Below are 57,671 nucleotides of genomic sequence, written 5' to 3'. Positions count from 1 at the left end.
TCGTCACGCCGGGGAGACCCTGGACATTGGTGGGATCGCCGTCCCCCGGGACCTCCGGGAAGGTGATGTCCGTGCCCTTGTTGAGGGTGTTCAGCCACTCCTGGCTCACCGGCTGCGGCTCGGCCGTGGTGCTGCTGCCGATGACGGCCGAGCGGAGCTGCTCCATCGCGACCTCGTCGAGGTCCGACTCGCCGCCCAGCTCGAAGCGGTTGCCCCGGCCGTCGACCAGGTACCGCTTCTCGGTCCTGGTGTCCTCGACGTACAGGGCTTCACGGGAGTCGACCTTCCCCGCGTTCGCGAGTGACTTGGCGTCGTCCGCGTCGAAGACGAAGACGGCGCGGTCGAGGGCGCCCTGCGAGCCCGGGGCCGGGCGCTCGCACACCGCCCAGGTCTTCGGTTTCTCCGCGTCGTCCTTGGAGGGCAGGCGGTCGGGGGCGTAAGGGATGCCGACCGTCGCGCCGTGCCGGATGCCGCTCTTGTCGATCTCCTTGCCGGGGACCTCGAGGACGCTGCCCTTGCCCTTGTCGAGCAGCAGCTTCGCGGAGGCGTAGTTGAGGACGGGGTGGAGGACCTTCTCCACCTTGCTGTCCTTCGGGTTCGGGTCGAGGACGACGTAGCGCGTCGTGGAGTCGCTGTCCACGATGATGTGCTCGCCCGGGGTGTCCCAGCCCTTGGGCGCGGTGGGCTTGATGACGCCCCACGCGATGAAGCCGATCACCAGCACCACGCCCACCGCCAGGCTGGGCATCACCGTACGGACCGGACGCGGCGCGCCTTCCTCCGAGCCGCCGGGCGACGGCGCGAGGAACGCCGCGACGGTGCGCTTGCGAGCGAAGGTGTAGGCGGCGAGCTCGTCCCGACGCTGCTTTGCCATGGTCCCCGTTTCTCCCGTTTGTCGTGCTCAATCGCGATTGCGACGCTACGTTCGCGCTACGTCCGCGCTTCGACCGTGCTCCAAGGGCCACTTCGGCCGCGCAGGCACCCATCGGGCACCTACTATGCCCTGCGCCACGCGAACGCGATTCATCAGGTGCGCGGCCGCCCCCGCATCTTCACAGAGCTTCACGACAGCGCTCCCCCATGCGGGCTCGGTCCGTGAAAGGCTGGCCACCTGGGGTTTCGGTGTCCCCTGTGTCGCCTCGGGTTCCGCAGCGGGTACCGTGTGCCACTCGCATTGACGATGAATGATTCACGATGTGGGCCCGGCCGACGGCCACTACCGGCCACTACTTCGCGAAAGGGATGTCCCGGGGGATGAGCAGCGCTACGAGCACCCGGCGCGGACGCCGCGCACAGCAGCAACAGGGAGGCCCGGGCGGCGGCAGACGTACGTCGGGCTCTCCGGCCGCCGCACCCGTCGCCGCATCGCCTCGTACGCTGCCCCGGCCGGGTGGTCTGGGCCCGGTGCGGCTGCAGCAGCTCATCCTGGTGGAACTCGCGGCCGCGGTGATGCTGGTCGCCTGGGCCGCCGACGCGTCCTGGCTGCTGGCCCCGGCCGGCGCCGTGGCGGCGCTGCTGCTCCTGATGGCCGTACTGCGCCGGGGGCGCCGTCCGCTGCCCGAGTGGTACGAGACGACGCGGGCGCTCAGGCAGCGTCGACGCGACGCCAAGATGCCCGTCCCGCCTGGCACCGACGCGATGCTGGCCCCGGTCGTGGAGTGCGACCCCGCGTTGCGGACGTACTCCTTCGTCTCCCGTGACGACCGTTCGATCGGCATGATCGGCGACGGGACCTTCCTGACCGCCGTCCTCTTCGTCCAGCCCGACGACCAGCCGCTGCGTCCGGGGGCCGCCGGGCGGCAGTTGCCGCTTCGGCTGATCCAGGACGCCCTGGAGGTCGACGGGATCCGGCTCGCCTCCGTCCAGGTCGTGCAGCACACCCAGCCGGCGCCCGCGCCGCACCTGCCGCAGCAGTCGCTGGCCGCGCGGTCGTACGGCCCCCTGCAGGCGCAGTCCGGTTCTCCCGCGCTGCGGCTCACCTGGGTCGCGCTCAAGCTCGACCCGGAGCTGTGCCCGGAGGCGGTGCAGGCCCGCGGCGACGGCGTTCCCGGTGCGCAGCGCGCGCTGCTGCGCGTGGCCGACCAGTTGGCGAGCCGGCTCGCCGGTGCGGGCTTCAAGGCGACCATCCTGGACGAGACCGAGCTGGTGCAGGCCCTCGCGACGTCCAGCTGCCTCAACCCGCGCGCGAACGCGCAGCATGGCCAGGACGGGCGCACCCAGCGCCGTACGGTCGAGGCGGTGCGGACCTGGCGGGTCGACGACCGGTGGCACACCACGTACTGGGTCTCCCGCTGGCCGCAGTTGGGCAGCGGTGGTGCGGCGCTGCCCGAGCTGGTGACGCGGTTCACCTCGCTGCCGGTGCTCGCCACGACGTTCAGCATGACCCTGAGCAAGGCCGGTAACCGGGGTGTCTCGCTCACCGGCCACATCCGCGTCACCGCCCGCGGCGACAGTGAACTCGGCCAGGTGGGGCGTGAGTTGGAGCGGGCCGCGAGTGCCTCGAAGGTCGGCCTGGTCCGTCTCGACCGGGAGCAGGTCCCCGGCGCCCTCGCCACTCTGCCGCTCGGAGGTACGTACTGATGTCCCACCCCGCCCCGACGATGCCCCCGGGACAGCAGGGCCGCGCGCCCGGACGCACCCCCGCCCATGTGGCCTCGCCCACCGACACCGGCATGATCCCGATCATCCGGCAGCCGGAGCCGCAGCAGCAGCAACGGCGCATCTTCAGCCCCGGGTTCGGGCTGCGCGGCCCGCGCCGTAACCGCCATGTCGTCACCGCCGACGAACTCGCGGCGATCAGCATGCCGATCGGTGACGACGGCGTCATCATCGGGACGGACCCGGAGTCGCACCCGGCCGTGCTCGGACTGGCCCGTCCGACCCCCTTCGACGTCGTGCTCGTGGGCGGCCTGTGGCTCGCCCATGTGCTGGCGCTGCGCGCCGCGGCGACGGGGGCGCGCGTCGGCGTCGAGACCGGCCGTCCGCAGGCCTGGCAGCAGTTGGCGCAGGCGGCGGGCGGCGGCCAGCAGTGCGTGACCGTCTATCCGGTGGGGCGCGTGCCCGCGCAGGGCCCCTCCGTGTCGAGTCCGGTCGTGCTGTTCCGGGACTGCGGTATCCGCCCGCCGCGCGGTCGGGTGACGTCCGTGCCGTGGCAGTCCGTGGTGACGGTGCTGCCCTTCGTCAGCGAGCACGCGCCGCGCTTGTTGTCGCAGGCCCATCTGGTGGGGATCCAGCGGATCTCGCCCGTCGAGACCGAGACCGTACGGGACACGCTGGGCGTTCCCGAGGACCAGCTCCAGCATCTGCCGACCCTGCACGACGGGGTCGCCCTGTGGTGCACCCGCAAGCACCAGAAGTTCGTGATGACCGAGCCGACCGATGCGGAGACGGGCCTGCTCGGCGTGGCCCGCCGCATGGACTGACTGACGCGTCGTCGTCGCGGGCGCGGACCTGAAGGGCCGGAAGGATCGGAAGGGCCGAAGGGCCAGAAGGATCCGACGGACCTGAAAGGCCTGGAGGGCCTGGAGGGCCTGAACAGGCCCGCGCCCAGGGGGCTTTCCGTCGCTGCCCATGAGGCTCTTCCGTCACCGCACCCCGGGCTATACCGTCCGCGCCATGGGGGCTTTTCCGTCCCGCCATGCGAGTGATTAGGCTTCTGGTGGTGCGGTGACGATCGCAGTCGCGTGGGACTCGCCACTCGGTCCGCCCGGCCGCGACGACGACCAGCTCAGCAGCAGTGGCTGACCAGGAGGCAAGCAGTGAACAGGGATCGGTCCGAGTACAACGGCGGGAGCCCTTCCTCGGACGGGGACGATCACGAGGTGGATCTCACGGGCGAGTTCGAAATCGTCTACACACCTCCCGCCTGGTACGCCCAAAGCACACAGGGTGGCTCCTCCGGGGGCGGACAGCCGGACTCCGGCCAGGCCTCACCACCACCCCCGACCGGACCACCGATCGGGTCGCCCACCGGGCCACCCGGCGTTCCCGCGTCCCAGAGTCCCGCGCAGCAGCCGCCCGCACCGGCGCAGCCGCAGGCCCCTGGTGTGCCGCAGCAGCAGCCCGCACAGCCCTCGCAGCCGGTACAGCCGCCCCAGCACACGCCGGCCCAGGGCACACCCGCGAACCAGCAGAACCCCGCCGCGGGTGGCTACGGCTTCCCGCAGCAGCAGTTCGCGCAGGGTGGCGCCCCCGCGGCCGGCGGATACGGCTACCCACAACAGCCGGGCACCGGTGCGCCGCAGCCTGGCCAGGACACCTCCGGTGGCTTCGGTGCGCCTCAGCCTGGTCAGGACACCTCTGGTGGATTCGGAACACCCCAGCAGAACCAGGCCACTTCGGGCGGATACGGCTATCCGCAGCAGAACCCGGACACCTCGGGCGGATACGGCTACCCCCAGCAGCAGGCACCTGCCCAGCCGCCGGCCGCAGCCCCGGCCGCCCCCGCCCCCGCCGCGCCCACCCAGCCGCCGTCGGCCGGGCCCGCCGCACCCGGCTTCCCCGTGCTGCGTCCGGTCGACGAAGACGCCCAGGCCGCTCAGACCGCCCAGGCCCCCGCTCCCACCCCGACCGCCACCCCGCCGACCGGCGTCCCCGCGGCGCCCGCCCCCGAACAGCCCGCCCCCGCCCAGCCGGTGGCGGAGCAGCCCGAGGTCGAGCTCAACCACGCCGCCGCCGACGCGGAGGCGGCGCGGCTGTTCGGCGGCGATGACGACGAGCCGGAGGCGGAGCGCGCCGACGAGCCGGAGCCGGGTGACGCCACCGGGTCCGTGTCCATCGCGGAGGGCGACGAGCCGACGTCGCCCCAGTCCGGCGAGTCCGACGCCGACACCGCACCGGCGACGCCGGAAGCGGAGCCGCAGGCGCAGGCAGCCCCGGCGGCGCCCGACCCACCCACGACCCCGCCCCAGCAGCCGCAGGCCCAGCCCCCCGGCCAGGTCCCCACCCCGCCCCAGCCGCAGCCCACCGGCCAGGCTCCCGAGCAGCCCCAGGCGCAGCAGCCCACGGGCCAGGTGCCCCCGCCGCCGCAGGCCGACCAGCCGCTCCCCCCGCTGCCCCAGGGCTTCGCGCCCGCGCACCCCGCTCAGGGCGCACCGCAGCAGGCAGGGCACCCGGACCCGCAGGCCGCGGCCGCCGCCGGCCAGGCCCCCGGCTACGGCTACCCGCAGGGCCAGGCCCCCGACCAGACCGGTCAGCCCGCGCACCAGACCCCGGTGCAGGGCGGGTTCGGCCCGGCGCAGGGCCAGCCCGGATACCCCGCGCAGGCCGGTCAGCCCGCACCGGTCGACCCGCGCCAGCCGCAGCAGCCCGCGCAGCCGCAGCTGCCGCAGCCCGCCGGGTACGGCTACCCGCAGCAGCCGGCGCAGCACCCCGGCCAGCCCCAGCAGGGCCAGCCGCAGCCCCCGCAACAGCCACAGCCCGGTTACGGCTACCCACCCCAGCAGGGCGGTTACGGCTACCCCCAGGCCGGCCAGCCCCAGCAGCAGGCCCCCCAACAGCCGCCGGCCCAGCAGCCGCCCCAGCAACAGCCGTCGGCACCGCAGCCGCAGGCACCGCAGCCGCAGCAGCCCCCGGCCCAGCAGAACCCCGCCGCCTACGGCAACCAGGGCTGGAGCGCCCCGCCCGGCCCGCAGGCCGGACCCGGTGCTCCCCAGCAGCAGCAAGCCGCGCCGGGCACCCCGCTCGGCTACAACGCCGCCGTCGAGCTGTCCTCCGACCGTCTCCTGCGCAACCAGCCCAAGGCCCGCAAGAACAACCAGGGCCCGTCGCGCTTCAAGCTCGGCGCCAAGAAGGAGCAGGCGGAGCGGGAGCGGAAGCTGGGTCTGATCCGTACGCCGGTGATGTCCTGCTACCGGATCGCGGTCATCAGCCTCAAGGGCGGCGTGGGCAAGACCACGACGACCATGTCGCTGGGCGCCACGCTCGCCACCGAGCGGCAGGACAAGATCCTGGCGATCGACGCCAACCCGGACGCCGGCACCCTCGGCCGCCGGGTGCGGCGCGAGACCGGCGCCACCATCCGTGACCTGGTGCAGGCGATCCCGCAGCTCAACAGCTACATGGACATCCGCCGCTTCACCTCGCAGGCGCCCTCGGGCCTCGAGATCATCGCCAACGACGTGGACCCGGCGGTCTCCACCACCTTCAACGACCAGGACTACCGCAGCGCGCTGGACGTGCTGGGCCGCCAGTACCCGATCATCCTCACGGACTCCGGTACCGGTCTGCTCTACAGCGCGATGCGCGGGGTGCTGGACCTCGCCGACCAGTTGATCATCATCTCCACCCCGTCGGTGGACGGTGCGAGCAGCGCCTCGACGACGCTCGACTGGCTGTCGGCGAACGGCTTCGCCGATCTCGTCCAGCGGTCGGTCACCGTGATCTCCGGTGTCCGTGAGACGGGCAAGATGATCAAGGTGGAGGACATCGTCGCGCACTTCGAGACCCGTTGCCGCGGTGTCGTCGTGATCCCCTTCGACGAGCACCTCGCGGCGGGCGCCGAGGTCGACCTCGACATGATGCGTCCCAAGACCCGCGAGGCCTACTTCGACCTCGCGGCGCTCATCGCGGAGGACATCGCCCGCACCCAGCAGGGCTTCGGCAACCCGAACATGCAGTACCCGCAGCAGCAGGGCTACCCGGCCCAGCAGCCCGCGCAGCCCCAGCAGCAGCCCTACGCCCAGCCGCAGCCGGGTCAGGGCTGGGGCCAGCAGGCCCCGCAGCAGCCCGCACCTGGCCAGGGCTGGCAGCAGCCGGCGCCGCCGCAGGATCCGCAGCAGGGCCAGCAGGGCTCCGTACCGCCCGGCTGGACCCAGCAGTAGCGGACGTACGACAACACGAGGGGCCGGCACCGTGACGGTGTCGGCCCTTTCGTCGTCGTACGCTTCGAGTCGCCGTAACGCCTCAGCCCGCGCCCTCGATCAGCTCACGGCAGCGCCGCACATCCCGCGCCATCTCGTCCAGCAGCGCGTCCAGCGACTCGAACTTCTCCTGCCCGCGGACGTAGGCGAGGAAGTCGACGGCCACGTGCAGCCCGTACAGATCGAGCCCGACCCGGTCGATGGCGTACGCCTCCACCGTGCGCTCGGTGCCGTCGAACTGCGGGTTGGTGCCGACCGAGATCGCGGCCGGCATCGCCTCGCCCTGGGCGTGCAGCCAGCCGGCGTAGACGCCGTCGGCGGGGATGGCGGTGTGCGGCAGCGTCTCGACGTTGGCGGTCGGGAAGCCGAGCTCCCGTCCCCGCTGAGCCCCTCGTACGACGACACCTTCCACGCGGTGCGGACGGCCCAGGATCTCGGCGGCGCCCTCCACATCGCCCTCGGCGACCAGGCGCCGGGTCAGGGTCGAGGAGAACGGCTCACCGCCGCCCGCCTCACCCGTCACGTACAGATCGACGATCTCGACCTCGAAGTCGTAGATCTTGCCCTGCTCGGCGAGGAACTCGACATTGCCCGCGGCGCGGTGTCCGAAGCGGAAGTTCGGGCCCTCGACGACCGCCTTGGCGCGCAACCTGTCGACCAGGACCTTGACCACGAACTCGGACGGCGACAGCTTCGAGAACTCGGTGGTGAAGGGCAGGATCAGCACCGCGTCCACGCCCAGCTCTGCCATCAGGTCGGCGCGGCGGTGGTGCGGGGCGAGCAGGGGCGGATGGCTGCCGGGGCGGACGACCTCGCTGGGGTGCGGGTCGAAGGTGACGACGACCGCGGGGACGCCCAGCTCACGGGCCCGGTCCACGGCGTGCCGGATGATGAGCTGGTGCCCGCGGTGGACTCCGTCGTAGGAACCGATGGTGACGACGCTGCGCCCCCAGTCCTGGGGGATGTCCTCCAAGCCACGCCAGCGCTGCACTGTGCCTGCTCCTTGTCGCCCGTCATTCGCCCATACGCTCTTACGCAGGTCTAAGGGTGCCATGCCGGGCGCCCCCGCCCCGCATCGGCATCGGCGCTGTGACGGGGTGCACGTACCGAGGCGCTGCTCAGGCGGGAACTCGTACGCCGGCCAGGTTCTCGATCATCCGGCGGGTGCTCGGGCCCACCACGGCGGACCACTCCTGTGGGGTGTCGGTGAGCCAGCCGGCGACGCGCGTGGCGAAGCCGGGGACCTGGCGCCCCAGGTCGACCAGGCCGCGGTCGAAGCGGGCCGCGCCGTCCGGGGTGCGCACGAGCAGCAGCCCGGTGTGGTGGACGAGGCCGCGCAGGTCCTCGTCCGCCCGGTCGCCGCCGCCCTCGTGGACGATCGCGTGCAGGAAGGCGTCCAGGACGACGGGGGCACGCTCGTGGGCGAGCAGGAACTCGCGAAGTTCGCGGCGCAGGGGGCGGGAGGCGGGCGTTCCGGACGTGGCGAGTACGGCGGCGAGGGCGGCCCGCACCTGTTCCGTGCCGCCGTCCAGCAGTCCGGTGACCAGCGGGAGGAGTACGGCACGGGCGCCCGGTCCGTGGTCGAGGCGCCGGTCGACGTACGCCGCCAGGTCGGCCGCGGTCTCCGGCCGGCGCTCCGCCGCCTCCTGGACGAGGGCGGCGACGCGGCGGGCGAGGGCGGGCGTGGTGACGTCGGCGAGGGTGCGCAGCGCGTCCGAGGCGTCCGGTCGGCTCAGACGGGTGCGGAAGGCCTCGAGGACCGGTTCGGTGTGGGTGGCCAGGGCGGTGGCGAGGGCGCTGGCCGGGAGCTGCGGGTCGGCGGCCGCGAAGTGCGCCAGCGCCTGCGGGAGATGGAGGTCGCGGGTGCGGGGATCGCGTACGAGGAGGGCGAGCGCGCCGCCGTGCAGGGTGCAGTCGCCGGGGCGGGCGAGCAGGGCGAGGGCGGCGTAGCGCAGCAGCTCGCGGTCGGCCTCGGTGCGGACGTGCGGCGCGACGCGCAGCCCGTAGGCCACCGCGGCGACGCGTCGCCCGGGCCGTTCGTCGTGCGCCCAGCGGTCGACGGCCCGGCACATCGCGGACGTCTCCTCCTCGGCCAGTACGGCGAGGAGTTCGTCGGCCTTGCGGTGCGCGCTGTCGACGAGCGTCTCGGTGAGGTCGTCGAGGGCGCGGTGGCGGTGCGTGTGCAGCAGGGCCTGGGCGGCGCGGGCGACGGTCGCGTGCGGGGTGGCGGGCAGGGGGCGGTCGTCGTCGAACCAGCGGGTGAGGTGGCGTTGTACGGCGGTGGGGTCGGCGGCGAGCAGGCGGGCGACGGCGTCCAGGTACCGGGGCCGGCCGGGCTCGTCGTCGGTCGGCGGGCCGTCGGCCAGGACGAGGCGGCGCAGCAGGTCGAGGCGCTCGGCGTCCGGCAGCGGCAGCGCGGTCCAGAAGTCGGGGCCGAACTCGGGGGACACGGAGCGCCGGTGCCGGCGCCAGGACACGATCCGGTCGGTGAGGAGGTGCAGCACGTCCTGGTACTGCGTCGCGTCGGGGACCCGCAGCAGGGTCTCGGCGAGCAGCCGGGCGGCCCACCAGGAGTGCCGGTCGGCGTCCAGCGCGTGGATCAACTCCTCGAGGCGGTGAGCGAGTTGGCAGGTTCCGTGGTGCCGTGGGAGCAGCAGGAGCGCCTGGACGACGGGGCCGATGCGGTGGTGCGGCACGGGCAGGGGGTGCGTGGCGTCGGGGTGGGTACGGCGGCGGTGGACCAGGGCGTGCAGGGCCTCGTCGAGGTCGAGGTGCATGCCCTGGATCCAGTCGGCGAGTTCCTCGTGGGCGAAGCGGTAGCCGTGGCCGGCGGGCACGAGGAGGCCCTCGGTGAGGACGGCGGACGCCCAGCCGGTGCCGCCGCCGAGTGTCGTGGGCGCGGGGCCCCAGGGGAACACGGCCTCGAAGGACGCGCGGTCCAGCTCGCCCTGGCCCGGTCCGAGGCTGCGGCGGGCGGCCTCGTGGACCTGGCCGGAGACCTTGGCGGCGAGGCGGCGTACGGCGGTGCCGCGCAGGCCGTTCTCGGCGGCGAGACGGACGGCGATGCGCAGGCACATCAGGTCGAGGTGGGCGGAGAGGACGTCGGCGCGGTCGAGTTGGCCGGGGGTCGGCGTGGCCGGGAGGGCGGCGCGGACCTCGGAGAGGAGTCGGAGGGTGAGCGGGTGCCGGGCGTCGGGCTCGGCGAGGGCGCCTTCCGGGATGCCGTAGCGGGCGCGGGCCTGGTGGGCCTCGTCGGGGGTGAGGTCGTCGAGCGGTACGCACGGGGGGAAGCGCCGGGTTGTCTCGCCCCCGCCGCCCCTACCCGTCCCGTCCCCAGGGGCTCCGCCCCTTCGACCCCGCCAGGGGGCTCCGCCCCCTGGACTCCCATCGGCCTGAACGGCCTCGTCCTCAAACGCCGGACGGGCTGAATGACGCCGACCGGCGCCGAAAGATGCAGCCCCCTCCGGGCGGGTGGGGGATGGGGATGGGGATGGTGCAGCCTCGTCCTCAAACGCCGGACGGGCTGGATGACGGCGACCGGCGCCGAAAGATGCAGCCCCCTGCGGGCGGGCGGGGGATGAGCACGGTGCACCCTCGCGCTCAAACGCCGGACCGGCAGAATGACCCCGACCGACGCCAAAAGAAGCAGCCCCCTGCGGGCGCGCGGGGGATGAGCACGGTGCACCCTCACCCTCAAACGCCGGACCGGCAGAATGACCCCGACCGACACCAAAAGAAGCAGCCCCCTGCGGGCGGGCCGGGGATGAGGATGGGGATGGTGCAGCCTCCTCCTCAAGCGCCCCCGGAGGCGACACCCCCAGACCGGCTGAGGTGCGCCCGGCCCCGTACAGAACCTCCTCCGGAAACTCCGCCCCCGCCCCCTCCCAGTACTCCGCCCGGCACGCCACCACCAACCGCGCCCCCGTCTCCCGCAGCCACTGCGCCGTGCCGTCCGTCCACTCGGTGAGGCGGTGGGCCAGGGCGGGAGGCATCTCCTCCGGGCCGTCCAGGAGGAGCAGGAGGGGGCGGCCGGTGCGGTGGGCGTGGTGGGCCAGTCGCTCCGGGGTCGTGTCGCCCAGGGTGGTGAGGGCGGAGGAGGCCGCCACGATCCGGGCGGCGCGCGTCAGCGCCCGGCGCGCCGCGTCCGCCACCGAGGCGTCGCCGTCCTTCAGGTCGGCGCCGCGCAGCCACAGCGTGGGGGCCGGCCGCGGGCCCCGGTTGCGGCGGGCGGCGAGGGCCGCGAGTTCCGTCGTACGGCCGCTGCCCGGCGGCCCGACGAGGGCGAGCACCGAGGCCCGGCTGCCGGTGAAGTTGTCGAACTCCCTTGCCGTGGCGGCCCGTTCGACCGGGGCCACGGCCCCCACCCCCGCATCCCCCGCCAGCGCCCCTGGTGGACCGTCCTGCCCGATCGAGGTGGCCGTCAGTTCCAGGACGCCCGCGCAGTTGAGGTCGGCGCCGTACGCGGGCACCGTGGCCGCGTTCTCGGCGAGCAGCTCGGCCAGCGGCCCGTCCCTCAGCGCCGCCAGCGGCACGGCGAACGCGGCGTCGCGCCGGCCGGAGCGCAGTGCGGTGCCGAGGACGCCGACGACGGTGCCGGTCCCGGCGTCGAGCACCGGTCCCCCGGCGGCCCCTCCGCCGAGCCGCAGCGCGTCCCGGCCGGCCGTGCCGACGGCCAGCTCCAGGGCGTCGTCGAGCAGATGGACGCGGTCGCTCGCCGTGTACGTCACGGACGCCGCGCCCAGCACCCGCGCCTCCCGCCAGCCACCGGCGGGGATCCGCACATACGCACCGGTCTCGATCCGCTCCCGCACGGTCACCGGCAAGGGGTCCACGCCCAGTCCCCCGGTGCGCACCAGGGCCAGATCCAGCCCGGGCAAGGGGGTCACCGCACTCTCCGGCACCACACAGCTCCGGTCGTCGTCGGCGAGCAGGACCAGCCGGGGCAGGCCGTCAACGACCTCGTGGCCGGTGACGACCGTGCCGTGGTGATCGACGACGAAGCCGAGACCGCGGGGCCGGCCCGCCGGATCGTGGATGCGCACCAGGGCCGCATCGTGCGGCTCCGAGCGGTGTGCGTCCTGCGCGCCGGCGTCCGTCCCGTCCCGGCCACCGTCGTGCCGTGCCCCCTGCGGCGTCCGCCGGGCGCCGCCCGCCCGCGGGCCCCGTCCCGCCATTGTCGAACCTCCCCGCCATGCGCGCCCGTACGCCCATTCGCCCGCGCCCTTTTCCGACGGTAGGCGTGATGTGATCAGCGGGACAGATCGCTTGGCGAACGCGCCCCCTTCCGCTCCCTCGGTTCACTCCGAGCGCCTGCCCGGACTGGTGAACAGGCGGGGGTCGTTGGATACACCCTAGAGGTGGGGGAACCGAGGGGGGACCGTGGAGCGGCGGGCAGAGGACAACCCCGTGACCGCCGCTCCACGGGCAGGCACCCGGAGGAAGCCGCCTCAGCCGAACACGGCCAGGCTCTTGGCCTTGCCCTTGTGCTGCTCCACGAGCGCCAGGAAGCGGCCCTCGGGGTCGAAGACGGCGACGGGGCCGGACCCTGCGTACTCGTCGGGCATGTCGAGCCGCACCCCGTTCGTGAGCAGCCGGGCCCGCCGGGCGTCGATGTCCCAGCGCGGGAACGCGGCCGCGGCGGCCTCGGCGATCGGCATCACCGTCAGCTCCTGCTGGAGCTGGTCCAGCGTCCTGGCCGAGTCCAGCTTGTACGGCCCGACGCGGGTGCGGCGCAGCGCCGTGAGGTGGCCGCCGACGCCCAGGTCGGCACCGAGGTCACGGGCCAGGGCGCGGATGTAGGTGCCGGAGGAGCAGACCACCGACACCACCAGGTCCAGCACCGCGGTGCCGTCGTCGGCGACGGCCTCCCGGACGTCGTAGACGGTGAAGGAGGAGACGGTGACGGGCCGGGCCGGGATCTCGAACTCCTCGCCGTCCCGCGCCCGCTTGTAGGACCGCACCCCGTCGATCTTGATGGCGCTGACCTTGGACGGCACCTGCATGATGTCGCCGCTCAGCTTGGCGATCGAGGCGTCGATGGCGTCGCGGGTGACCTTCGAGGCGTCGGTGGACCCCGTGATCTCGCCCTCGGCGTCATCGGTGATCGTGGTCTGGCCCAGGCGGATGGTGCCCAGGTACTCCTTCTCGGTCAGGGCCAGATGACCGAGGAGCTTGGTCGCCTTCTCGACACCGAGGACGAGGACGCCCGTCGCCATCGGGTCGAGGGTGCCGGCGTGCCCAACGCGGCGGGTGCGGGCGATGCCGCGCATCTTGGCGACCACGTCGTGCGAAGTGAAGCCCGACGGCTTGTCGACGATGACAAGGCCGTCGGGCGTGCTGTGCTTCTGCGTCATTCCGCGCTGTCGCCGTCCGTCTCGTCCTCGGAGCCGGGCTTGCGGTACGGGTCCGCCTCACCGGCGTACTTCGCGCCCGCGGACACCTCGCGCACCTTCTCGTCGGACTGGCGCGCCTTGTCGAGGAGGTCCTCGATGGTGCGCGCCGTGTCCGGCAGCGCGTCGGCGACGAAGGTGAGGGTCGGCGTGAACTTCACGCCCGCGGCCGCCCCGACGGCCGAGCGGAGCACGCCCTTGGCGCTCTCCAGTCCGGCGGCCGCGGCCTTGCGCTCCTCGTCGTCGCCGTACACCGTGTAGAAGACGGTCGCCTCCCTGAGGTCACCCGTGACGCGGGTGTCCGTGATGGTGACGTGCGAGCCGAGCCGCGGGTCCTTGATCCCGCGCTGCAGCTTCTGGGCCACCACCTCTCGGATGAGGTCCGCCAGCCTTTTCGCCCGCGCGTTGTCGGCCACTGGTCCGTCTCCCGTTCTTTGCTCTTGTGCGTTCTGTGGTCAGTCGTCGTCGCCGTGGAAGCGGCGTCTCACGGACAGCAGCTCCACCTCGGGGCGGCCGGCGACCAGCCGTTCGCACCGGTCGAGTACGTCGCTGAGGTGCCCCGCGTCGCCGGAGACCATCGCAAGTCCGATGAGGGCCCTGCGATGGAGGTTCATGTGGTCGACCTCGGCCGCGCTCACCGCGTACTTCCGCTGGAGTTCGGCGACGATCGGACGGACGACGGAGCGCTTCTCCTTCAGCGACCGTACGTCGCCGAGGAGGAGGTCGAAGGACAGAGTCCCCACGTACATGTGTGTAACCGGTTCACCCGCCGGTACGGGATCGATGGCCCTGCGATCGGTGAGGCAGGGACATCAAGAACGGTACCGCGAACCCCCCGGGGGCTCGACGGAGTTTCCGCTCGGCAAACGGCGCGCTGGCCGACGGGACCGAAGTCCCGTCGGCCAGCACGGACCGCAGGGCTGTTACACCCGCGGCTTCTCCCGCATCTCGTACGTCGCGATGACGTCGTCGACCTTGATGTCGTTGAAGTTGCCGAGGTTGATACCGCCCTCGAACCCTTCGCGGATCTCGGTGACGTCGTCCTTGAAGCGACGCAGACCCTCGATGTTGAGGTTCTCCGCGACCACCTTGCCGTCGCGCAGCAGGCGCGCCTTGGTGTTGCGGCGGACCTCGCCGGACCGGATGAGGACACCGGCGATGTTGCCCAGCTTGGACGACTTGAAGACCTCGCGGATCTCCGCCGTACCGAGCTCGACCTCCTCGAACTCCGGCTTGAGCATGCCCTTGAGGGCCGCCTCGATCTCCTCGATCGCCTGGTAGATGACCGAGTAGTACCGGACGTCCACACCCTCGCGCTCCGCCATCTGCTGCGCACGGCCGGCTGCCCGGACGTTGAAGCCGATGACGATGGCGTCGGAGCCCATGGCCAGGTCGATGTCGGACTCCGTGACCGCACCGACGCCGCGGTGCAGGACGCGGATGTCGACCTCTTCGCCGACGTCGAGCTGGAGCAGCGAGGACTCCAGGGCCTCGACGGAACCAGAAGCGTCGCCCTTGATGATCAGGTTCAGCTGCTGGACCTCGCCGGCCTTGAGCACCTTGTCCAGGTCCTCCAGGGACACGCGGCGCGTGCGCTTCGCGAAGGCCGCGTTGCGCTCGCGAGCGGCGCGCTTCTCCGCGATCTGGCGGGCCGTACGGTCCTCCTCGACCACGAGGAAGTTGTCGCCCGCACCCGGGACGTTGGTGAGGCCCAGGACCTGCACCGGCGTCGACGGGCCGGCCTCGCCGACGTTGTTGCCGTTGTCGTCGAGCATGGCGCGCACGCGACCGTAGGCGTCGCCCACGACCATCGTGTCGCCGACCCGCAGCGTGCCGCGCTGGACGAGGACCGTCGCCACGGCACCGCGACCGCGGTCGAGGCGGGACTCGATCGAGATGCCCTGCGCGTCCTGGTTCGGGTTGGCCCGCAGGTCGAGCGAGGCGTCGGCGGTGAGGATCACGGCCTCCAGCAGGGAGTCGATGTGCAGACCCTGCTTGGCGGAGATGTCGACGAACATCGTCTCGCCGCCGTACTCCTCGGCCACCAGCCCGTACTCGGTGAGCTGACCGCGCACCTTGGTCGGGTCGGCGCCCTCGACGTCGATCTTGTTGACCGCGACGACGATCGGGACGTCGGCCGCCTTGGCGTGGTTGAGCGCCTCGACCGTCTGCGGCATGACGCCGTCGTTGGCCGCGACGACCAGGATCGCGATGTCGGTCGACTTCGCACCACGGGCACGCATGGCGGTGAACGCCTCGTGACCCGGGGTGTCGATGAAGGTGATCTTGCGCTCTTCGTCGTTGACCTCGGTCGCGACCTGGTAGGCACCGATGTGCTGGGTGATGCCGCCGGCCTCGCCCGCGATGACGTTCGTCTTGCGGATGGCGTCGAGCAGTCGGGTCTTACCGTGGTCGACGTGGCCCATGACGGTGACGACCGGCGGGCGGACCACCAGGTCCTCCTCGTCGCCCTCGTCCTCGCCGAACTCGATGTCGAAGGACTCGAGAAGCTCGCGGTCCTCCTCCTCGGGGCTGACGATCTGAACCGTGTAGTTCATCTCGCTGGCCAGCAGCTCCAGCGTCTCGTCGGAGACGGACTGGGTCGCGGTGACCATCTCGCCGAGGTTCATCATGACCGCGACGAGGGACGCCGGGTTGGCGTTGATCTTCTCCGCGAAGTCGGTGAGCGACGCACCGCGCGACAGGCGAATGGTCTCGCCGTTGCCGCGAGGCAGCATCACGCCGCCGACCGACGGGGCCTGCATGGCCTCGTACTCCTGGCGCCGCTGCCGCTTCGACTTGCGGCCACGACGTGCCGGACCGCCGGGACGGCCGAACGCACCCTGCGTGCCACCACGGCCACCGGGACCGCCGGGACGACCGCCGAAGCCGGGACGGCCACCGCCGCCACCGGGACCACCCGGACGGCCGGCGAAACCGCCGCCACCGCCACCGGGACCACCGGGACGACCGGCGAAACCGCCACCGCCGCCACCACCGGGACGACCGCCGAAGCCGCCGCCTCCTGGACGCCCGCCACCGCCGGGCCGGCCGGAGGCCGGGCCACGGCCGCCCCCGGGGCCACCGCCACCGGGACGCGGACCGGCAGCAGGACGCTGCGGCATCATGCCGGGGTTGGGACGCGGACCGCCGGGGCCGCCGCCGGGACGCGGGCCGCCGCCCTGCGGACGGGGCATCGAGCCCGGGCTCGGACGGGAACCGCCCGGAGCCTGCGGACGAGGACCGCCCGCCGAACCCTGGGGACGGGGACCGCCCTGGCCCTGCGGACGCGGGGCGCCGCCGGGGGCACCAGGGCCGCCCGGACGCGGGGCACCGCCCGGACGGGGCGCCTGCGGGCGCGCCATGCCGGTGGAGCCACCAGAGGTGAACGGGTTGTTGCCCGGACGGGGACCGGCCGGACGGGCACCGGGACGCTGGCCGCCGCCACCCGGACGCGGAGCGCCGGGACGGTCACCGCGGTCACCACGGCCCTGACCGGGGCCACCCGGACGCGGAGCACCCGGACGCGGAGCCTGGCGGTCGCCGGGACGCGGCGCACCCGGACGCGGGCCGGAGCCCTGAGCCGGGGCGGCGGGAGCCGACGGGGGTGCCGTGAACTCGGGCGAGGTCGGAGCCGGGGACGCCGGGGCGGGCCGCGGCGCGGGCTTCGGGCCCGGAGTGGGACGGGGGCCGGGAGTCGCCGGGGCGGCCGGAGCCGCGGGCTTCTCGGCGGCGGCCGGCTTGGGGGCCGGCGGGCGCGGCGGGCCCGGACGGGCAGCCTGCGCCGGAGAGGGGGCTGCCGGCTTCGCCGGGGCAGCCTTGCGGGCGGGGGCGGACTTGCCGCCTCCGTTGCCCTGCTGGAGGGCGTCCGTCAGTTTGCGGACAACGGGCGCTTCGATGGTCGAAGACGCCGAACGGACGAATTCACCGAGTTCCTGGAGCTTGGCCATGACGACCTTGCTCTCCACACCGAACTCCTTGGCGAGTTCGTATACCCGGACCTTAGCCACTTCGCTCCTTTTAGGTCCGGGTTGCGGCCGGACCGTCGCTACTTCATGGGCGTACTCATCGCGTACTCATCGAGTGCTCATCGCAATCTCGACCTGCTTTCGACTCGCGAGGTACCAGGGCCGCACGGGGTTCCGTACGACGCTTCTTACGGTGTTGCCTGCTCAGCAACTGTCGTCTGCTCGACGTACCGGCGCAACGCCTTAATGTCGAGCGCTCCCGGGGCGCGCAACGCCCGCGTGAACGCCCGGCGGCGTACCGCCTGGTCGAGACAGACCGGGGCGGGGTGTACGTATGCACCCCGGCCGGGCAGCGTACCGCTTGGATCAGGGACGCACTCGTCCTTGATCGCCACGATCCGCAGCAGTTCAGCCTTGGCCGCTCGCTCCCGGCACCCCACACAGGTACGTTCAGGGCAGGCGCGGGCGCGTGTCCGGCCAGACACCTTTAAGTCTACCTCCCCGTACCGACCTCACCCCTTTGGGGCAGGATTCGAACAGTTGCCGCTCAGTAACCTGACGTGATCTAAGCGTCCTGCGGCTTGGATCTATTCCCCGGGCCTGTCCCCGGCCTGCTCGGTGTCCGGACGGATGTCGATCCGCCAGCCGGTGAGCCGGGCCGCGAGCCGGGCGTTCTGGCCTTCCTTGCCGATCGCCAGTGACAGTTGGTAGTCGGGGACGGTCACGCGCGCGGAGCGGGCCGCCAGGTCCACGACCTCCACCTTGGAGACCCGGGCCGGGGACAGCGCGTTCGCCACCATCTCGGCCGGGTCGTCCGACCAGTCGACGATGTCGATCTTCTCACCGTTCAGCTCGCCCATGACATTGCGCACCCGGCCGCCCATGGGGCCGATGCAGGCGCCCTTGGCGTTCAGACCGCTGCGGGTGGACCGTACGGCGATCTTGGTGCGGTGACCTGCCTCACGTGCGATGGCGGCGATCTCCACCGAGCCGTCGGCGATCTCCGGCACCTCCAGCGCGAAGAGCTTCTTCACCAGATTGGGGTGGGTGCGCGAGAGGGTGACGGACGGACCGCGCACGCCCTTCGCCACTCGTACGACGTACGACCGCAGCCGCATCCCGTGCGGATACGTCTCGCCCGGGACCTGCTCCTGCACCGGCAGGATGGCCTCCAGCTTGCCGATGTCCACGAGCACGTTCTTCGGGTCGCGGCCCTGCTGGACCACGCCGGTGACGATGTCGCCCTCACGCCCTGCGTACTCGCCGAGCGTCGCGTCGTCCTCGGCGTCGCGCAGCCGCTGCAGGATGACCTGCTTGGCGGTGGTGGCGGCGATACGGCCGAAGCCGGACGGGGTGTCGTCGAACTCGCGGGGCTCCTGGCCCTCCTCGAGGTCCTCGGGGTCCTCCTTCGCCCACACGGTCACATGGCCGGTCTCCCGGTTCAGCTCCACGCGCGCGTGGCGGCGGCTTCCCTCGGTGCGGTGGTAGGCGATGAGGAGGGCCGACTCGATCGCCTCGACCAGCAGGTCGAAGGAGATCTCCTTCTCCCGAACCAAGCCCCGCAGGGCACTCATGTCGATGTCCACGGCTACGCCTCCTCTTCCTTCTCGTCCTTGCTGTCCTTGCTGTCCTTGCGGCTGAACTCGACCTGCACGCGCGCCTTGGCGATGTCGGGGAAGCCGAGTCTGCGGCTGGTGGCCTTGCGGCCCTTCACTCCGGGCACTTCGAGGTCGAGGCCTTCGTCGTCGACCTTCAGGATGCGGGCGACCAGCTCGCCGCCCTCGGCGAGCTGGAACTTGACCAGCCGGTCGACGGCGCGCAGGTAGTGCCGGTGCTCCTTGAGGGGGCGTTCCGCGCCCGGGGTGCCGACCTCCAGGTCGTACGCGCCCTCGCCCATCGCGTCCGTCTCGTCGAGCTTCGCCGAGAGCGCACGGCTCACATCGGCGATTCGGTCCAGGTCCGCCCCGGTGTCGGAGTCGACGACGACGCGCAGCACACGCTTGCGTCCGACGGAGTCCACTGCGATCTCTTCGAGATCGAGGCCCTGTGAGCTGACGAGCGGTTCCAGTAGTTCTCGCAGCCTCTCGCTCTGGGTGGTGCTCATCCGGGTGACTCCTCGGCCGCGTGTGCTGTTGTGGGATGGGTCGCGTGTCTGGTGAAAGGGTATCGGGTCGCGGGGGGTGTTGCCGTCCACCTGCGCGTGAGCGGTGCCGATGAGTGGTACGGGCCGTGGGCGCGGGTACGGTGATCACAAGTCTGCGGTCCGCCGATCGCGCACCCGCTGTCGCAAGTGCTTTCGTACGAGCCCCCCGAGGACGTCTGCCGTGCCGTTCCCCTCGCCACCGCGCTCCCCCTCGGGGCCGCGCAGAAGAACCCTGCTCGCCTCGGCCGCCGGAGCGGCCCTGCTGGTGGGCTGCACCGCCACGTCCGACGACCCGGGCGGAGCGACGAGCCGCAGCCCGTCGCCCGAGGAGCGGGCACGCGCGCGTGCGGCCCGGGACAGCGCGGACCTGGTCGAGCGCTACGACGCCGTGCTCGCCGCCCATCCCGCGCTGGCGGAGCTGCTGGGTCCGCTGCGCTCTCAGACCGCACGGCACGCGGAGGCGTTCGGCGAGGGCGCCCCCGCACCGTCCGCCGGCTCTCCTACGGCGTCCGCGGCCCCGCACGCCGGCAAGGCATCGCCCTCGGCGTCCCCGTCGGCCACGCCGCCCGTTCCCGCGGACGAGCGGGACGCCCTGGCCGAGCTCGCCGCCGCCGAGCGATCGCTCGCGGACCGGCGTGCGAAGGCGCTTCTCGACCTGCCCGGCGAGCCGGCCCGGCTGCTGGCCTCCGTGGCGGCGGCCGGGGCGGTGCACGCGTACCTGCTGACGGAGGGAGCCAAATGAGCGGCGCGGCGAAGAAGGCGACGGTGACGGCGCTCCAGGCGGCGCTCTCCGCCGAGCACGCGGCGGTGTACGGCTACGGCGTGGTCGGCGGCCGGATCGGCGAGAAACAGCGCTCGGAAGCACGGGCGGCGTACCAGGCGCACCGGGCGCGGCGGGACACGCTGGCGCGCGAGGTGCGCAACCTGGGCGCCGAGCCGGTCGCCGCGAGCGCCGCGTACGCGCTGCCGTTCCCGGTGCCGGACCCGGCCGCGGCCGTCCGGCTCGCCGCCGAGCTGGAGGACCGGGTGGCCGGGGTGTACTCCGACCTGGTGCGGGCGGCCGAGGGTGAGCTGCGGGGTACGGCGGCCGAGGCGCTGCGGGAGGCGGCGGTGCGGGCGGTGCGCTGGCGGGGCGAGAGCGTAGCCTTCCCTGGGCTCGCCGAGCGGTCGGCCACCGCGTCGGCCTCGGCGGCGCCCACCGCTTGACGCGGGCAGGAGGACACGTAACGGCAGTACGGGAAGGGAACGACTCGCGCATGGCTTTCGAACCGCCGCGGCGTCTGGTCAGGGCGCTCGGTGAGACGGCACCTGACGGTGACGACTGGTTGGAGAAGCTGCCGGAGGCGGCCCGCCAGGCCGTCGCGCTACGCGAGTTGACCGTTGAGCGGGTGCAGGTGCCGGGCGGCCGCAGCAGCATGGTCGTGCTCGTCCGGCGCGCCGACGGAACCCCGGCCGTACTGAAGCTGGCCCCGCCCCGGGCGCGTCCGGAGAGCGAGCGGGCGGCGCTGGCGCACTGGGGCGGGGTGGGCGCCGTACAGCTCCTCGAACCGTTCGTGACCGAGGGGGTGCTGCTGCTGGAGCGGCTGCATCCGGATCTGTCGGTGCGGTCCTTGCCGGAGGCGAAGGCGCTGCTGGAGGCGGCGGGGACGCTGCGGCGACTGTGGGTGGAGCCGCCTGCTGAAGACGGCGCTCACCGCTTCGAGAGCGTGGCCGAGCGGACCGGGCGGCAGGCCGAGGCGATGCGGGCGACGGCGTCGGCGGACGCCGAGCTGGTCCCGCTGGTGGACGCCGCGCTCGCGGCCCGTGCGGAGCTGCTGGCCGCGCCGCCCGAGCACCGGCTGCTGCACGGCACCTTCCGGCAGAGCAAGGTGCTCTCCGGGGAGCGGATGCCGTGGCTGGCGGTGGGGCCGGATCCGGTGGTCGGCGAGTGCGCGTTCGACCTGGCGCGGCTGGTGCGGGACCGGGTGGAGGACCTGATCGCCCAGCCTTCGGGGCCGGCGACGACCCGGCGGCGGGTGAAGCGGCTCGCTCAGTCGCTGGACGTCGACCAGGAGCGGCTGAGGGGCTGGACGCTGTTTCGGGCCGTGGAGTCCGGAGTCAGGGCACACCGGGTCGGACGGCGGCAGGACGCGGAGCTGTTGCTGGAGTTCGCGGGGTGGCTCTGAGAGCCGGTGAACAAACCCCCGTCGTCCGCCCGGAGCGGGCGCTGCGGCGTCCGGTGCGTGCCGATCGCAAGGCGCCGGAGTGCCCTCGTGGTGGAGCCACCTGGGCCGTTCAGCAACGCTGCGAGCGTGCGTGCCGGACGCCGCAGCGCAGGCGGGGGTTTGTTCACAGGCTCTGAACCCACCGGTGCGGGTCCCGGAACCGGAACCCATACCGTGGGCCCGTCCTACGCGGTCAGGCGCGCGATCGCCTCGTCGACCGTGAGCTCCTCGCGCTCGCCGGTCCTGCGGTCCTTCAGCTCCACCACACCCTCGGCCGCGCGCCGCCCGGCCACCAGGATCTGCGGTACGCCGATCAGCTCGGAGTCGGTGAACTTCACGCCCGGCGAGACGCCCGCGCGGTCGTCGCACAGGACGCGCAGGCCGGCCGCGGACAGCTTCTCGGAGACGTCGAGGGCGAGTTCGGTCTGCAGGACCTTGCCGGCGGCGACCACGTGGACGTCGGCCGGGGCGACCTCGGCGGGCCAGCACAGGCCCTTGTCGTCGGCGGTCTGCTCGACGATGGCTGCGACGGCGCGGGAGACGCCGATGCCGTAGGAGCCCATGGTGACGCGGACGGGCTTGCCGTTCTGGCCGAGGACGTCGAGCTTGAGGGCGTCGGCGTACTTGCGGCCCAGCTGGAAGATGTGGCCGATCTCGATGGCGCGGTCGAGCTTGAGCCCGGTGCCGCAGTTCGGGCAGGGGTCGCCCTCCTCGACGACCACGACGTCGACGTACTGGTCGACCTCGAAGTCACGGCCCGCGACGACGTGCTTGGCGTGCATGCCCTCCTTGTTGGCGCCCGTGATCCACGAGGTGCCGGGGGCCACGCGCGGGTCGGCGAGGTACTTGACCTTCTCGCCCAGGCCCTGCGGGCCGACGTAGCCGCGGACCAGGTCCGGGCGGCCCGCGAAGTCCGCCTCGGTGACCATCTCGACGACCGCCGGGGCGAAGTGCGCCTCGACCTTGCCCATGTCGACCTCGCGGTGGCCGGGGACACCGACGGCGACGATCTCGCCGTCGACCTTGACCAGGAGGTTCTTCAGGGTGTCGGAGGCCTGGACGCCGAGGTGCGCGGCGAGGGTCTCGATGGTCGGGGTGTCGGGGGTCGGGATCTCTTCGAGGGCGGGCACGCCTTCGGCGTCCACCGGCTTCAGCTCGTACGAGATCGCCTCGGTGTTGGCCGCGAAGTCGCAGTTCGGGCAGTCCGCGAAGGTGTCCTCGCCGGCCTCGGCCGGAGCCAGGAACTCCTCCGACTTCGAGCCGCCCATCGCGCCGGCGGTCGCGGCGCAGATGCGGTAGTCGAGGCCGAGGCGCGCGAAGACGCGCTGGTAGGCCTGGCGGTGCAGGACGTAGGACCGGCCGAGGCCCTCGTCGTCCAGGTCGAAGGAGTAGGAGTCCTTCATCAGGAACTCACGGCCGCGCAGGATGCCGGCCCGGGGGCGGGCCTCGTCGCGGTACTTGTGCTGGATCTGGTAGAGGATGACCGGCATGTCCTTGTAGGAGGACGCCTGGTCCTTCACCAGCAGGGTGAAGATCTCCTCGTGGGTGGGGCCGAGCAGGTAGTCGCCCCCCTTGCGGTCCTGGAGGCGGAACAGCTCGGGGCCGTACTCGTCCCAGCGGCCCGTCGCGTCGTACGGCTCACGCGGCAGCAGCGCGGGGAGCAGCACCTCCTGGGCGCCGATGGCGTCCATCTCCTCGCGGACGACGCGCTCCACGTTGGCGAGGACCCGCTTGCCGAGGGGCAGCCACGACCAGATGCCGGCCGCGGTGCGGCGGACGTAGCCGGCCCGGACGAGCAACTTGTGGCTGAGGACCTCGGCGTCCGCCGGGTCGTCGCGCAGCGTCTTCGCCATCAACTGGGACATGCGCTGGACCGGTGCGTTCGCCATGGTTCTCGTACTCCTGCTGGTTTGGATTATGGCAGGAGGTTAGCCGGGGGGAACGGGGCGGTGGAAATCGGTTAGCGGCGGCGGAGCGGCAAGGGGGCGCCCATCACGGCGTACGGCTTCGGGGCGCTGGGGAACAGGACCTGGCGGGCGAGGTCCTGGTAGCCGAGGGAGCGGTAGAGGCCGCGGGCCGGGCTGTCGACGTCGATCGCGGAGAGGATCGAGCGGGGTTCGGCGGCGCTGTCGGTGATCGTGGTGATCAGGGAGCGGCCGATGCCCCGGTTCTGGTAGCGGGGGTGGACGTGGAGTTCCGTGATGACGAAGGAGTCGTCGAGCCAGTCGTCGTGGCCCTGGGCCCGGAGGTAGGGCTCCACGACGGTGGACCACCAGTGGCTGCGGTCGTTGGGCATGCCGTAGACGAATCCGACGAGCATGCCCGCGGTGGTCGCGCCGAGGGCTCGGGCTCCGGGGTACGTCATGTGACGCAGGACGATCTGGCGCCGTACCGCCACCTCGTCGGGGCCCAGGCCGAAAGCCACCGCTTGGACTGCCAAGGCCTCGTCGACGCGGGCCGGGAGGTCCAGGGGGCCGATCACGATGTCGTCTGCTCGGCGGCGGTGTGCGTGACCGGGAAGGCGCATGTGGGGAGCGTACAGGGGAGTGTTCAGAACAGAATGCTCATGAAAGCGCCGACCTCCTGGAAGCCCACCCTGGTGTACGTCCTTCTCGCCGCGGTGTTGAAGTCGTTGACGTACAGGCTCACCACCGGGGCGACGTCCGCGAGGGCGTAGCGCAGTACCGCGGCCATGCCGGGTGCGGCCAGTCCCTGTCCCCGGTACTCGGGGGCCACCCAGACGCCCTGGATCTGGCAGGCGCGGTCGGTGGCGGCGCCGATCTCGGCCTTGAAGACGACCCTGCCGTCCTGGTCGAGGCGGGCGAAGGAGCGGCCAGAGCCGACGAGTTCGGCGACCCGGGCCTGGTAGAGGAGGCCGCCGTCCCCCGCGAGGGGAGATACGCCGACCTCCTCGGTGAACATCGCCACGCACGCCGGCATGATCGTCTCCATCTCGTCCTTGCGGATGCGGCGGACGTAGGGATCCGGGGCGATGCCGGCGGGCAGGCGGTCGGTGACCATGAGGGGCTGGTGGGGTCGGACCTCGCGGGCCGGGCCCCAGCTGGGTTCCAGCAGGCGCCAGAGCTGGGCGGTGGCGTCGGCGGGGCCGACGATGGAGGAGCAGCGGCGGCCCGCGCGCCGGGCGCGGTCGGCGAAGGCGCGGATCGCTCGGGGGGTCGCGCAGATCGGGACGAGGTTGGCGCCCGCGTAGCACAGGGACGTCAGCATGCCGTCCTCGTACCAGCCCCACATCTCGCCGCCCAGGCGCCAGGGGTCGAGGCCGGCGACCTGGACGCGGGACGTCACGAAGGCGTTCGCGACCGGCTCGCGGTCGAGGACGGCGAGCGCGGCGTCCAGGTCACTCGGTTCGAGGACCCTGGAGGTCGTCTGGGTCAGCACGGGGCGGGGCCTCACGGTGGGGACTCTGCTGGTCCCGGCACTGTACCTCGCGTGTTCGTGACGCGCCCCGTGGTGCGAAGCGGCGCTCAGAGCGTGGGCACGTTCGTGATCACGACCGGCCGGCAAACCCGAGGAACGCCTGCCAGGCGGCGGGGGGCACCGTGAGGGTGGGAGCGGTGGCGGGGTCCTGCTTGGAGTCCCGGACGTGGATGGTGGTGGGGCAGGTGGCGATCTCTACGCATTCGCCGCCAGACCCTGTGCTGTAGCTGGACTTGCGCCAGGTGAGGGCGGCCTCGACGCATTCGCCGCCCTCACCATCGCTGTAGCTGCTCTTGAACCACGTCAGCTCGGACGACTCATCGACGTTCATGTCTCTCCCAGCAGCTTCTCTACGAGGGCCAGTGTTTCGCTCGGCGTCAGGGCCTGGGCGCGCAGGATGCCGTACTGCTCCTCCAGCTCCCTGACCGTCTGACGGTCGGTGTAGAGGCGACTGCTCTTGTACGCCTCCACATAGGCGATCCTGCGCCCTTCCTTCGTTTCGATCAAGGTGAACGGACTCTCAAGTCCAGCATGCGCCTCGCGAGCCGTCGGCATCACCTGGATTTCGACGTTACGACGCTGCCCGTGCAGCAGGATCTGCTCCAACTGCCCACGCATCACTGCCTGTCCGCCCAGCGGTCGGCGCAGCAGGTGCTCCTCGATCACGAAGCTGATGGTCGGGAACACGGCCTGGGCAAAGATGTCCTGCCGGGCCATACGGGCCGCAACACGCTTTTGCACAGTCTCCTCGCCCAGGAGCGGACGCCACATCCTGAACACCGCGAGCGCGTAGTCCTCCGTCTGGAGGAGCCCCGGGATCGCCTTCGTAGCGAACACATGCAGCGCAACGGCCTTCTTCTCCAATGCCGCCGCATCGTGGAAGAACGCCGGATACTGCGCCCTCTCCATGTCCTCGCTGAACTCGACCAGTACCCCGCCCGCGTTCAGGACCTCGTCGGCCCGAATGATGAACCGCGTCGGTGGAATCCGCCTGCCCTGCTCGTACGAGGCGATGGTCGCCGCCGAGTACCCGGTACGGGAACCGAGTTGGGCACGATCCATGCCAGCCTGCATCCTCAACCGCTTCAACAGCCGCCCGAAGATAAGAGGGACGACCGAGTTCGGCTCGGCCCCCTCCTCCGCCTCCGGACCTTCAGGTTCAGTCACTTCGCTCATGCCAACCCCATTGCCCTCACGCCCCGTTGGTAACGGCTCACCCGCGTACAGATCGCCGCCGTACGCGTACACCCTGTGACGGTCACGGCGTCTCCGCTGTTCAACGCTACGCAGCGCACGGGACCGTGTACGGCATGAAGTCGGAAACTCCCCTGGACCGGCATATGCCCCAACACCCCGCGCCCGCACACGAGTTCGCCATGCGGTTCACTTCCACCCCACGCGGCGCACGGCTCGCCCGTCGTCTCGTCTCGCACCGGTTGGACGAATGGGGGCACCCCTACGGCAGCGCGGTCAACGAGAGCGTCACGCTCATCGCCGCCGAACTGGCCGCCAACGCCGTACGGCACGGACACGTACCGGGACGGGACTTCCACCTGCGGCTGGCCGAGTCCCCCGCGGTGCTGCGTCTCGAAGTGTCCGACACCCGCTCCGAACGGCTCCCCGAACCCCGTCCGCCGCGGACCGAGCAGGACGAGTCCGGCCGCGGGCTGCTCCTGGTGGAGGCGCTCGCCGACCGCTGGGACGTCACGCCACGCCGGCCGGGGAAATGCGTATGGGCGGAGGTACGAGTGAGTCCCGCCACCGCGGGGTGACGGGACTCACGACGGCAGTACGGCCATACGGCCGTACGTACTCGGATCAGTCCGCGACAGACACCGAAGGCTCGCCGGAGGCCACACCCTCGGCCTCCATCTGCTCGGCGATCTTCATGGCCTCCTCGATGAGGGTCTCCACGATCTTGGACTCGGGGACGGTCTTGATGACCTCGCCCTTGACGAAGATCTGGCCCTTGCCGTTGCCGGACGCGACGCCGAGGTCGGCCTCGCGGGCCTCGCCGGGGCCGTTCACGACGCAGCCCATGACGGCGACGCGGAGGGGGACCTCCATGCCGGTCAGGCCCGCCGTGACCTCCTCGGCCAGCTTGTAGACGTCGACCTGGGCGCGGCCGCAGGAGGGGCAGGAGACGATCTCCAGGCCGCGCTGCTTGAGGTTCAGGGACTCCAGGATCTGGTTGCCGACCTTGACCTCCTCTACGGGGGGAGCCGACAGGGACACCCGGATGGTGTCGCCGATGCCCTGCGAGAGGAGGGCACCGAAGGCCACCGCGCTCTTGATCGTGCCCTGGAACGCCGGACCCGCCTCCGTCACACCGAGGTGGAGGGGATAGTCGCACTGGGCCGCGAGCTGCTTGTACGCCTCGATCATCACGACCGGGTCGGTGTGCTTAACGGAGATCTTGATGTCCCGGAAGTCGTGCTCCTCGAAGAGGGACGCCTCCCACAGGGCCGATTCGACCAGGGCCTCCGGCGTCGCCTTGCCGTACTTCTGGAGCAGGCGCTTGTCCAGCGAGCCGGCGTTGACGCCGATGCGGATCGGCGTGCCGTGGTCCTTGGCGGCCCGCGCGATCTCCTTGACCTTGTCGTCGAACTGCTTGATGTTGCCGGGATTGACGCGTACGGCCGCGCAGCCGGCCTCGATGGCCGCGAACACGTACTTCGGCTGGAAGTGAATGTCGGCGATGACCGGGATCTGGGACTTCTTGGCGATGGTCGCGAGGGCGTCGGCGTCATCCTGGGTCGGGCAGGCGACTCGGACGATCTGGCAGCCGGACGCGGTCAGCTCGGCGATCTGCTGGAGCGTGGCGCCGATATCCGACGTTCGGGTCGTGGTCATGGACTGTACGGACACCGGGGCGTCACCGCCGACCGCCACGGACCCGACCTGGATCTGCCGGCTCTTGCGGCGCTCGGCGAGCTTGGTCGGAACGGACGGCATGCCGAGAGAAATCGCAGTCATCTGCTGTGCAACCCCAAGTCGTGGATCAAGGTCCGGCCCCGTCAGCGGCGGGCTCCGGGCTTCGAGATTACGGCACAGAGGTGAACGGAAGCACTCGGCGTCCTGAAGGTCCACTCGATGGCGTCCCACGGCAAAGGGCCAGGCATGGCGCCCGCCCCCGAGGACATGATCTCTGATTAGCCACTGTGCCTGGCCTGCCACACAGCGCCAAGACATCTGCCAATACATCTGAGTGATATTTTGCGTGGGTCATAGCCCTTGTCGGAGAGAAGCTTGCGCACCGATGACCGCCCAGGCCTCAGAACCACAGCCTCCCGGCCCCATGCCGGAGAAGACACCGGCAGCCCTCCGGATCGCAGTGGCTCGCCTCGACCCGGCGAACGCGCTTCCCCGGTTCGACCAGCATTGGGAAGACGCTACTCGGGAAGCTCGCGATCTGTTCACTCTCACCCCCTGCCGGGCCTTCCTCGAGCACTGGTGGACCTGGGTCGCCGTCCAGCGGACCCCCGGCGCGGCAGCCCGCGTGGCCGAGTGCGAACGGATCGTCGCCGACTCTCCCGACCGCAGCGAACGCCGTGCCGCGTCCGCTGAGATCAGTCGCATCATCGCCACCGTCCAGGAGTCGGCGCGGTGAGCGACTGGACGTGGGAGTACGAACCCAACGCACGGGAGGTAGTGGGAGGACTCAGCGAGAACGAGAGGGCAGCCGTCGAGGATGTTGCGGGCAGGATCGCCGAGGCTGTCGGGGTGCGCCGGATCGGCCATCCCTTCGACATCCGCGAGTCGGCTTCCGGTGTCCGTACCTACGCCGAAGGCCACGTCATGGTCTGGTACCAGGAGGGCCACCGGGACGACACCGTTCTCATCCTCCGAGTCCAGTGCCTCGGAGACTCGGAATGAACGGTGCGGGGATCGAGGAGGGCGCGAGCCGTCTGCCGACCGAGGCGCGGGCTCACCGGCTCTCCGAGGTGCGCAAGCGACAGCACATGACCCAGGCACAGGTCGCCATGGCACTCGGTGTCACGCAGGGGCGTGTATCGGCGATTGAAAAGGGCGATCTGACGCGCTCCGAAGTCGAGACTCTCGCGTCCTATGTCGCGGCACTTGGGGGGCAGCTGAGACTCGTGGCCGACTTCGGAGACGAATCACTCAACCTGGGCTGATATCGCGCGGCGGGCGGTCGTCGTAGGCGACGTCACGCTCGCGCCGGCGGGACGGACACCGAGCCGTCCCACAGCTCGAAGGCGGCTGTTCCACCGCCGGGCGCTGACGACGTCAGAACGGCCACGGATCAGCCGGCTGATGCGCACCGGATTGGACGGTATCTACCGCCAAGACGAGCAAGGTGAAGCAGATGAAGATCCCCGCCACCACATAAGCCACCGGCATCAACTGCGCAGCGGGGTGCCCGGATCCGACTGCCGGAACGTTTCCGGCACATCACCTTGGAGCCTGCGTGCGGGTCGGGGAAGCGCCGGGCGAGGACTCAACCCTGCTTCTCATCCCCCGCGGCGGTAAGCACGCCGCCGGTGCAGGTGGCGCGGCCGAAGGTGCCGGTGGCGGTGGCGCTTTGGACGTGCTTGCCGCTGATGGCGAGGGTGCAGCGGGCCTGGCCGCCTTTCTCGCCGAGGACGATGCTGATGACCGGTTCCTGGCCGAGGGGGACGTCGACGGTCTTGCGCCAGGGCAGGGTGGTGGCTTTGACGACGGTGGCTTCGCCGGTTTCGTTGCGGGCCTGGTAGGTGATGTCGGCGGTGCCCTGGCCGGTTACTTCGTAGGTCACTGCGGCGGTGGGGGTGCGGTCTGCCGGTTTCTTGTCGTCCTTGCCGGAGTCGAGCACGCCGTAGAGGACGAAACCGCCGCAGAGGGCCAGCGCGACGCCTGCGGCGAGCAGGCCGGCACGGTCGCCGGAAGTCTTCTTTGAGTTCTTCGAGTCTTCGGTATCCGTTTCCGGTGCTTCGCGTTCCTGGGTTTTGACGCTCACGGGCGCACTCCTCTTGAAATTCAGAAAGCTGCAGCCGGGCGACTTATACACGATGCGGTCCGCCGATAGCAAGCGAAGGGAAATATCGGACACCCGGCGCCCTGTTCAGTATCAATGGTCCGCATTGTCTGGTCGCTTGACATTGCGTCACCGGAGTGACTAGAAATCCGGCGCCCCTGCCCATGGGCTCGTATTCCCGTGGGGTGGGGCGGGTTTTCCGGCGGCATGTTTATGCCATGACGCACGAGGAAAGGTTTGGCGTGAGACCCAGACTGGGCAGGCTTGTGGCGTGCCTTGTGGTGGCCGCGGTGACAAGTACCGCGCTGCCTCAGGTCGCTTATGCGGCGCCCGCTGACGACGGTGACGGAAAGGGAATATTCGACACCGTCAAAGGCTGGTTCGCGGATGATAGCAAGGAAATCGAGAAGCCTCCGTCGCATGACGAATTGGGGATAGCCGACCGGCAGAAGCTGCCGAAGGGCAAGGCCGATCCGGAGGCCAAGCGGGTCAGAGAGCTGACGGGCCGGCGCACGGCGCACGCCCGGTTCTGGGAGTTGTCGGACGGCCGGGTGCAGGCGGAGCTGTCGGCGGTGCCGACGTCGTACCGCTCGGGTGAGGGCAAGAAGGCGACCTGGAAGCCGGTCGACACCGCGGTGCGCGGTACGAAGGCCAAGGGTTTCGCCTTCGCCAACACCACGAACAACGGGCGGTCCTGGTTCGGCGGGGATGCCGGCCGGCTGGTGCGGTTCGCCTCGCCGAGCGGCCGTTCGGTCACCCTGGGCCTGGACGGAGTGCGGGACAAGGACCTCGCCCCGAAGGTCAAGGATTCCACGGTCACCTACGCGGACGTGGTGCACGGCGCGGATCTGGAGTATGTGGTCGGTCCGGGCCGGGTGAAGGAGAACATCACCCTGGCCAAGCGCCCGGACGGTCCGGTGAAGTTCACCTTCACCCTGGATGCGGACGGGCTGGAGCCGAAGGCCCGGCCGGACGGTTCGATCGCGCTGTACGGCGAGCTGCCGGACACGCCCGAGCTGGTGATCCCGGCGCCGTACATGACGGACGCGGCCAAGGCGGACGCTTCGGTCTTCGGGCAGACCTACAGCACGAAGGTCACCCAGAAGCTCACGCGGGACGGCAAGCGGTGGAAGCTGACCGTCGCGCCGGATGAGAAGTGGCTGGCGTCGAGGGACCGGCAGTATCCGGTGGTGATCGATCCGACGATCACGATCGCGCCGTCGCCGTCGAGCGCCCAGGATGTGATGGTGCTGCAGGAGGCGCCGACGACGAACTACAGCTCCTCCTGGAAGCTGTCGGCGGGCCGCACGGACACGGGCACCGCCCGGTCGCTGATCAAGTTCCCGCTGGACGAGATCCCGGCGGGCACGAAGATCGATGCGGCGCGGCTGGAGATGTACTACGACCAGTCGCACACCACCACCGGCACCAGTGTCCTGATCAAGGCGCACCGGGCGACCGGGGCGTGGGAGGAGTCCACGGCGACCTGGGACAACACCAGTGCTCTGGTGGGTGAGCTGTCGGGCACGAGTGTGCAGGTGGACGAGGGGGATGCGGGCACCACGGCCGCGTCCGGCACCTGGCCGGCCTCGACGTCGACGCTGACGCAGTACGCGGTCAACCAGGACTACCGCTACAACAAGAACTCGGTGGCGGGCGAGACCTACACCTGGCAGCCCAGGCTGCCGGAGAGCAGCACCTACCGGGTCGACGTGCACTACGTGGCCGCCTCCGACCGGGCCGTCAACGCCCCGTACACGGTGACGTCCAAGGACGGTGCCACCACCTACACGGTGGACCAGTCGGCCGGTTCGGGCGGCGAGTGGACGTCGCTGAACGGCGGCTCGCAGATCAGCTTCGCCAAGGGCACCGCGGGCAAGGTGGTCCTGGGTGACGGTCCGGCCTCGACGTCGACGGCGGTGATCGCGGACGCGGTGCGCTGGGTGAACCCGGCGCAGCTGACCCGCAGCAAGGGCGAGTACAACACGTGGGACAAGTTCCCGGTCACCGACACCGTGCAGAAGTGGGTGAACGGCACCGAGCCCAATTACGGGTTCGTGCTCAAGGCGAGCGACGAGTCGACCAGCGGGGCGCTGGGCGGCCCGCGCTATGAGGCCGGGGACGGCGCCTACGGCGGCGAGACCTCCACGATCCCCAGGCTGACGGTCACCTACGGCAAGGTCGGCACCACGCTCGACTCCCCGCAGGTGATCCACTCCACCGGCCCGGAACTGTCGTGGAAGGCCTACAGCAACGACACCGGCGACGGTGGTCTGGACATCGTCGAATACCAGCTGCACCGCTCCACGCAGCAGGCGTTCACCCCGTCCGCGGCGACGCTCATCGCGCCGGTCGACAAGACGGCCACCTCCTACACGGACACCACCGCGACCCCGACGCCGGACTCGTCCTCGGCGGAGATCGGACGGTCGTACTACTACCAGATCGCGGTGAAGACGAAGAACGGTGAGCTGCTCGGCTCCCCGACCCGCGTGGTGGGTGTGCCGAAGGCGGGCCGCACCATGCGGCTGCTCCAGGGCACGGCCGGGGTGACGGATACGACGTTGTCGTCGGCGCAGCCGGCCACCAACCAGGACACCATGACGTCCTGGGACGTGGGCCAGAACTGGCTGAGCGTGGGCAACAACTCCACCACCTGGGGCACCACCCGCGCGGCGATGAAGTTCGACACGGCGGATATTCCGGCCACCGCCACGGTGCTGGAGTCGCGGCTGTTCATGTGGGCGGCGCAGACCGACACCGACACCAACGGCGCCCGCTACAACCTGCACGGCCTGACCAGAGGCTTCGACGAGACCACCGCGACCTGGAACAACGCCACCTCGACGACGGCGTGGACCAGCGCGGGCGGCGATCACTCCTCCGTCGTCTCGGACTACACCCCGCAGTGGAGCAACGATGTCGGCCGGCACTGGTGGGATGCCACGTCCCTGACCCAGGGCTGGGTGGACACCCCGTCCTCCAACCACGGTGCGCTGGTCAAGCTGGCGGACGAGTCCGCGTCCGGGCCGCAGGAGCGTACCCTGTTCCTGTCGTCGGAGGCGGACGACTGGCAGATCGGGCCGCTGCTGCGGGTGATCTACGTCGACTCCACCACCGAGGACACCTACTACGCGCCGCAGACCCCGTCCCGGATGACCCCGAACTCCACCTACACGGTGGACTTCACCGTCACCAACACCACCAGCTCGGCGTGGGCGGCCGGTGAGCGGGAGCTGTCCTACACCTGGAAGCTGCCCGACGGCACGGACGTGACGACCGGCGGCAACCAGCTGTCCACGGCGATACCGGCGCTGAACCCCGGCCAGTCGGCCACGATCCAGGCGCAGGTCGCCACCCCGATCAACTCCGACTCCGGCAACAAGCGCACCGACTATGTGCTGGGCTGGGACATCCGGAAGGTCTCCGACGGCAGCTGGCTGTCCGCTGGCACCGGCGGCATCCCGGCCTTGAAGCAGAACGTGGCGGTGGAGGACCCCACCTCCAACACCCTGGGCCTGGAGAAGTTCTACTCCTACACGGGCAAGAACACCGGCGCCGGCTCCACGGTGATGAACAACCTCGCCTCCGGCAACAGCGTCTGGTCCTACAACGCGTTCACCAACCCCGGACGCGGCCTGACGACGTTCGCCCGGTTCGCGTACAACTCGCTGGACACCAGCGACACCGTGACCGGCGCAGGCTGGTCGGCCCAGCTGGCAGGCCCGATCCGGCTGGGCGCCCCGCTGGACTTCCACCCCAACCCGAACCAGAACGCCACCGAGATCCGGCTGCCGGACGGGGACGGCACCACGCACGTCTTCACCAAGCAGGCCGACGGCACCTGGAAGGCCCCGGCAGGCGTCCACTACCGCATCACCATGAAGGCAGGCCTGGACTGCACCCCGACCAAGGACCCCGTCCCGGACGCCTGGACACTGCTGCGCCCGGACGGCACCCGCTTCCTCTTCGGCTGCGACGGCTACCTGACCTCGGTGGTCGACAAGAACGGCAACACGCAGACCTACACCTACGAGGAGCGCAAGTCCAACAACAAGCCGACGAAGTTCCTCACGTACATCACCGACCCGGCCTCCCGTCAGTCGCTGAGGGTCGACTACTACGAGAAGGGCGACGCGTCGTACGAGTACATCGACGACACGGGCGCCAAGGTCACCGGCAGCAACCTGACCAACTCCAAGATCTACGACCACGTGAAGTCGATCACCGACATCTCGGGCCGCAAGATCTCCTTCTTCTACACGACGAAGGGTCTGTTGGGGCAGTTCACCGACGGTGACGGTTCCACGCAGCCGAAGGTGTTCAAGTTCACCTACGACGCCACCCAGGGCAACAAGAACGTCAAACTGGTCAAGGCCACCGACCCGCGCGGCAACGGCACCTCGCTGGCGTACTACGCGCCGCAGACGGGCGACGACCCGAAGTACCACTGGTGGACCAAGACCATCACCGACCGCCTCGGCGGTAACACCGGCTTCGCGTATACGGCCAACACCGCGAACACCAAGTTCACCGACACCACCGTCACCGACGCCGAGACCCACGCCACGAAGTACGTCACCGACGACTTCGCCCGCCCGGTCCAGACCACCAACGCCAAGTCCCAGACCACCAAGATGAGCTGGGACGCCGACAACAACGTCACCTACCTGGAGGAGGACAACGGCGCCAAGACCGCGTACTGCTACGACCAGAAGACCGGCTACCCGCTCTGGCAGCGCGACGCGGAAAACAACAAGACCGGCGCCCCGGACCAGACCACCACCTGCGTCACGGACACCACCCAGTGGCCGGCCAACGCGGCGAAGTACGAGTACCAGACGCGCGCCGACGGCTACTCGGCCGACCTGTTCCGCAAGACGTCGCCCGAGGGGCGGGCCTGGCAGTTCGGCTACGACGCCTTCGGCAACCTGACCACGGTCACCGACCCCAAGGGCGTCGCCACGGCGACGGCGGGTGACTACACCACGTCGTACGAGTACGACTCCTACGGTCAGCTGACCAAGGCGACCGACGCCAACGGCAACCCGACGAAGTACGACCTCTTCGGCCCGACCGGCTACCCAGCGACGATCACCGACGCGAAGACCAACTCGACGACGTACGAGTACGACGAGCGCGGTCAGGTCATCAAGGCCACCGATGCCAACGGTAAGGTGACCACGCAGACGTATGACACGTTCGGGCGTCCGCTGGTCAGCACGGTACCGAAGGACCAGGACGCGGGCGTCCTGATCACGACTCCTGCGCCGGTGTACGACGCCAACGACAACGTCACCAAGGTGACGGCGCCCAATGGCGCGGTGTCGACGGCGGTGTACGACAACACGGACCAAGTCACGTCGGCGACGGAGCCGGCGAACAACCAGACGAGCCCGCGCACCACGACGTACACCTATGACAAGGTCGGCCACCTGAAGACGACGACGGAGCCCAAGGGCACGGCGACGACGACGGACACGGCCGACTACGTCACGACGAACCACTACGACGAGATCTACCAGCTTACCTCCGTGGTCAACGCGAAGGGCGACAAGGTCTCGTACGAGTACGACAACGTCGGCAACGTCACCAAGGTCATCGACCCGAAGAAGAACGCGACGGCCGACACGACCGACTACATGACCAAGACCGACTACGACCTCAACCACCGGGTCACGGTCGTCACGGATGCGGCCGGCAAGACCACCCGGCGGGGCTACGACAAGGACTCGCTGGTCACGTCGACAACGGACGCGGAGAACAACACCACGCTCATCACCTACGACGAGCGTGGTAAGCGGACCGAGGTCAAGGTTCCGCACGACGGCACCACGACCATCACGTACCGCACGACCAAGTACGAGTACGACCAGGTCGGCAACACCACCAAGGTGATCAGCCCGCGTGCCGTCGCGGCCGGTACGACCACCGCGTTCACCGCCCGTACCGAGTACGACGCGCTGAACCGCCCGGTCAAGCAGTACCAGCCCTACGACCCGGCGGACACCCGCTACAACAATTCCAACGTCTACACGGAGACCGCCTACGACAAGGTCGGCCGGGTGGCGAAGACCTCGTTGCCTCCGTCGGACGGCGAAACCGTCCGCAACGACACCACCTACAGCTACTTCGACAACGGCTGGGTGCAGTCGTCGACGGACCCGTGGGACATTGTCACCACGTACGACTACAACGAGTCGGGCGCGCAGACCAAGCGGACCCTGACCTCGGCAGGTGGCTCCTCGGACCGCACGATGGCGTGGTCGTTCTACCCCGACGGCTCGCTGAAGTCGCGGTCGGACGACGGCGTCCCGGTGGGCAAGTCGGTCGTCCTGGTGGACAACTCCGACACCCAGAACACCTCGAAGACCGGGACCTGGACGAAGGGAGACATCACCGACCAGCAGGGCTACGACCACGAGACCCACGCGGCGGGCACCGGTACGGACGCCTTCACGTGGACGCTCAACATCCCCAAGGACGGCACGTACGCGGCGTATGTGAAGTTCCCCGAGGTGACGGGCGCCGCAGCGGCGGCCAAATACACGGTCACCCATGCGACCGGAACGGCCGACAAGACGATCGACCAGAACGCGGCCGCGAACCAGGGCACCTGGATCTCGCTGGGCTCCTACGCCTTCAAGCAGGGCAACGACGCCAAGCTGCAGCTGTTCCAGAACAGCGGCGGCGTGGTCGTCGCGGATGGCGTCAAGCTCGTCCGCGACACCAGCGGCGACCCGGCCGACACGGAGAAGGCCAACTTCGTCTACTCCTACGACCTCAACGGCAACCTGACGCAGATCGACGACACCTCGTCGACTGCGAAGATCGACTCCTACACGATCACCTACACGGGCCTCAACCAGGTCCAGAAGGTGACCGAGTCACTGTCCGGCCAGGAGAAGAAGTCCACGTCGTTCACGTACGACGCGAATAACCACCCGGACACGGTCACTCACCCGGACCAGTTCTCCAAGTACACGTACGACCTGCGTGAAATGGTGAAGACGGTCTCGGTCGGCAAGACGGCGACAGACGCCAACCCCAAGGTCACGTCGTACACGTACACCGACCGCGGGCTGAAGCTCCAGGAGACCAAGGCCAACGGCAACACCGTTGACTACACGTACTACCTGGATGCCGCGCTGAAGTCGGCGACGGAGAAGAAGCCCAACGGCACCCTCGTCTCCTCGCACACCTACGCCTACGACCCGAACGGCAACAAGGCGCAGGATGTGGCGAAGAAGATGAACGCCGACAACCACGCGGCGTACCTGTCGTCGACGACGGACTTCACCTACGACCCGGCCAACCGGCTGGCCAAGTCGGTGAAGACCGGCGACGGCGCGGGCACGGAATCGTACGTCCACGACGACAATTCCAACGTCATCAACCAGACGGTCAAGGGCACCACAACCACCTACAACTACGACCGTAACCGTCTGTTGAGCGCCTCTACCGGGGGCCAGGCGTCGAGTTACAACTACGACCCGTTCGGCCGCCAGGAATCAACCACCGTCGGCGGCAAGGTTGTCGAGCGGAGCGTGTACGACGGTTTCGACCACGTCGTGGAGTCCCAGAAGATGGACTCCACGGGCGTGATGAAGTCGACCACGTACACCTTCGACCCGCTGGACCGCACCGCGTCGAAGACGGCGGACGGCAAGACGACGGACTTCGCGTACCTGGGTCTCTCGTCCGAGGTCTTGGACGAGAAGGTCGCCGGCGAGCTGACCAAGTCCTACCAGTACAGCCCGTGGGGCGAGCGCCTGTCCCAGGTCACACACAACAGCGACGGCACGACCGAGGACGGCTACTACGGCTACAACAGCCACACCGACGTCGAGACCCTGACCGACAAGAACGGCGACACGAAGGCGACGTACGGTTACACCGCGTACGGCTCCGACGACGAGTCCGAGTTCACCGGCATCGACAAGCCGGACGCGGCCGATCCCACCAAGGAGGCCTACAACCCCTATCGGTTCAACGCCAAGCGCTGGGACGCCCAGTCCGGCACCTACGACATGGGCTTCCGCGACTACAACCCGGGCCTGAACCGCTTCACCACCCGAGACATGTACAACGGCGCCCTCGCCGACATGAACCTCGGCACCGACCCGTTCACCGGCAACCGGTACGCCTTCGCCGGCGGCAACCCCACAACGTTCATCGAACTCGATGGTCACGAGTGGTGGAACCCCGTGAGCTGGTTCTCCGACGGTGGGAAGACGTCCACGAAGACGTCCACAAAGGGTGGTGGCGGCTGGTTGACCGTCGCCCAGGTCTTCTTGGACGCCATCGGATGGAACACCTCCACCGCGTCCAGCGGGTACGAGTCGGAACCAGGTGACCAGCCGGACTACAACAAGGGCCTGCTCGTCACTCCGGAGAAGAAGGTGGAGTGGCAGCCTGCCGACGACCAATACCCGTTCGGCAAGGAGGACTGCTCCAAGGGCATGAGCATGGTGTACTACCACCCGCTCGACGGCGCCGGCCGTGCGCAGGGAGTGGACGCCTGCCTGAGCCCGGGAGGCTTCAACTACACCAACGACAAGGGAGGCGAAGCCTTCCCAGGCGTCGAGTCGGAGATCTGGGGCACTGGTACCGAGATGCCGCCTCCGTTCGGCACGGACCGCATGCCTCCTGGGTACTACAGCGGCAGGGAAGCCGAGAGGCAGGGGCTGCCGCGTGTAGTGCGCGGTCATCTCCTCGCCAGGATGCTCGGCGGCAGTGGTACGGACCGGAGGAATCTGGTTCCGCTGTATGCCAAGGTGAACAGTCCGCTCATGCGGAACTTCGAGCAAGAGATGGCCAACCGTGTCAAGGGCGGCGAAACGCTCTGGTACTCGGTGCGGGCCCACTACGACGGGGACAATCCGATCCCCGAGAGTTTGTCCATCGCCTGGGCGAGCATGACAACAGGAGATGCCGGAGCGTTCCCCATTCCGAACCAACCATAGGAATCGCTCCAATCACGTCCGTCGCGATATAGTCCCGCCGCCGGCCTGCATTTGAGCGGGTCGGCGGCGGTCGGCACAGTGAGATCAGAGGAATTAATCATGGAATGGGTTTCACGTATCCTTAAGACAGTCTCGCAGGAGAATCTCCACCTGGAGATCGGCTGGGACTCAATCGAGTATGAATTGGGAACGCCACTTCCCGATGACTTCAAGAAGCTCACGGAGAGCATTGGAGTGGGGGAGTTCAGCGAATATCTTTACGTTTACACCTCAAGTAAGAAGAGTAGTTCCTTCAGCGTCCTCGGCGACTTGGCCGGTATTCGCCGGGCGCTGGAGCGTCAACCCTCGGCCGTCCGGGTCTACGAGCCCTACCCGATCTACACGCCGGGCGGGGAGGGGCTCATTCCCTGGGGAGGGGCGGTGCAGGAAGGCGTCGAGTTCTACTGGCTGGCAGGTGGTGAGGACCCCAACAAGTGGCCGGTCCTTGCCCGGCTGGACCCCAGTGAGGAGTGGTATAGGTTCGACATGACGGTGTCGGAATTCGTGTTCCGGATGCTGACCGGCGACGAAAAGGTCAGCCCTTTCCGGATCCCCGACGTCATGGGCCCACCGCGATATGAGGTGTACTGAGCCTCTTCCAACCTGCTGACGGAGCAGGCTGGTTGGAGTTTGGGGGCGCGAGATGTTACCAGAAGGAAGCCGTGTGATTTGTCGTCGGGCAACTGTGCCCGAGTAGTTCCGGCACACCCAAGACACACCGCTGCCGGAGGCATCCGGCAGCGGTGCAGGGCGATTTCAAAGTCGGGTTGATCTTGTAGGTGTGCTGGTCACAGCGGTGTGACGATGTTCGGCAGGGCGCCACGAACACAACGAAGCTCCCGTTGAGCGGGTGACCTTCCCAAGTCGCCTGCCCCAACCGGAGCTTCGATGTGCCGCCAGTCTGCCACCGTCTGTCTGATCAAGTCGCCGGCTCGTCGCTCACCGAGTCCATGAGCGCCGCTCATGGGCCCAGCGTATGTCTTGGGCCCTCTTTGGGCTGTGAAATCATGCGGGTACCGTCGTCGAACCACCAGAGAACAATCCCGGCAACAGCGGACCCGAAGCTAGCGGCCGTCACGACCGCGGACGTAAGAGCCAGGGCAGCCGACTGATCGCTGAACGAACTAGGACGGAAGAACGCCTCGTACGTGAGCGCGATGCCTAGCAACAGGCTCAGTGCAGCCATGGCTAGCCAACGCCGCCGTGCACGCTTGGTATGCGCTATGGAGTGGACGCGCAGCCGGATCACAGCATTACACTCGCCGCAGGCTACAGCGGTAACGCTACTCCCTTGATCAGGTCGACTGACTGTGAACGGATATGCCCTGTAGTAGGTAACGGTCTTGCCGGGCTCCCGGTGTGTGCTCAGAATGTGGCGCAACCTCCCGGACGGATGCTCACGGATCGCACGCAACTCCCGGCCCCCCATCATGCGTTGCCGTCCACTCACACGAAGTAAACAGCCCTGCCTTCGGGACCGCTCCCGGTGCTCAAGAACACCTGGTTGCGGCCGGTGGTACCAGGGGCGCTACAGCGCGCCCCTGGACCCTGCCCAGCAGGGCTGTTGCAAAGCCTTTTGATCTTGTATCGGTGCTGGTCAGGCGATGCCGAGGAGGCTCAGGGGGCGGTGGAACGGCTCGTAGGACATCGCGCGGAGGGCGGCGGCGATGTTCATGTGTCCGGCGGCGCGGAGGCTGTTGATCGCGAAGCTGCGCAGGGTGGCCATATTCTCCGGCCCGTGCCCGGTGCGGACCTTGGAGGCGTCTTCCCGGAAGGCCGTGTCCCGGACGAAGTGGAGCCGGTTCTCGATGATCCACTGCGAACGGACGATCTTCGCCAGGCGCTCGGGAGATGCCTGGCGGCTGGTCAGGTCTGTGATGACGTAGACCGTCTCGCGGGTGCGCTTGCCAGTCTTGGTACGGGTGCGGTGCCTGACGATCTTCGCGACTTGGGCGGCGTAGGGGAAGTCGACGCCGAGATCGGTGACGGTCAGCACCTGCACGACGCGGGTCTCCAGGCGTCCGTGGCCCGTGCTGCGGTCGTAGTGCTTCGCGCTGACCTGCTCCCAGGGCAGGATGCGAAGCTGCTGGTAGAGGACTTTTTGGTTCTTCTTCACGGCGAAGACATAGTGCGCTTTCTTGTCGTCAACGAGAAAGCGGGCGTGCTCGCGCTGGGTGTGGAGGGCATCGGCGGTCACGGTCACATCGGTCAGGTCGTACGGTTCCAGCAGGGTGGCGAAGCAGGTGATCTCGTTGGTCTTGTCCGGCACTCGCAGCTGGGTGACCGTCATACCGCCGCCGGTGATGGCGGCCAGGAGGTGCGCGGCCGGGCTGTCATGGTGGCGGGAGCCACGGGCGCTCTTGCCGTCGACGGCCACGGTGTCGCATCCGGCGGGGTCACATCCGAGCAGGTCGGCCAGGCCGCCGGGGCAGGTGCGGTTGATGATCCGGCGGATCGTCGCCGCGCTGGGCGCGATCCGTACGCCGAACACCGTCGCAGTGCGGGCGCCGAGCCGGGCGAGGGTGACCTGCGGGGCTGCGGCCGCCCACTGGCCGACAGCGGCGAAGGACCGGGCCCCGGCCACCACGGCCGAGCAGGCCACCAGCAGCACCGCCACGAACGGGTGACGCTTCCCGCGCCGGTGGCGTGGATCGGCCAGCGTCTGCAGGCGTGCCGCCAGCGAGCCGATCGCGCGATCCTGACGAGCCGGCGACTTGATCAGACAGACGGTGGCAGACTGGCGGCACATCGAAGCTCCGGTTGGGGCGGGAGCTTCGTTGTGTTCGTGGCGCCCTGCCGAACATCGTCACACCGCTGTGACCAGCACACCTACAAGATCAACCCGACTTTGAAATCGCCCTGACACGTCGGTACGGCTCGACGCATCCGATCTGGACTCCGCGCAGCTGGCCTACCTCTCAGCGATGAAGCCGCTGCACACCGGAGCCGTACTCCGGCCGGCGAAAAGCCCCCGGCAGGACCTCGCCGGAGCCACCGCCTGGGCCGACGGGATGGCCGAGGCGCAGGGCGAGACGATCCGGCTACTCAAGGACGCGGAGCTGCCCGGGGCCGAGCGGCCGACCGGGCAGCTCGTGGCGGAACTGGGAGCAGGACTGCCGTTCTGGCGGCAAGCAGCCGAGGCATCCGACGCCGACAGCTTCCTGGAGCACCTGCGTTCCGTCGACCGGCACAACGGGGATGAGTACGTCCGTCGGATACGCGGTCTGCTGGATCTGCCCCTGCCCGCATCCGAGCCGAGGCAGGCTTCCCTGGGCTCGGCCGCTCCGGCACGTAGGTGAGGGCCCCCGGCCTTCACTCGTGCGAGTTGCGTAGACGAGTGAAGGGCGGGGCCCTGATGCCCAGAGAGGAGCCGGGGAGGAAAAACGGCCCGGTCAGCTGATCCGGATCGGGTTGACGACATCCGCGACCAGGACCAGCAAGGTAAAGCAGATAAAGATCCCCGCCACCACATACGCCACCGGCATCAGCTTCGCCACATCGAACGGCCCCGGATCCGGCCGCCGCAGCACCTTCGCCGTGTTGCGGCGCAGCGCCTCCCACAGCGCGCCCGCGATATGGCCGCCGTCGAGCGGCAACAGCGGGAGCATGTTGAACAGGAACAGGGAGAGGTTGAAGCCGGCCAGGAGGAAGACGAACGTGGCCAGCTGCTGTGACGCCGGGATGTCGAGGGTCGCGATCTCGCCGCTGACCCTCGCCGCTCCGACGATGCCCATCGGGGAGTCCGGCTCGCGCGGGCCGTCGCCGAACGCCGCGTCCCACAGGGCGGGGACCTTGGAGGGCAGGGCGAGAAGGGAGTCGACGGCGTCGCCGACCCGGTCGCTCATCCAGGTCACCGAGTCGCCGAAGTCCTGTTTGACGACGCCGGTGGCCGCGCTGAAGCCGAGGAAGCCGGCCTTGACGTACTCGCCCTCGACGATGGCTCCGGCGGCGTCCTTCTTCACGACCTGGTTGGTGGCGATCTTCGCCTGCAGGGTCAGTTCCCTGCCGTCCCGGTCGACGACGATCGGCACGGACTTTCCGGCGCTGTCGCGGATCAGGTCGGAGAGGGTGTTCCACTGCTCGGTGCGGACCCCGTCGAAGGAGACGATCTTGTCGCCGGCCTTCATGCCCGCCGCCGCAGCCGGGGACCGGGGGTCGGACGCCTTGCACTCGTCGCGGTTCTCGGTCTGGGCGATGACGCACTGGGAGACCGAGCTGACGGTGGTGGTCTGCTGCTGGATGCCGAAGCCCATCAGCACGGTGAGGAACAGGCCGAAGGCGAGGACCAGGTTCATGAACGGGCCCGCGAACATCACGATGACCCGCTTCCACGGCTTGCGCGTGTAGAACAGGCGGGTCTCGTCACCCGGCTTGAGCTCCTCGAACGCGGCCGAGCGGGCGTCCTCGATCATGCCGCGCCACGGGGATGTGGAGCGGGCTTCCAGGCGGCCGTCCGGTCCCGGCGGGAACATGCCGATCATGCGGATGTAGCCGCCGAACGGGATCGCCTTGATGCCGTACTCGGTCTCGCCCTTGTTCCGTGACCAGATGGTCGGGCCGAAGCCGACCATGTACTGCGGCACGCGGATGCCGAACAGCTTGGCCGTGGACAAGTGGCCCAGCTCGTGCCATCCGATCGAGAAGAGCAGCCCGACCGCGAACAGCACTATGCCGAGGATGAACATCAGGGTCGTCATGCACGGGCCTCCGCCGTGTGTGCCGCCAGTTCCCGGGCCCGCGTGCGCGCCCAGGTCTCCGCTTCGAGGACGTCCGCGACGGTGAGGGAAGTTCCCGCGCTCGGGGTGCCGTGCTCCTCCACCACCCGCGTCACGGTCTCCATGATCCCGTTGAACGGCAGCGCGCCGGCCCGGAAGGCCTCCACGCACTCCTCGTTCGCCGCATTGAACACCGCGGGCGCCGTGCCCGCGAGCCCGCCCACGTGGCGCGCCAGGTTGACGGACGGGAACGCGTCGTTGTCGAGCGGGAAGAACTCCCAGGTCGACGCCTTGCTCCAGTCGAACGTGGGCGCGGCGTCGGGGACGCGCTCCGGCCAGCCCAGGCCGATGGCGATCGGGCCGCGCATGTCGGGCGGGGTCGCCTGGGCGATCGTGGATCCGTCGGTGAACTCAACCATCGAGTGAACATACGACTGGGGATGCACGACCACCTCAATGCGGTCGAAGGAAATGTCGTAGAGCAGGTGCGCCTCGATGACCTCCAGGCCCTTGTTGACGAGGGTCGCGGAGTTGATCGTGATGACCGGGCCCATGGCCCAGGTGGGGTGCGCGAGGGCGTCCTCGACGGTCACGTTCGCCAGCTCGGCCTTGGTACGGCCGCGGAAGGGGCCGCCGGAGGCGGTCACCACGAGCTTGCGTACGTCCGCGCGCGTGCCGGACGCCAGCGCCTGGAACAGGGCGGCGTGCTCGGAGTCGACGGGGATGATCTGCCCGGGCTTGGCGAGGGCCTTGACCAGCGGGCCGCCCACGATCAGGGACTCCTTGTTGGCGAGCGCGAGGGTGCGGCCCGCCTCCAGGGCGGCGAGGGTGGGCGCGAGGCCGATGGAGCCGGTGATGCCGTTGAGGACGGTGTGGCAGTCGGAGGCGGCGACCTGAGTGGCCGCGTCCGGGCCCGCGAGGATCTCGGGGAGCGGCTCGCCCGTGCCGTACCGCGCCTGGAGGGCTTCCCGCAGCGCCGGTACGACGTCCTCCCGGGCGACCGCGACGGTCCGCGCCCTGAGCCGGTGGGCCTGCTCGGCGAGAAGGGCGACCCGGCCGCCGTTGGCGGACAGGGCGGTGACCCGGAACCGCTCGGGGTTGCGCAGCACGAGGTCGATGGCCTGGGTGCCGATGGAGCCGGTGGAGCCGAGGATCACCACGTCCTTGGGGCCGTCGCCCGCGAGTGGGTCGTAGACGAGGTGCGGGTCGGCGAGAGGGGCTGGACTGTCGCTCATTCCCCCATTGTGGCCGCAAGGGTCGACGGGGAGGACAGGGCATCCCCGTCCGGGAGGTAACAGGATGGTGAGGGATCGCTGCGGGCAGCGACCCCTCACCGGGCGGTCACCTGATCGGGCGGTGCACGTTCTCCCGTGCGCTGGGGCCCGGTGTCGCGTCCGCGATCCACACGCCGCCGTCGTCCGACGGGTCGACGATGCCGCTCTCCAGCCACTCGTACGTGCCCGACATCACGCCCTTGACCACCTTGCGGTCGAGGTCGTCGGTGTTGGACCACAGGCGGCCGAAGAGCTCCTCGATCCGCAGGCGGGACTGGCGGCAGAAGGCGTCGGCGAGCTGGTAGGCCTCGCGGCCGTGTTCGCCCCGGGCGCGCAGGTGCTCGGCGCGGACGCAGGTCGCGCTCATGGCGAACAGTTCGGCGCCGATGTCGACGACCCGGCCGAGGAAGCCCTGCTTGGTCTCCATGCGGCCCTGCCAGCGGGACATGCCGTAGAAGGTGGAGCGGGCGAGCTTGCGGGAGGTGCGCTCGACGTAGCGGAGATGCGGCGAGAGGTCGACTCCGCGCTTGAACTCGCCGTAGGTGTAGGGCAGTTGGCCCTGACCTGCGACCAGCTTCGGCAGCCACTTGGCGTAGAAGACGCCGGCGTTCGCGCCCGCCTTGGCCTTGTCCTGGAGGGACTTGCCGGGGTCGATGAGGTCACCGGCGACCGAGAGGTGGGCGTCGACGGCCTCGCGGGCGATCAGCAGGTGCATGATCTCCGTCGAGCCCTCGAAGATGCGGTTGATGCGCAGGTCGCGCAGGACCTGTTCGGCGGGGACGCCGCGCTCTCCGCGCGCCCGTAGCGACTCGGCGGTCTCGAAGCCCCGGCCGCCGCGGATCTGGACGAGTTCGTCGGCGATCGTCCAGGCCATCTCGGAGGCGTACAGCTTGGCCAGGGCGCCTTCGATGCGGATGTCGTTGCGGTCCTCGTCGGCCATCTGCGAGGCGAGGTCGGTGACGGCCTCCAGGGCGAAGGTGGTGGCCGCGATGAAGGAGATCTTCGAGCCGACGGCCTCGTGGTGGGCGATCGGCTTGCCCCACTGCTCGCGCGCCGCCGACCACTCACGGGCGATCTTCAGGCACCACTTGCCGGCCGCGACGCAGGACGCGGGGAGCGAGAGCCGGCCGGTGTTGAGGGTGGTCAGGGCGATCTTCAGGCCGGCGCCCTCCGGTCCGATCCGGTTCGCCGCCGGGACGCGGACCTGGTGGAAGCGGGTGACGCCGTTCTCGATGCCGCGCAGGCCCATGAAGGCGTTGCGGTTCTCCACGGTGATGCCGGGCGAGTTGGTCTCCACGACGAAGGCGGTGATGCCGCCCTTGTGCCCCTCGGACTTCGGCACGCGGGCCATGACGACGAGGAGGTCGGCGACCACGCCGTTGGTGGTCCACAGCTTGACGCCGTCGAGGATGTAGTCGTCGCCGTCCGGTACGGCGGTGGTGGCGAGGCGGGCCGGGTCGGAGCCGACGTCCGGCTCGGTGAGGAGGAAGGCGCTGATGTCGGTGCGGGCGCAGCGCGGCAGGAAGAGTTCCTTCTGCTCGGGGGTGCCGAACAGCTTCAGCGGCTGCGGTACGCCGATCGACTGATGGGCGGAGAGCAGCACGCCGATCGCGGGGCTGGCCGAGCCGGCCAGGGTCAGCGCCTTGTTGTAGTAGACCTGGGTGAGGCCGAGGCCGCCGTACTTGGTGTCGATCTTCATGCCGAGGGCGCCGAGTTCCTTGAGCCCGTTGATCACCTCGTCGGGGATCCGGGACTCGCGCTCGATCAGGGCGCCGTCGACCTTCGACTCGATGAAGTCCCGCAGCTTGGCTAGGAACTCCTCGCCGCGCTGGGCGGCCTCGTCGGTGGGCATCGGATGCGGGTGGATGAGGTCCAGGCGGAAGCGGCCGAGGAACAGTTCCTTGGCGAAGCTGGGCTTGCGCCACTCCTGTTGCCGGGCCGCCTCCGCCACCTCGCGTGCCTCACGCTCACTGACGGTGGGTTTGGTGGGTGCTGCGGACATGAGGCTCACCTCGCCGCGAATCGGGATCTTGGGCCGTTTGGTTACCGACGGGTGCTACTCGATCGTATGTACCCGATTACGGGCGCCCCCACCACCCCGCGCGCGTCCGTTCAGCCGATGTTGGGTGTACTTTCCCTCGCTCCAGGGTTTGTTGTGCATGAAGAAAGCTGTCGAAGCGCTTCGATAACCTATGGACACCCACGCGCGCCAGAGCTACTGTCGAACCACCCTCACACCCGTCCCTGTTCACCCCGCGCACTGTCGAAGCGCTTCACAAAGCTTGGAGAGCGGATGGTCACCCTCGCCGAGGTCGCCCAGCACGCCGGAGTCTCGGCGAGCACGGTGAGCTATGTCCTCAGCGGCAAGCGGTCCATCTCCACGACCACCCGGCAGCGGGTCGAGCGGAGCATCCGCGAACTCGGCTACCACCCGAACGCCGGTGCCCGCGCCCTGGCCAGCAGCAGATCGAACATCATCGCGCTGATGGTCCCGCTGCGCACCGACATGTATGTGCCGGTGATGATGGAGATCGCCATCGCGGTGGCCACCACGGCCCGTACGCACGGCTACGACGTCCTGCTGCTCACCGGCGAGGAGGGCCCCGACGCCGTGCGCCGCGTCACCGGCAGCGGGCTGGCCGACGCGATGATCCTGATGGACGTCCAGCTCGACGACGAACGGCTGCCGCTGCTGCGCGGCACTGACCAGCCGTCCGTACTGATCGGGCTGCCCTCCGACACCACCGGGCTGACCTGTGTCGACCTCGACTTCAAGGCGACGGGGGCGCTGTGCGTGGAGCATCTGGCGAAGCTGGGGCACCGCGACATCGCTGTCATAGGAGAGGCCCCGGCCGTCTACGAGCGGCACACCGGTTTCGCGGAGCGCACGCTCGACGGACTGCGGCTGCGGTCCCAGGAGCTGGGGATCCGGCTGCTGCACCGGCCCTGCGAAGGCGGCTACGACGCGATGGCCGTCACCCTCGCCCGCATCCTCGACGAGCGCCCGGGCACCACGGGGTTCGTCGTGCAGAACGAGTCGGCGGTCGAACCGCTGCTCGCCCTGCTGCGCCAGCAGGGCCGCGCCGTGCCCGAGGACGTGTCGGTGGTCGCCATCTGCCCCGACCAGGTCGCGACCCAGGCCTCGGTGCGGCTGACGTCGGTCTCCATCCCCGCGCAGGAGATGGGCCGGCACGCCGTGGATCAGCTCGTCGCCAAGCTGGACGGGCGCGGCAGCGACGAAGTCGTGCTGATCGCACCCGAGTTGACGGTCCGGGCGAGTTCGGGTCCGGCGCCGTCCGCCGCCCACTGACCGCCGCACCACCGTGCCCTCACCGGGCACCCCCATGTCTGCATTCGCTGCCCTCCTGAGGAGCACACCTCGTGAACCAGCCTGCCGAAAACCAGCCCCTGTCGGGCGCGGTCAGCCTCGCGCAGTCGTCCCCGACCATCGGCACGTTCCGCGAGCGGGACGGCGCGCTGGAGTGGAGCGGCCGTCAGGAGACCCTGCTGATCGAGCCGTGGGGTCCGGACGCGGTCCGGGTCCGCGCCCGGCTCGGCGGACCGATCCTCGACGGACTGCCGGGCGCGCTGCTCCAGTCCGCGCCCGCGACCGAGTCGACCGTCAAGGTCGAGGACGGCCTGGGAACCCTGACCGTCGGCGCGCTGACCGTGAAAGTCAACGCCGAGGGCCTGATCCGCTTCCTGCGCACCGAGGACGGCACGGAGGTGCTGGCCGAGGAGCGTGCGCATTTCTGGTGGCCCGGCTCGCGCCTCTACACGGCCGTCGGCAACGGCCACCACCGCCTGGAGCAGCGCTTCGCCGCCTACGAAGGCGAGAAGCTGTACGGACTCGGCCAGCACCAGCACGGCAGGTTCGACCAGAAGGGCCTGGTCCTGGACCTGATCCAGCGCAACGCCGAGGTCGGCATCCCGGTGCTGTCGTCCAGCCGCGGCTACACCCTGCTGTGGAACAACCCGGCGATCGGCCGTGTGGAGCTCGCGCACAACGGCACCCGGTGGGTCGCCGACTCCGCCCGACAGATCGACTACTGGATCACCGCGGGCACCCCGGCCGACGGCCAGCGCCGCTACAGCGCGGTGACGGGCCGTACGCCGATGCTGCCCGAGTGGGCGGCCGGCTTCTGGCAGTGCAAGCTGCGCTACCGCACCCAGGACGAACTCCTCGCGGTGGCCCGGGAGTACAAGCGCCGGGGCCTGCCGATCTCGGCGATCGTCTGCGACTTCTTCCACTGGACCCACCTCGGCGACTGGAAGTTCGACCCGGCGGAGTGGCCCGACCCTGCGGCGATGGTGCGCGAGCTGGACGAGATGGGCATCAAGCTCGTCGTGTCCGTGTGGCCGTCGGTCTCCCCGCTCTCCGAGAACCACCAGGTCATGGAGCAGCGCGGCTACTTCATCGGCACCCAGTACGGCCCGATGGCGCACGCCGACTGGCCGGACAAGGAGGTGGCCTCGACTGTCCAGGTCGCCTTCTACGACGCCACCAACCCCGACGCCCGCGGGTTCCTGTGGTCGAAGATCAAGCAGAACTACCTCGACCCGTACGGCATCACCGCCTTCTGGCTGGACGCCTGCGAGCCGGAGCTGAAGCCGGGCTTCGCCGAGAACCTGCGCTACTGGGCGGGCCCCGGCCTGGAGGTCGGCAACAGCTACCCCGCCGAGAACTCCCGCGCCTTCCACGAAGGCCTGCTCGCGTCCGGCGAGGAGGAGATCGTCACCCTCAACCGCTCGGCCTGGGCGGGCAGCCAGCGCTACGGCGCCGCCCTGTGGTCCGGCGACATCGGCACCGACTTCCCGACCCTGCGCCGCCAGATCGCGGCCGGCCTGAACACGGCGCTGTCCGGCATCCCGTGGTGGAACACCGACATCGGCGGCTTCCACGGCGGCGACCCGGACGATCCGGCGTACCGCGAGGTGATGGTCCGCTGGTTCCAGTTCGGCGCCCTGTCCCCGCTGATGCGCCTGCACGGCTTCCGCGACCCGGGCATGCCGCTCGGCCCGACGATGACCGGCGGTCCGAACGAGGTGTGGTCGTACGGGGAGGAGGCCGGCGCGATCATGGAGAAGTACCTGCGGCTGCGCGAGCGTCTGAAGCCGTATGTGCTGGACGTCATGCGCGAGGCCCATGAGGAGGGCCTGCCGGTGATGCGGCCGCTGTTCCTGGAGTTCCCCGACGACCAGACGGCCTGGTCGGTCGACGACGCCTATCTCTTCGGCCGCGATCTGCTGGTCGCCCCCGTGCTGGCGGCGGGTGCGACGGCCCGCACGGCGTATCTTCCGGCGGGCGCGAGCTGGACGGACGCGTGGACGGGTGAGACGTACGAGGGCGGTACGACCGTGACGGTCGACGCCCCGCTGGACCGCCTCCCGCTGTTCCTGCGGGACGGGGCGCGGCTGCCGGTGGCGGACTAGCCGCCTCCGTCCAATTTCCGTTCACCGCAAGTCAGTTCGACGAGATAGGTTCCCTGCGTGTCCTCGTCTCCGCTCGCCCTCACCCTCGCCAATCTGCTGCTGCGCCCGGCCCTGGGCTCCCGCCGCGACCCGGACCGGGTCTTCGACCGGATCGCCGTGGAGGCCGGGGAGGCACCCGGTGACCGGCAGTTCGTCGACGAGTTCCGGTCCCTGCTGGGCTGGTGGGCAAAGGCCGACGATCTCACGCCGGTCGGCTGGCAGTCCGCGCAGGCGCATGTGCGCCGGCAGCTGACCAACCGGGCCCGCGTCCGGCGGCTGATCGCCGAGCACCCCGAGATCGAGCGGGAGCCGATCGAGAAGCCGGTGTTCGTCGTGGGCCTGCCGCGCACGGCGACCACCGTCACCCACGCCGTCCTGTCGATATCGGACGAGCACCGCTGCCCGCTGCTGTGGGAACTGCTCGCCCCCGACCTGGAGCTGCCGCCCCGGCAGCGCAGGAAGGCGATCACGACCGGCCGCCGGATGGTCCAGGGCACCGACCTCTTCGCGCCGCGCTTCCGCGACATCCACGCGATGGTGGCCGAGGGCCCGGAGGAGTGCACGTTCGCGCTCCCGCACGCCTCGATGCCCCTGGCCCAGGCCCGTATCCCCGAGTACCAGGCGTGGCACCGCGAGCGGGACTTCGTCGACGACTACCGGTACCTCAAGCAGGTCTACCAGGTCCTGCAGTACGGCCGTCCGCGGCGCCGCTGGATGCTGAAGTCCCCCATGCACCTGGAGAACCTGGACGCCCTGCGCACGGTGTTCCCCGACGCCACGATCGTGTGGTGCCACCGGGACCCGGTCACCGTCGTGGCGTCCTTCTGCAGCCTGGTCGAGCACGGCATGGCCATCAGCGTCCGGCCCCTCGACCTGGCCGGTATCGGCGCCACCTGGCTCGATCTGCTGAGCCGGGCCATGACGCGCGCTCTGGCGGCCCGTGCCGCCATCCCCGCGCAGCAGTTGGTGGATGCCCCCTACTCCTGGCTCGGCTCCGACCCGGCCACCGGTGCCCCCAAGCTCTACGCCGCCGTCGGCGCCCGCTGGACCGAGTCCGACGCCGCCCGCCTCCCGGGGGCCGTCGCCCGCCCCAAGGGCGCTCGGCGCCACACCTACGACCTGACGCGCTACGGCCTGACCCGCGCCGAGGTCGAGTCGGCCTTCGCCGACTACAACGCGCTGCGGGCCGAGGTCGACCGCGCCTGAGGCGGCGACCCCGGCCCTGATGGCACGTCAGCTGCTGCTGACCGTCAGGTTGTTGGTGTTGAAGTTGAGTCCGCCGGACGACGAGGTGATCTCGTAGCCGAACTGCACGTCACCGATGGTCTCGTTGCTGGACATCCAGCCCTTGGTGTAGGCGAGCCACTGGAGGACCGGCTTGATGTCCACGGTGCCGGAGTTGGAGTCGGACGTCCGCAGGAACGAGAACACCTCGTTGTGTCCGTTGGTGCCCTTGTAGACGTTCCAGTTGTGGCCGCCGAGATTGACGTTGCCCTCATAGCCGCCGAGCGGGCCGACGGCTCCGTTGTAGTTCACCCAGAGCATGATCTCGTAGTCGTAGTCCGTGTCCCAGATGTCGTACGACGTGTTGTACGCGCCGGACGACGGGACCGTGACGTTGTAGTTGCTGGTGAGGGAGCCGAGGGAGGCGATCGTCTTGTTGATCACCTTCTTGGAGTTGGGGTAGGACTTGATGCCGCCGGTGTTGGGGTGGTTGGCCCAGACTCCCCAGTTGGTCCCGGAGTTGGCCCAGACACACTGGCTGCCGGCGCCGGAGCCCCAGATGTTGTTGTAGAGCGTGTAGCCGTTCAGGCTGGTGTTGCCCCACTGGTCGCAGGAGTTCCAGACGGCGGCCGAGGCGGGGGCGGAGGCGAGGCCGACGGTGGCGCCGAGGGCCATCGCCGGGGCCAGCACGGCCATCGTGAGCTTGCGCAGTGCGCTCTTTGCCATGGTGTCCCTTTCCATGGGTGGGGGGAATTGCGGGGAACTGTGGGGGGTTACCACGTCCCCGGAGGGAGGACGTGGTCTTCTCCGGCGACGAGGTCGAGCGGTCGTGCGTCGCCGGTGGAAGTCCTGAGTTCGATGCGTACGGTGCGGGACGGTCTGAGGACGGCGATCGCGCCGTCCGGCGTCCAGGTCAGGTCGACCTCGGCGCCGAACCGTGTGCGCACGCCCCGCAGGCGGCCCTGCGGGAGGGTGGACGGCAGGGCGGGCAGCAGGACCAGCCGGTCGGGGGTCGAGTGGACGAGCATCTCGATCAGTACGGCGGGCAGGGTGTGCGCGGCGTCCGCGTTGTAGACGTCGCGGTTCGGGTAGTGCGCGCTCATCAGGGAGGCGTGGAAGAAGTCGCCGCCCAGGACCTGGTCGAGGGCGTGGGCGACCCGCTCGCCGTCCCGGAGGCGGGCCGCGATCAGGGCGTGGTGGAGATGGCCGTGCGCCGAGTCGTTCTCGGCGCCGCGCAGTTCGAGGGCGCGGTGGGCGGCCGCGGCGAGGCCGGGGGTGTCGTACGGGGTGATCTCGTCGAGCGGCCAGACGCCGTACAGGTGGCTGAGGTGGCGGTGGTCGTAGGAGTCCCGCAGCCCGGGCCAGGCCCATTCGGCGAGGGCGCCGTCGTCGTTGATCCGGTGCGGCGCGAGACGGTCGGCGAGGGCGCGCCAGCGGTCGGCTTCAGAGGTGCCCGGGTGGTACCGGGCGGCCGTGAGCAGCGCGTGCCGGGCCGCCGAGAGGTCCATGGCCGCGTTGACGGTGCCCCAGCTCGCGTTCGCGGGACGGTTCTCCGGCGAGTAGGAGGGGACGACGATCACGTGGCCGTCGTCGTCGGTGCGGGTGAGGAAGTCCTCGTAGAAGCGGGCCACTTCGGCGAGGGCGGCGGCGGTGCGCGGATCGTGTGCGCCCCGGGTGTCGTCGTGGTCGACGAGGGGCTTGAGGAGCCAGTCGGCGCCCGCTGTCCACAGGTGCAGGGGGTACTCGCGGCTGAAGTGGTAGATGTGCCCGGACTCCCCGTCGGTGTGGGCGGGCGCCAGCACGCCGCGGGTGCCGAAGATCGTGCGGGCGTTGTCGCGCCAGTGCTCCAACTGGCCGTGGATGAGCGCGGCGTGGGCCTCGGTCACCTCCGGCAGGGCGGCTGCCGCCGCGGAGGCGGTCTGGAGGTTGAGGTTGGCGTCGGTGGTGAACGCCCCCGACCAGGCGGTGTTCCAGTCGCCGGTCCACAGGCCGGTCAGGCGGGGCGGCAGCATGCCGGAGGCGGAGAGCAGGTGGTAGCGGCCGGCGGCGAAGAGGCGTTCCAGCAGTGCGGGGCTCTTCGGGCGGCGGACCAGCTCCGAGCCGGGCAGGGCACGCTCGTCCTCGTCGCCGCCGAGGTCGAGGCCGGCGCGGAGGTAGGCGGTGCGGTGCAGGGCGGTGTGCCGGGCCAGGAGCGGGGCGTACGGGTCGTCGTCGGCGTCCTCGGGCAGCAGGGCGCGCAGGGCTCGCGCCTCGGCGAGGACGTCCAGCTCGCCGGTGTGGCGCTGCACGCGGGTGAGGAGGAGCAGCGAGCGGGCGCCCTCGATCCGGATGCCGGGCAGGGAGGTGTGGGTGCGGCCGCCGGTGACGAGGGCGAGGGTGACGCCCGTGTAGGAGCGGTCGCTGCCGGGGTAGCGGACGCGGAGGTTGAGGAGGGCGCCGTCGGGGGTGCGCAGGGCGCCGTGGCCGACCGCCAAGTCGTAGGGCGCGCCGGGGAGTTGGTGGTCAAGGATCACGTCGGTGGTGAGGCCGGGCTCGGTGACGCGGTGGACGATGACGTCGTCGGCGCGGGAGACGAAGGCCTCGCTGAGCAGGCCGCCGCGCCGGGTGGTGATGACGCCCGTGGCGAAGTCGACCTCGCGGCGGTAGTCCCCCGGCGCCTCGCCGTCCGGCCGCCGCAGCCGTATCTCGAAGGCCGGATGGAAGGGCTGCACCCATTGCAGTCCCCGCCCGTCGGTGAAGCCCTCGGCGGCGGTCACGTCCCCGGCCAGCAGCCGGTCCTGGAGGTGCGGGAGGCCGGCGGCGAGGGCGGGCGGACGGGTGTGCGCGTCGCCACCGGGGCGGACCAGGGTGTGATGGTTGACGATGACCCGGTCGACGTTCGGATCACCGAACACCATGATGCCGTGCCGGCCGTTGCCGCTCAGGAAGGCGTCCTCCCAGCGCGCGGCGGGCGCCGGCTCCCAGGTGCCGTGCACCGGCCCGCTCATGAGGCGGCCTCCAGCACGGCGACGCCGTACCGCTCCAGCTCCACCCCGTCGGTGACCGTCGCGCCGGTGAGCAGGTCTCGATGGCGGCCGGGCACCGGCACGGTGACCCCGTCGCGCCCGTGGTTGAGCAGGAACAGCAGTCCGCCGCGCCGTACCGCCTCCACCCCGGCGGGCAGCCCGGCGAGGGTCGGTCGTACGCCCGCCTCGGCGGCGATGTCGGCGAGCAGCGTGCGCAGCGCGTGCGGCTCGGGGAGGGTGGAGACGTACCAGGCGCGGCCCTTGCGCAGGACGGCCGGGAGCCCGTCCAGCTCGCCGCCCTTGTACGGGGTGAACGCGTCGACGTCGTCGGCCGCCTCGATCTCCTCGGACCACAGGGTGCCGTGGAAGCCCTCGACGTCGGCCGTCTCGCCCGCGTCCAGCGGCCACCACTCGTGCAGCACCCGGATGCCGAACAGGTCGCGCAGCCGGGCGTCCATGCCGCCCTCGCGCACCCGGTCGTCCTCGTCGGCGATGCCGGTCTGGAAGCCGCAGACGAGGGTGCCGCCGCGCTCGACGTGGCCGACGAGGTTGTCGATCGCGGCGTCCGTCATCAGGTAGAGGTGCGGGACGACGACCAGCTTGTAGGCGGACAGGTCGTGCTCGGGGTGGGCGAAGTCGGCGACGGTGTGCGCCTCCCACAGGGCGCGGTGCCAGGCGCGGACGACCTGCGGGCAGTCGACCTCGGAGGACGGCCGCCCGTCCTGCTGTCCCGCCCACCAGGCGTTCCAGTCGAGGAGTACGGCGACCTCGGCGGCGTCGACCCGGGTGCCCGTCACCTTTTCGCTCAGCAGGGCGAGTTCGGCGCCGATCCGCTTGACCTCCTGGAAGGTGCGGCCCCGCTCCCCCGCGTGGCTGACCATCCCGGAGTGGAACTTCTCCGCGCCCTGCCGGGACTGCCGCCACTGGAAGTAGCAGACGGCGTCGGCGCCGCGGGCCACGGCCTGCAGGGACCACAGGCGGTTCAGGCCGGCGGGCTTGGGATGGTTGACCCCGCGCCAGTTGACCGGCCCGGCGGCCTGCTCCATCACCATCCAGGGACCGCCGCGCGCCTGCGAACGGGTCATGTCGTGCACCAGGGCCCCGTACTGCCCGCCGAACGGATCCCGCGGATCCGGATAGACGTCGATCGAGACGACGTCCTCGTGCCGGGCCCACTGCCAGGCGTCCAGCCCCTGCCACACCGCCATGAAGTTGGTGGTCACCGGGATGTGCGGGCTGTGCCGGGCGACGATGTCCCGTTCGGCGAGACAGCACTCCATCAGCGCGTCGGACGTGAACCGCTTGAAGTCCAGGACCTGTGTCGGGTTCTTCATGTAGTGCGCCCGGCGCGGCGGCAGCACCTCGTACCAGTCGCCGTAGCCCTGGCTCCAGAAGGCCGTCCCCCAGGCCTCGTTGAGCGCGTCGAGCGTGCCGTACCTGGCCTGGAGCCAGCGGCGGAAGGCGTCCTCGGCCTCGTCGCCCCAGTCGTAGGTGCAGTACTCGTTGTTGATGTGCCACATCCGCAGCGCGGGGTGGCCGCCGTAGCGGGCGGCGAGGTCCTCGGTGATGGCGGCGGCGTAGCGCCGGTAGGTGGCGCTGGAGTGCGAGAAGTGCTGCCGGCCGCCCCACCACTCGGTGCGGCCGTCCTCGTCGCGCGGCAGCGTCTCCGGGTGCAGGCGGCCCATCCAGGGTGGTGGCGAGGAGGTGGGCGTGGCCAGGACGACACCGATGCCGTTCTCGTCCATCAGGTCCATCAGCCGGTCCAGCCAGCCGAACTCCCGCTCCCCCGGCCGGGGTTCGAGTTTCGACCAGGAGAAGACGCCGAGGGTGACCGAGTTGACCCCGGCCGCCTTCATCAGCCGGACGTCCTCGTGCCAGGTCTCCTCGGGCCACTGCTCGGGGTTGTAGTCGCCGCCGAAGAGGAGGCGGCCGCGGGTGGCGTCGCTCAGGTCGGGCATCAGACGGGCTCCCCATACTGCACGCCGCGCCCGTTGGTGGCGACGTAGACACGGCCGTGGATGCGCGGATCGCCGGCGATGGCCGCGCCGATCCAGCCCCACTGGTGCCGGTCGTCGTTGATCCGCACCCAGCTCTTCGCCTCGTCGTCGGAGCGGTACACGGCGGTGATGCTCTCGGTGGAGCCGACCATGTAGACCGCCGGGTAGGAGGCGCCCGGCGCGGCCTTGCCGAAACCCAGCGTGTACGAGGCCCGGCAGCTTGCGACCTTGGTGAAGGCGGCGCCGCCGTCGGTGGAGCGGTACAGCCCGTTCCCCTTGAGGCTCAGCCACAGGTCGCCGGACCGGCCCGGTGCCACGGCGAGCTGGAACTCCTTGTCGCCGGAGCTCAGTCCGGTGGCCCGCGCGGCGAAGGTCAGGCCGCCGTCGGTGCTGGCGTGGAGGGTGCCGGTGGCGGTGTCGAAGGCGTAGAAGGTGCCCGGGTCGACGGGGTCGGCGACCGGGGTGGCGCCCTTCGGGAAGGAGGTGACCTCGGACCAGGTGGCGCCGTTGTCGGCGGAGCGATGCGCCGGATGGGTGGTGCCGTCCCAGTGTACGAAGGACCACAGCAGCACGCTGCCGTCGGCGTTGGTGGCGATCGGCCCCGGCGCGTCCTTGGCGATGGCGGGCTGCGCCTCGAACGGCGCCCAGGTCTGCCCGCCGTCGTTCGAGTAGGCGCCGTTGCCGTTCTCGCCCCACCCCGCGCGGACGACGTAGGCCGGCTTGGCCGCGGCCTGCGCGAGCCCGGTGGCGGACCCGAACACGGGATTGGCGGCCATACCGCGCGAGGGAGACGCGGTGAGCGACTCGTGGTACATCACGCCGATGTCCCCGTTGCCGCTGATCAGATGGGCCTTCCCGGTCGGCGGCGAGAGGAGCTGACGGACGGACGTCTCCTCCAGGCCGCGGATCTGCGGGGCCCAGTGCTTCAGGTCGCGGGTGCCGTAGATGGTCGCGCCGGTGCCGTAGACGACGTGCCGGGAGTCGAACGGGTCGAGACCG

Annotated in this window: 41 protein-coding genes (1 of these 41 running past the window's edge); 16 read left to right on the top strand and 25 right to left on the bottom strand. The window is 70.3% G+C overall.

What is annotated here, in order from left to right; all coding sequences use genetic code 11:
• Positions 1 to 874, bottom strand: partial view of a type VII secretion protein EccB gene (gene eccB / locus ACP4J3_RS38120; RefSeq protein ID WP_426540910.1) — the 5' portion only. 716 nt of this gene lie to the left of the window's left edge; the window shows 874 of its 1,590 coding nt (coding positions 1-874); its start codon is at positions 872 to 874; its stop codon lies off the left edge, out of view.
• A 380-nt stretch (positions 875 to 1,254) separates the two neighbouring features.
• On the opposite strand from eccB, the gene eccE reads away from it, so the two are divergent.
• From eccE to ACP4J3_RS38105, 3 genes are all read left to right on the top strand, one after another.
• Complete coding sequence (eccE, locus tag ACP4J3_RS38115) at positions 1,255 to 2,580, top strand: type VII secretion protein EccE (RefSeq protein WP_426540909.1); 1,326 nt, start codon at positions 1,255 to 1,257, stop codon at positions 2,578 to 2,580.
• The gene (locus ACP4J3_RS38110) at positions 2,580 to 3,422 is read left to right on the top strand and encodes a hypothetical protein (RefSeq protein ID WP_426540908.1); all 843 of its coding nucleotides are present in this window, start codon (positions 2,580 to 2,582) and stop codon (positions 3,420 to 3,422) included. The genes eccE and ACP4J3_RS38110 overlap by 1 nt, the downstream gene beginning before the upstream one ends.
• A gap of 336 nt (positions 3,423 to 3,758) precedes the next feature.
• The gene (locus ACP4J3_RS38105; protein ID WP_426540907.1) at positions 3,759 to 6,821 is read left to right on the top strand and encodes an SCO5717 family growth-regulating ATPase; all 3,063 of its coding nucleotides are present in this window, start codon (positions 3,759 to 3,761) and stop codon (positions 6,819 to 6,821) included.
• A gap of 82 nt (positions 6,822 to 6,903) precedes the next feature.
• On the opposite strand, the gene ACP4J3_RS38100 is transcribed toward ACP4J3_RS38105, so the two are convergent.
• From ACP4J3_RS38100 to rimP, 9 genes are all read right to left on the bottom strand, one after another.
• Positions 6,904 to 7,851: a bifunctional riboflavin kinase/FAD synthetase gene (locus ACP4J3_RS38100; RefSeq protein ID WP_426540906.1), complete on the bottom strand. Its 948-nt coding sequence runs from the start codon at positions 7,849 to 7,851 to the stop codon at positions 6,904 to 6,906.
• Between the two features lie 127 nt (positions 7,852 to 7,978).
• Entirely contained in the window at positions 7,979 to 12,034 is a 4,056-nt protein-coding gene (locus tag ACP4J3_RS38095) for a trypsin-like peptidase domain-containing protein (protein WP_426540905.1), read from the bottom strand.
• Between the two features lie 273 nt (positions 12,035 to 12,307).
• Positions 12,308 to 13,213, bottom strand: coding sequence for a tRNA pseudouridine(55) synthase TruB (truB, locus tag ACP4J3_RS38090; protein WP_426540904.1), 906 nt, complete (start codon positions 13,211 to 13,213; stop codon positions 12,308 to 12,310).
• Complete coding sequence (rbfA, locus tag ACP4J3_RS38085; RefSeq protein WP_426540903.1) at positions 13,210 to 13,665, bottom strand: 30S ribosome-binding factor RbfA; 456 nt, start codon at positions 13,663 to 13,665, stop codon at positions 13,210 to 13,212. The genes truB and rbfA overlap by 4 nt, the downstream gene beginning before the upstream one ends.
• Positions 13,666 to 13,704: 39 nt before the next feature.
• Complete coding sequence (locus ACP4J3_RS38080; RefSeq protein ID WP_398822993.1) at positions 13,705 to 13,998, bottom strand: DUF503 domain-containing protein; 294 nt, start codon at positions 13,996 to 13,998, stop codon at positions 13,705 to 13,707.
• Positions 13,999 to 14,172: 174 nt separating this feature from the next.
• The gene (gene infB / locus ACP4J3_RS38075; protein WP_426540902.1) at positions 14,173 to 17,259 is read right to left on the bottom strand and encodes a translation initiation factor IF-2; all 3,087 of its coding nucleotides are present in this window, start codon (positions 17,257 to 17,259) and stop codon (positions 14,173 to 14,175) included.
• Positions 17,260 to 17,405: 146 nt separating this feature from the next.
• The gene (locus ACP4J3_RS38070) at positions 17,406 to 17,702 is read right to left on the bottom strand and encodes a YlxR family protein (protein ID WP_426540901.1); all 297 of its coding nucleotides are present in this window, start codon (positions 17,700 to 17,702) and stop codon (positions 17,406 to 17,408) included.
• A gap of 102 nt (positions 17,703 to 17,804) precedes the next feature.
• Complete coding sequence (gene nusA, locus ACP4J3_RS38065; protein ID WP_426540900.1) at positions 17,805 to 18,803, bottom strand: transcription termination factor NusA; 999 nt, start codon at positions 18,801 to 18,803, stop codon at positions 17,805 to 17,807.
• A 2-nt stretch (positions 18,804 to 18,805) separates the two neighbouring features.
• The gene (rimP, locus tag ACP4J3_RS38060; RefSeq protein ID WP_426540899.1) at positions 18,806 to 19,321 is read right to left on the bottom strand and encodes a ribosome maturation factor RimP; all 516 of its coding nucleotides are present in this window, start codon (positions 19,319 to 19,321) and stop codon (positions 18,806 to 18,808) included.
• A 220-nt stretch (positions 19,322 to 19,541) separates the two neighbouring features.
• On the opposite strand from rimP, the gene ACP4J3_RS38055 reads away from it, so the two are divergent.
• Genes ACP4J3_RS38055 through ACP4J3_RS38045 form a run of 3 tightly spaced genes read left to right on the top strand, consistent with a single transcriptional unit; the run spans position 19,542 to position 21,525 of the window.
• A complete protein-coding gene (locus tag ACP4J3_RS38055) occupies positions 19,542 to 20,102 on the top strand; it encodes a hypothetical protein (protein WP_426540898.1) in 561 nt (186 codons plus the stop codon).
• Positions 20,099 to 20,566 (top strand): ferritin-like domain-containing protein, encoded by a 468-nt coding sequence (locus ACP4J3_RS38050; protein ID WP_426540897.1) that lies wholly within the window; start codon positions 20,099 to 20,101, stop codon positions 20,564 to 20,566. The genes ACP4J3_RS38055 and ACP4J3_RS38050 overlap by 4 nt, the downstream gene beginning before the upstream one ends.
• 50 nt (positions 20,567 to 20,616) lie before the next feature.
• Positions 20,617 to 21,525: an aminoglycoside phosphotransferase family protein gene (locus ACP4J3_RS38045; protein ID WP_426540896.1), complete on the top strand. Its 909-nt coding sequence runs from the start codon at positions 20,617 to 20,619 to the stop codon at positions 21,523 to 21,525.
• A gap of 224 nt (positions 21,526 to 21,749) precedes the next feature.
• Here the strand turns inward: ACP4J3_RS38045 and ACP4J3_RS38040 are convergent, their stop codons facing one another.
• The 5 genes from ACP4J3_RS38040 to ACP4J3_RS38020 form a co-directional block, all read right to left on the bottom strand.
• Positions 21,750 to 23,453 carry a proline--tRNA ligase gene (locus tag ACP4J3_RS38040; RefSeq protein WP_426540895.1) on the bottom strand — a complete coding sequence of 568 codons (1,704 nt, stop codon included), beginning with the start codon at positions 23,451 to 23,453 and terminating at the stop codon, positions 21,750 to 21,752.
• 71 nt (positions 23,454 to 23,524) lie between these two features.
• The gene (locus ACP4J3_RS38035) at positions 23,525 to 24,091 is read right to left on the bottom strand and encodes a GNAT family N-acetyltransferase (protein ID WP_426540894.1); all 567 of its coding nucleotides are present in this window, start codon (positions 24,089 to 24,091) and stop codon (positions 23,525 to 23,527) included.
• Positions 24,092 to 24,114: 23 nt separating this feature from the next.
• A complete protein-coding gene (locus ACP4J3_RS38030; RefSeq protein WP_426540960.1) occupies positions 24,115 to 24,963 on the bottom strand; it encodes a GNAT family N-acetyltransferase in 849 nt (282 codons plus the stop codon).
• A 109-nt stretch (positions 24,964 to 25,072) separates the two neighbouring features.
• A complete protein-coding gene (locus ACP4J3_RS38025; protein ID WP_426540893.1) occupies positions 25,073 to 25,333 on the bottom strand; it encodes a DUF397 domain-containing protein in 261 nt (86 codons plus the stop codon).
• A complete protein-coding gene (locus ACP4J3_RS38020; RefSeq protein ID WP_426540892.1) occupies positions 25,330 to 26,178 on the bottom strand; it encodes a helix-turn-helix domain-containing protein in 849 nt (282 codons plus the stop codon). Before ACP4J3_RS38020 ends, ACP4J3_RS38025 begins: the two co-directional genes overlap by 4 nt.
• A 134-nt stretch (positions 26,179 to 26,312) precedes the next feature.
• Here ACP4J3_RS38020 and ACP4J3_RS38015 point away from each other — a divergent pair, with 134 nt between their 5' ends.
• Positions 26,313 to 26,774: an ATP-binding protein gene (locus ACP4J3_RS38015; protein ID WP_426540891.1), complete on the top strand. Its 462-nt coding sequence runs from the start codon at positions 26,313 to 26,315 to the stop codon at positions 26,772 to 26,774.
• 46 nt (positions 26,775 to 26,820) lie between these two features.
• Here the strand turns inward: ACP4J3_RS38015 and ispG are convergent, their stop codons facing one another.
• On the bottom strand, positions 26,821 to 27,978 hold the full coding sequence (ispG, locus tag ACP4J3_RS38010) for a flavodoxin-dependent (E)-4-hydroxy-3-methylbut-2-enyl-diphosphate synthase (RefSeq protein WP_426540890.1): 1,158 nt from the start codon (positions 27,976 to 27,978) through the stop codon (positions 26,821 to 26,823).
• A gap of 322 nt (positions 27,979 to 28,300) precedes the next feature.
• Here ispG and ACP4J3_RS38005 point away from each other — a divergent pair, with 322 nt between their 5' ends.
• From ACP4J3_RS38005 to ACP4J3_RS37995, 3 genes are read left to right on the top strand one after another with little or no spacing between them, the layout of a single operon-like run.
• Positions 28,301 to 28,612, top strand: coding sequence for a DUF6247 family protein (locus tag ACP4J3_RS38005; RefSeq protein WP_426540889.1), 312 nt, complete (start codon positions 28,301 to 28,303; stop codon positions 28,610 to 28,612).
• Entirely contained in the window at positions 28,609 to 28,878 is a 270-nt protein-coding gene (locus ACP4J3_RS38000; RefSeq protein WP_426540888.1) for a hypothetical protein, read from the top strand. Before ACP4J3_RS38005 ends, ACP4J3_RS38000 begins: the two co-directional genes overlap by 4 nt.
• Entirely contained in the window at positions 28,875 to 29,141 is a 267-nt protein-coding gene (locus ACP4J3_RS37995) for an XRE family transcriptional regulator (RefSeq protein WP_426540887.1), read from the top strand. The genes ACP4J3_RS38000 and ACP4J3_RS37995 overlap by 4 nt, the downstream gene beginning before the upstream one ends.
• A gap of 323 nt (positions 29,142 to 29,464) precedes the next feature.
• Here ACP4J3_RS37995 and ACP4J3_RS37990 read toward each other — a convergent pair whose 3' ends face one another.
• Positions 29,465 to 29,962: a hypothetical protein gene (locus tag ACP4J3_RS37990; RefSeq protein ID WP_426540886.1), complete on the bottom strand. Its 498-nt coding sequence runs from the start codon at positions 29,960 to 29,962 to the stop codon at positions 29,465 to 29,467.
• A gap of 236 nt (positions 29,963 to 30,198) precedes the next feature.
• Here ACP4J3_RS37990 and ACP4J3_RS37985 point away from each other — a divergent pair, with 236 nt between their 5' ends.
• Positions 30,199 to 38,946, top strand: a complete 8,748-nt coding sequence (locus ACP4J3_RS37985) for a DNRLRE domain-containing protein (protein ID WP_426540885.1) — start codon at positions 30,199 to 30,201, stop codon at positions 38,944 to 38,946.
• 99 nt (positions 38,947 to 39,045) lie between these two features.
• Complete coding sequence (locus ACP4J3_RS37980) at positions 39,046 to 39,576, top strand: SMI1/KNR4 family protein (protein WP_426540884.1); 531 nt, start codon at positions 39,046 to 39,048, stop codon at positions 39,574 to 39,576.
• Positions 39,577 to 40,582: 1,006 nt separating this feature from the next.
• Here the strand turns inward: ACP4J3_RS37980 and ACP4J3_RS37975 are convergent.
• Positions 40,583 to 41,734 carry an ISAs1 family transposase gene (locus ACP4J3_RS37975; RefSeq protein ID WP_426540883.1) on the bottom strand — a complete coding sequence of 384 codons (1,152 nt, stop codon included), beginning with the start codon at positions 41,732 to 41,734 and terminating at the stop codon, positions 40,583 to 40,585.
• A gap of 175 nt (positions 41,735 to 41,909) precedes the next feature.
• Between ACP4J3_RS37975 and ACP4J3_RS37970 the strand changes: the two genes are divergently transcribed.
• Complete coding sequence (locus ACP4J3_RS37970; RefSeq protein WP_426540882.1) at positions 41,910 to 42,284, top strand: hypothetical protein; 375 nt, start codon at positions 41,910 to 41,912, stop codon at positions 42,282 to 42,284.
• Between the two features lie 93 nt (positions 42,285 to 42,377).
• On the opposite strand, the gene ACP4J3_RS37965 is transcribed toward ACP4J3_RS37970, so the two are convergent.
• The 3 genes from ACP4J3_RS37965 to ACP4J3_RS37955 all read right to left on the bottom strand — a co-directional run bounded on the left by ACP4J3_RS37965 (position 42,378) and on the right by ACP4J3_RS37955 (position 46,976).
• The gene (locus ACP4J3_RS37965) at positions 42,378 to 43,670 is read right to left on the bottom strand and encodes a M50 family metallopeptidase (RefSeq protein WP_426540959.1); all 1,293 of its coding nucleotides are present in this window, start codon (positions 43,668 to 43,670) and stop codon (positions 42,378 to 42,380) included.
• A gap of 8 nt (positions 43,671 to 43,678) precedes the next feature.
• Positions 43,679 to 44,935: a 1-deoxy-D-xylulose-5-phosphate reductoisomerase gene (dxr, locus tag ACP4J3_RS37960; RefSeq protein WP_426540881.1), complete on the bottom strand. Its 1,257-nt coding sequence runs from the start codon at positions 44,933 to 44,935 to the stop codon at positions 43,679 to 43,681.
• A gap of 106 nt (positions 44,936 to 45,041) precedes the next feature.
• On the bottom strand, positions 45,042 to 46,976 hold the full coding sequence (locus ACP4J3_RS37955; protein WP_426540880.1) for an acyl-CoA dehydrogenase family protein: 1,935 nt from the start codon (positions 46,974 to 46,976) through the stop codon (positions 45,042 to 45,044).
• A 291-nt stretch (positions 46,977 to 47,267) separates the two neighbouring features.
• Here ACP4J3_RS37955 and ACP4J3_RS37950 point away from each other — a divergent pair, with 291 nt between their 5' ends.
• From ACP4J3_RS37950 to ACP4J3_RS37940, 3 genes are all read left to right on the top strand, one after another.
• Positions 47,268 to 48,284: a LacI family DNA-binding transcriptional regulator gene (locus tag ACP4J3_RS37950; protein ID WP_426540879.1), complete on the top strand. Its 1,017-nt coding sequence runs from the start codon at positions 47,268 to 47,270 to the stop codon at positions 48,282 to 48,284.
• Positions 48,285 to 48,355: 71 nt separating this feature from the next.
• Positions 48,356 to 50,407, top strand: a complete 2,052-nt coding sequence (locus ACP4J3_RS37945; protein ID WP_426540878.1) for a glycoside hydrolase family 31 protein — start codon at positions 48,356 to 48,358, stop codon at positions 50,405 to 50,407.
• 57 nt (positions 50,408 to 50,464) lie between these two features.
• On the top strand, positions 50,465 to 51,652 hold the full coding sequence (locus ACP4J3_RS37940) for a sulfotransferase family protein (protein ID WP_426540877.1): 1,188 nt from the start codon (positions 50,465 to 50,467) through the stop codon (positions 51,650 to 51,652).
• Between the two features lie 27 nt (positions 51,653 to 51,679).
• Here the strand turns inward: ACP4J3_RS37940 and ACP4J3_RS37935 are convergent, their stop codons facing one another.
• The 4 genes from ACP4J3_RS37935 to ACP4J3_RS37920 form a co-directional block, all read right to left on the bottom strand.
• On the bottom strand, positions 51,680 to 52,396 hold the full coding sequence (locus ACP4J3_RS37935; protein WP_426540876.1) for a glycoside hydrolase family 12 protein: 717 nt from the start codon (positions 52,394 to 52,396) through the stop codon (positions 51,680 to 51,682).
• Between the two features lie 47 nt (positions 52,397 to 52,443).
• Positions 52,444 to 54,657, bottom strand: coding sequence for a glycosyl hydrolase family 95 catalytic domain-containing protein (locus ACP4J3_RS37930; protein ID WP_426540875.1), 2,214 nt, complete (start codon positions 54,655 to 54,657; stop codon positions 52,444 to 52,446).
• Positions 54,654 to 56,633 (bottom strand): beta-galactosidase, encoded by a 1,980-nt coding sequence (locus ACP4J3_RS37925; RefSeq protein WP_426540874.1) that lies wholly within the window; start codon positions 56,631 to 56,633, stop codon positions 54,654 to 54,656. Before ACP4J3_RS37925 ends, ACP4J3_RS37930 begins: the two co-directional genes overlap by 4 nt.
• A partial coding sequence (locus ACP4J3_RS37920) for a WD40/YVTN/BNR-like repeat-containing protein (protein ID WP_426540873.1) occupies positions 56,633 to 57,671 on the bottom strand: 1,039 nt, incomplete at its 5' end. The genes ACP4J3_RS37920 and ACP4J3_RS37925, both read right to left, overlap by 1 nt.

It is taken from the genome of Streptomyces sp. UG1, assembly GCF_049974585.1.
GTDB lineage: Bacteria > Actinomycetota > Actinomycetes > Streptomycetales > Streptomycetaceae > Streptomyces.
This window is presented reverse-complemented; position numbering and strand designations above follow the sequence as displayed.

Bases quoted from the DNA above. Each gene is read 5' to 3' on its own strand.
- eccE (WP_426540909.1), top strand. From the start codon at position 1,255: ATGAGCAGCGCTACGAGCACCCGGCGCGGACGCCGCGCACAGCAGCAA.
- ACP4J3_RS38110 (WP_426540908.1), top strand. From the start codon at position 2,580: ATGTCCCACCCCGCCCCGACGATGCCCCCGGGACAGCAGGGCCGCGCG.
- ACP4J3_RS38095 (WP_426540905.1), bottom strand. From the start codon at position 12,034: ATGGCGGGACGGGGCCCGCGGGCGGGCGGCGCCCGGCGGACGCCGCAG.
- truB (WP_426540904.1), bottom strand. From the start codon at position 13,213: ATGACGCAGAAGCACAGCACGCCCGACGGCCTTGTCATCGTCGACAAG.
- ACP4J3_RS38080 (WP_398822993.1), bottom strand. From the start codon at position 13,998: ATGTACGTGGGGACTCTGTCCTTCGACCTCCTCCTCGGCGACGTACGG.
- rimP (WP_426540899.1), bottom strand. From the start codon at position 19,321: ATGAGCACCACCCAGAGCGAGAGGCTGCGAGAACTACTGGAACCGCTC.
- ACP4J3_RS38050 (WP_426540897.1), top strand. From the start codon at position 20,099: ATGAGCGGCGCGGCGAAGAAGGCGACGGTGACGGCGCTCCAGGCGGCG.
- ACP4J3_RS38045 (WP_426540896.1), top strand. From the start codon at position 20,617: ATGGCTTTCGAACCGCCGCGGCGTCTGGTCAGGGCGCTCGGTGAGACG.
- ACP4J3_RS38040 (WP_426540895.1), bottom strand. From the start codon at position 23,453: ATGGCGAACGCACCGGTCCAGCGCATGTCCCAGTTGATGGCGAAGACG.
- ACP4J3_RS38035 (WP_426540894.1), bottom strand. From the start codon at position 24,091: ATGCGCCTTCCCGGTCACGCACACCGCCGCCGAGCAGACGACATCGTG.
- ACP4J3_RS38025 (WP_426540893.1), bottom strand. From the start codon at position 25,333: ATGAACGTCGATGAGTCGTCCGAGCTGACGTGGTTCAAGAGCAGCTAC.
- ACP4J3_RS38020 (WP_426540892.1), bottom strand. From the start codon at position 26,178: ATGAGCGAAGTGACTGAACCTGAAGGTCCGGAGGCGGAGGAGGGGGCC.
- ACP4J3_RS38015 (WP_426540891.1), top strand. From the start codon at position 26,313: ATGAAGTCGGAAACTCCCCTGGACCGGCATATGCCCCAACACCCCGCG.
- ispG (WP_426540890.1), bottom strand. From the start codon at position 27,978: ATGACTGCGATTTCTCTCGGCATGCCGTCCGTTCCGACCAAGCTCGCC.
- ACP4J3_RS38005 (WP_426540889.1), top strand. From the start codon at position 28,301: ATGCCGGAGAAGACACCGGCAGCCCTCCGGATCGCAGTGGCTCGCCTC.
- ACP4J3_RS37995 (WP_426540887.1), top strand. From the start codon at position 28,875: ATGAACGGTGCGGGGATCGAGGAGGGCGCGAGCCGTCTGCCGACCGAG.
- ACP4J3_RS37985 (WP_426540885.1), top strand. From the start codon at position 30,199: ATGACGCACGAGGAAAGGTTTGGCGTGAGACCCAGACTGGGCAGGCTT.
- ACP4J3_RS37980 (WP_426540884.1), top strand. From the start codon at position 39,046: ATGGAATGGGTTTCACGTATCCTTAAGACAGTCTCGCAGGAGAATCTC.
- ACP4J3_RS37975 (WP_426540883.1), bottom strand. From the start codon at position 41,734: ATGTGCCGCCAGTCTGCCACCGTCTGTCTGATCAAGTCGCCGGCTCGT.
- ACP4J3_RS37970 (WP_426540882.1), top strand. From the start codon at position 41,910: ATGAAGCCGCTGCACACCGGAGCCGTACTCCGGCCGGCGAAAAGCCCC.
- ACP4J3_RS37965 (WP_426540959.1), bottom strand. From the start codon at position 43,670: ATGTTCATCCTCGGCATAGTGCTGTTCGCGGTCGGGCTGCTCTTCTCG.
- dxr (WP_426540881.1), bottom strand. From the start codon at position 44,935: ATGAGCGACAGTCCAGCCCCTCTCGCCGACCCGCACCTCGTCTACGAC.
- ACP4J3_RS37955 (WP_426540880.1), bottom strand. From the start codon at position 46,976: ATGTCCGCAGCACCCACCAAACCCACCGTCAGTGAGCGTGAGGCACGC.
- ACP4J3_RS37950 (WP_426540879.1), top strand. From the start codon at position 47,268: ATGGTCACCCTCGCCGAGGTCGCCCAGCACGCCGGAGTCTCGGCGAGC.
- ACP4J3_RS37935 (WP_426540876.1), bottom strand. From the start codon at position 52,396: ATGGCAAAGAGCGCACTGCGCAAGCTCACGATGGCCGTGCTGGCCCCG.
- ACP4J3_RS37930 (WP_426540875.1), bottom strand. From the start codon at position 54,657: ATGAGCGGGCCGGTGCACGGCACCTGGGAGCCGGCGCCCGCCGCGCGC.
- ACP4J3_RS37925 (WP_426540874.1), bottom strand. From the start codon at position 56,633: ATGCCCGACCTGAGCGACGCCACCCGCGGCCGCCTCCTCTTCGGCGGC.